Origin of the sequence: Acinetobacter sp. UBA5984, from assembly GCF_002429925.1 — a bacterium.
Classification (GTDB): Bacteria; Pseudomonadota; Gammaproteobacteria; order Pseudomonadales; family Moraxellaceae; genus Acinetobacter; species Acinetobacter variabilis.
The window spans coordinates 5,886-49,632 of the sequence record NZ_DJBE01000069.1; the positions used below are offsets into that span (position 1 = coordinate 5,886).

The 43,747-nt window shown below is 43.1% G+C and carries 40 protein-coding genes and 3 pseudogenes; 22 read left to right on the forward strand and 21 right to left on the reverse strand.

Annotated features, from left to right (window positions below; genetic code table 11):
- The 4 genes from B3J29_RS11105 to B3J29_RS11120 all read left to right on the forward strand — a co-directional run.
- Positions 1-726: Hsp70 family protein (locus tag B3J29_RS11105; RefSeq protein WP_286965502.1), on the forward strand; the 726-nt coding region annotated here is incomplete at its 5' end.
- 166 nt (positions 727-892) lie between these two features.
- Positions 893-1,288, forward strand: coding sequence for a hypothetical protein (locus tag B3J29_RS11110; RefSeq protein WP_228127210.1), 396 nt, complete (start codon positions 893-895; stop codon positions 1,286-1,288).
- A gap of 106 nt (positions 1,289-1,394) precedes the next feature.
- Positions 1,395-2,300 carry a matrixin family metalloprotease gene (locus B3J29_RS11115; RefSeq protein WP_334103533.1) on the forward strand — a complete coding sequence of 302 codons (906 nt, stop codon included), beginning with the start codon at positions 1,395-1,397 and terminating at the stop codon, positions 2,298-2,300.
- A gap of 111 nt (positions 2,301-2,411) precedes the next feature.
- Positions 2,412-2,789: a hypothetical protein gene (locus B3J29_RS11120; RefSeq protein ID WP_162835342.1), complete on the forward strand. Its 378-nt coding sequence runs from the start codon at positions 2,412-2,414 to the stop codon at positions 2,787-2,789.
- A gap of 58 nt (positions 2,790-2,847) precedes the next feature.
- On the opposite strand, the pseudogene B3J29_RS11125 reads toward B3J29_RS11120, so the two are convergent.
- The 4 genes and pseudogenes from B3J29_RS11125 to B3J29_RS11140 all read right to left on the reverse strand — a co-directional run.
- Positions 2,848-3,099 (reverse strand): annotated as a pseudogene (locus tag B3J29_RS11125) (iron-sulfur cluster assembly accessory protein); the annotation flags it as partial.
- Between the two features lie 116 nt (positions 3,100-3,215).
- Positions 3,216-4,229, reverse strand: coding sequence for a putative solute-binding protein (locus B3J29_RS11130; RefSeq protein WP_175968152.1), 1,014 nt, complete (start codon positions 4,227-4,229; stop codon positions 3,216-3,218).
- 194 nt (positions 4,230-4,423) lie between these two features.
- Complete coding sequence (locus B3J29_RS11135; protein ID WP_004780360.1) at positions 4,424-5,434, reverse strand: putative solute-binding protein; 1,011 nt, start codon at positions 5,432-5,434, stop codon at positions 4,424-4,426.
- 254 nt (positions 5,435-5,688) lie between these two features.
- Positions 5,689-6,693, reverse strand: a complete 1,005-nt coding sequence (locus B3J29_RS11140; RefSeq protein ID WP_175966503.1) for a putative solute-binding protein — start codon at positions 6,691-6,693, stop codon at positions 5,689-5,691.
- Positions 6,694-6,904: 211 nt separating this feature from the next.
- On the opposite strand from B3J29_RS11140, the gene B3J29_RS11145 reads away from it, so the two are divergent.
- Positions 6,905-8,848, forward strand: coding sequence for an ATP-binding cassette domain-containing protein (locus B3J29_RS11145; protein ID WP_175966505.1), 1,944 nt, complete (start codon positions 6,905-6,907; stop codon positions 8,846-8,848).
- Between the two features lie 303 nt (positions 8,849-9,151).
- Positions 9,152-10,315: a zinc-dependent alcohol dehydrogenase gene (locus B3J29_RS11150; protein WP_005233133.1), complete on the forward strand. Its 1,164-nt coding sequence runs from the start codon at positions 9,152-9,154 to the stop codon at positions 10,313-10,315.
- Positions 10,316-11,009: 694 nt separating this feature from the next.
- On the opposite strand, the gene B3J29_RS11155 is transcribed toward B3J29_RS11150, so the two are convergent.
- The 5 genes from B3J29_RS11155 to dnaA form a co-directional block, all read right to left on the reverse strand.
- Complete coding sequence (locus tag B3J29_RS11155; RefSeq protein ID WP_175966508.1) at positions 11,010-11,357, reverse strand: hypothetical protein; 348 nt, start codon at positions 11,355-11,357, stop codon at positions 11,010-11,012.
- Between the two features lie 192 nt (positions 11,358-11,549).
- Positions 11,550-14,015, reverse strand: coding sequence for a DNA topoisomerase (ATP-hydrolyzing) subunit B (gene gyrB / locus B3J29_RS11160; RefSeq protein ID WP_005233132.1), 2,466 nt, complete (start codon positions 14,013-14,015; stop codon positions 11,550-11,552).
- 54 nt (positions 14,016-14,069) lie between these two features.
- Positions 14,070-15,152, reverse strand: coding sequence for a DNA replication/repair protein RecF (gene recF, locus B3J29_RS11165; protein ID WP_175966510.1), 1,083 nt, complete (start codon positions 15,150-15,152; stop codon positions 14,070-14,072).
- A 25-nt stretch (positions 15,153-15,177) separates the two neighbouring features.
- Positions 15,178-16,326, reverse strand: coding sequence for a DNA polymerase III subunit beta (gene dnaN / locus B3J29_RS11170; protein ID WP_005233130.1), 1,149 nt, complete (start codon positions 16,324-16,326; stop codon positions 15,178-15,180).
- Between the two features lie 109 nt (positions 16,327-16,435).
- Positions 16,436-17,818, reverse strand: a complete 1,383-nt coding sequence (gene dnaA, locus B3J29_RS11175) for a chromosomal replication initiator protein DnaA (RefSeq protein ID WP_004780349.1) — start codon at positions 17,816-17,818, stop codon at positions 16,436-16,438.
- A gap of 659 nt (positions 17,819-18,477) precedes the next feature.
- Between dnaA and rpmH the strand changes: the two genes are divergently transcribed.
- The 5 genes from rpmH (at position 18,478) to mnmE (ending at position 22,584) form a co-directional block, all read left to right on the forward strand.
- Positions 18,478-18,612 carry a 50S ribosomal protein L34 gene (gene rpmH, locus B3J29_RS11180; RefSeq protein ID WP_000831329.1) on the forward strand — a complete coding sequence of 45 codons (135 nt, stop codon included), beginning with the start codon at positions 18,478-18,480 and terminating at the stop codon, positions 18,610-18,612.
- Between the two features lie 29 nt (positions 18,613-18,641).
- A complete protein-coding gene (rnpA, locus tag B3J29_RS11185) occupies positions 18,642-19,037 on the forward strand; it encodes a ribonuclease P protein component (RefSeq protein ID WP_034706193.1) in 396 nt (131 codons plus the stop codon).
- A gap of 9 nt (positions 19,038-19,046) precedes the next feature.
- On the forward strand, positions 19,047-19,367 hold the full coding sequence (gene yidD, locus B3J29_RS11190; protein ID WP_004780345.1) for a membrane protein insertion efficiency factor YidD: 321 nt from the start codon (positions 19,047-19,049) through the stop codon (positions 19,365-19,367).
- 5 nt (positions 19,368-19,372) lie between these two features.
- Entirely contained in the window at positions 19,373-21,136 is a 1,764-nt protein-coding gene (yidC, locus tag B3J29_RS11195; RefSeq protein ID WP_175966512.1) for a membrane protein insertase YidC, read from the forward strand.
- A gap of 92 nt (positions 21,137-21,228) precedes the next feature.
- Positions 21,229-22,584 carry a tRNA uridine-5-carboxymethylaminomethyl(34) synthesis GTPase MnmE gene (gene mnmE, locus B3J29_RS11200; RefSeq protein ID WP_004780343.1) on the forward strand — a complete coding sequence of 452 codons (1,356 nt, stop codon included), beginning with the start codon at positions 21,229-21,231 and terminating at the stop codon, positions 22,582-22,584.
- A 41-nt stretch (positions 22,585-22,625) separates the two neighbouring features.
- Here the strand turns inward: mnmE and B3J29_RS11205 are convergent, their stop codons facing one another.
- Both B3J29_RS11205 and B3J29_RS11210 read right to left on the reverse strand, forming a co-directional pair.
- A complete protein-coding gene (locus B3J29_RS11205) occupies positions 22,626-23,771 on the reverse strand; it encodes an MFS transporter (RefSeq protein WP_175968154.1) in 1,146 nt (381 codons plus the stop codon).
- A gap of 170 nt (positions 23,772-23,941) precedes the next feature.
- Positions 23,942-24,205 (reverse strand): metal/formaldehyde-sensitive transcriptional repressor, encoded by a 264-nt coding sequence (locus tag B3J29_RS11210; RefSeq protein ID WP_175966515.1) that lies wholly within the window; start codon positions 24,203-24,205, stop codon positions 23,942-23,944.
- Positions 24,206-24,261: 56 nt separating this feature from the next.
- On the opposite strand from B3J29_RS11210, the pseudogene dmeF reads away from it, so the two are divergent.
- Positions 24,262-25,197 (forward strand): annotated as a pseudogene (gene dmeF, locus B3J29_RS11215) (CDF family Co(II)/Ni(II) efflux transporter DmeF).
- 136 nt (positions 25,198-25,333) lie between these two features.
- Positions 25,334-26,032: a DsbC family protein gene (locus B3J29_RS11220; RefSeq protein ID WP_175966517.1), complete on the forward strand. Its 699-nt coding sequence runs from the start codon at positions 25,334-25,336 to the stop codon at positions 26,030-26,032.
- 84 nt (positions 26,033-26,116) lie between these two features.
- Here the strand turns inward: B3J29_RS11220 and B3J29_RS11225 are convergent, their stop codons facing one another.
- The 5 genes and pseudogenes from B3J29_RS11225 to B3J29_RS11245 form a co-directional block, all read right to left on the reverse strand.
- Positions 26,117-26,374 carry a GlsB/YeaQ/YmgE family stress response membrane protein gene (locus tag B3J29_RS11225; protein ID WP_005233088.1) on the reverse strand — a complete coding sequence of 86 codons (258 nt, stop codon included), beginning with the start codon at positions 26,372-26,374 and terminating at the stop codon, positions 26,117-26,119.
- 176 nt (positions 26,375-26,550) lie between these two features.
- Positions 26,551-27,078: a hypoxanthine phosphoribosyltransferase gene (gene hpt, locus B3J29_RS11230; RefSeq protein ID WP_004780337.1), complete on the reverse strand. Its 528-nt coding sequence runs from the start codon at positions 27,076-27,078 to the stop codon at positions 26,551-26,553.
- Between the two features lie 211 nt (positions 27,079-27,289).
- A complete protein-coding gene (guaD, locus tag B3J29_RS11235) occupies positions 27,290-28,609 on the reverse strand; it encodes a guanine deaminase (RefSeq protein WP_175966519.1) in 1,320 nt (439 codons plus the stop codon).
- Positions 28,610-28,808: 199 nt separating this feature from the next.
- Complete coding sequence (locus tag B3J29_RS11240; protein ID WP_175966521.1) at positions 28,809-29,774, reverse strand: TerC family protein; 966 nt, start codon at positions 29,772-29,774, stop codon at positions 28,809-28,811.
- A gap of 331 nt (positions 29,775-30,105) precedes the next feature.
- A pseudogene (locus B3J29_RS11245) lies at positions 30,106-31,297 on the reverse strand (sugar transporter).
- Positions 31,298-31,590: 293 nt separating this feature from the next.
- Between B3J29_RS11245 and B3J29_RS11250 the strand changes: the two are divergent.
- Positions 31,591-31,878 carry a GNAT family N-acetyltransferase gene (locus tag B3J29_RS11250; protein ID WP_175966523.1) on the forward strand — a complete coding sequence of 96 codons (288 nt, stop codon included), beginning with the start codon at positions 31,591-31,593 and terminating at the stop codon, positions 31,876-31,878.
- Here B3J29_RS11250 and B3J29_RS11255 read toward each other — a convergent pair.
- Positions 31,871-32,224 (reverse strand): hypothetical protein, encoded by a 354-nt coding sequence (locus B3J29_RS11255; protein WP_175966525.1) that lies wholly within the window; start codon positions 32,222-32,224, stop codon positions 31,871-31,873. The two genes, B3J29_RS11250 and B3J29_RS11255, sit on opposite strands and share 8 nt — an antisense overlap.
- A 202-nt stretch (positions 32,225-32,426) precedes the next feature.
- On the opposite strand from B3J29_RS11255, the gene B3J29_RS11260 reads away from it, so the two are divergent.
- Positions 32,427-32,897 (forward strand): BLUF domain-containing protein, encoded by a 471-nt coding sequence (locus B3J29_RS11260; RefSeq protein WP_175966527.1) that lies wholly within the window; start codon positions 32,427-32,429, stop codon positions 32,895-32,897.
- 58 nt (positions 32,898-32,955) lie between these two features.
- On the opposite strand, the gene B3J29_RS11265 is transcribed toward B3J29_RS11260, so the two are convergent.
- The 3 genes from B3J29_RS11265 to mpl form a co-directional block, all read right to left on the reverse strand.
- Positions 32,956-33,876 (reverse strand): zinc-dependent alcohol dehydrogenase family protein, encoded by a 921-nt coding sequence (locus tag B3J29_RS11265; protein ID WP_175968155.1) that lies wholly within the window; start codon positions 33,874-33,876, stop codon positions 32,956-32,958.
- Positions 33,877-33,894: 18 nt separating this feature from the next.
- The gene (locus B3J29_RS11270; protein WP_004780326.1) at positions 33,895-34,038 is read right to left on the reverse strand and encodes a hypothetical protein; all 144 of its coding nucleotides are present in this window, start codon (positions 34,036-34,038) and stop codon (positions 33,895-33,897) included.
- Between the two features lie 347 nt (positions 34,039-34,385).
- Positions 34,386-35,750: a UDP-N-acetylmuramate:L-alanyl-gamma-D-glutamyl-meso-diaminopimelate ligase gene (gene mpl, locus B3J29_RS11275; protein ID WP_175966529.1), complete on the reverse strand. Its 1,365-nt coding sequence runs from the start codon at positions 35,748-35,750 to the stop codon at positions 34,386-34,388.
- Between the two features lie 241 nt (positions 35,751-35,991).
- On the opposite strand from mpl, the gene B3J29_RS11280 reads away from it, so the two are divergent.
- The 4 genes from B3J29_RS11280 to B3J29_RS11295 all read left to right on the forward strand — a co-directional run bounded on the left by B3J29_RS11280 (position 35,992) and on the right by B3J29_RS11295 (position 40,206).
- On the forward strand, positions 35,992-36,333 hold the full coding sequence (locus tag B3J29_RS11280; RefSeq protein WP_004780323.1) for a DMT family protein: 342 nt from the start codon (positions 35,992-35,994) through the stop codon (positions 36,331-36,333).
- Between the two features lie 196 nt (positions 36,334-36,529).
- Positions 36,530-37,042: a 5-(carboxyamino)imidazole ribonucleotide mutase gene (purE, locus tag B3J29_RS11285; RefSeq protein WP_004780321.1), complete on the forward strand. Its 513-nt coding sequence runs from the start codon at positions 36,530-36,532 to the stop codon at positions 37,040-37,042.
- Positions 37,043-37,070: 28 nt separating this feature from the next.
- Positions 37,071-38,192 carry a 5-(carboxyamino)imidazole ribonucleotide synthase gene (locus B3J29_RS11290; RefSeq protein ID WP_175966531.1) on the forward strand — a complete coding sequence of 374 codons (1,122 nt, stop codon included), beginning with the start codon at positions 37,071-37,073 and terminating at the stop codon, positions 38,190-38,192.
- Between the two features lie 718 nt (positions 38,193-38,910).
- The gene (locus tag B3J29_RS11295) at positions 38,911-40,206 is read left to right on the forward strand and encodes a lytic murein transglycosylase (protein WP_217706277.1); all 1,296 of its coding nucleotides are present in this window, start codon (positions 38,911-38,913) and stop codon (positions 40,204-40,206) included.
- 102 nt (positions 40,207-40,308) lie between these two features.
- Here B3J29_RS11295 and B3J29_RS11300 read toward each other — a convergent pair whose 3' ends face one another.
- On the reverse strand, positions 40,309-41,436 hold the full coding sequence (locus B3J29_RS11300; protein WP_005233064.1) for an anhydro-N-acetylmuramic acid kinase: 1,128 nt from the start codon (positions 41,434-41,436) through the stop codon (positions 40,309-40,311).
- A gap of 63 nt (positions 41,437-41,499) precedes the next feature.
- Between B3J29_RS11300 and tyrS the strand changes: the two genes are divergently transcribed.
- From tyrS to B3J29_RS11315, 3 genes are all read left to right on the forward strand, one after another.
- Complete coding sequence (gene tyrS / locus B3J29_RS11305) at positions 41,500-42,732, forward strand: tyrosine--tRNA ligase (RefSeq protein WP_161792066.1); 1,233 nt, start codon at positions 41,500-41,502, stop codon at positions 42,730-42,732.
- Positions 42,733-43,230: 498 nt separating this feature from the next.
- On the forward strand, positions 43,231-43,464 hold the full coding sequence (locus tag B3J29_RS11310; RefSeq protein ID WP_175966533.1) for a hypothetical protein: 234 nt from the start codon (positions 43,231-43,233) through the stop codon (positions 43,462-43,464).
- 45 nt (positions 43,465-43,509) lie between these two features.
- Positions 43,510-43,747, forward strand: a 238-nt coding sequence (locus tag B3J29_RS11315; protein WP_286965536.1) for a transposase, incomplete at its 3' end; no start/stop codon positions are given.

The following is a 43,747-nucleotide window of genomic DNA, read 5'->3' on the forward strand; positions in this document are numbered from 1 at the left end:
GTATTGACTCCAATCATTGAGAAAAACACGACGATTCCTGCGAAGAAATCTCAAGTGTTCTCAACTGCTGCGGACAACCAGCCTGCTGTAGATATTTCAGTTTACCAAGGTGAACGTAAAATGGCTCAACAAAACAAATTGTTGGGTAACTTCCAGTTAGGCGACATCCCACCTGCTCCACGTGGTGTGCCACAAATTGAAGTATCGTTCGACATCAACGCGGATGGTATCTTGAAAGTATCTGCGAAAGATAAGAGCACTGGTAAAGAGCAATCGATTCAGATCAAAGCAAACTCAGGTTTGTCTGATGCTGAAATCGAAGCAATGATCAGAGATGCTGAAGCGAATGCTGAAGAAGACCGTAAGTTTGAAGAGCTTGCAAAAGCACGTAACGAAGCGGATGCGCTAGTTTCTTCTGCTCAAAAAGCAGTAAAAGATCTTGGCGAACAAGTGACTGCTGACGAAAAAACTGCAATCGAAACTGCGGTTTCCGAGTTAGAAGCATCTACGAAAGAAAATGATGTTGAAGCAATCAAAGCGAAAACTGAAGCATTGCAAAATATTATTATGCCGATCACCCAACGTGCTTATGAAGCAGCTCAAGGCCAAGGCGGTGCACAAGGTTTCGATCCTAATGCATTCCAAGGCGGCGAAGGTCAAGCTCAAAAAGCAGATGACGGCGTAGTTGATGCTGAATTCACTGAAGTAAAAGATGACAAAAAATAATTTGTCACTTTGAGAAAAAGACCGCATTTTATGCGGTCTTTTTTTTGCTCAATGCATAGGCAATAGAATCTTTTTTAATTAAACTATAATGAAATAAATAACTTAAAAATAAAAACGTATGCAGAATTTTATTAAGCTTTTTCTTCTGGCTTCCGGGCTTGCGATCATGCTGCTCTACCCGATGGGTAATCTGCTTCTGATCTTACCGCCGAATGTGGTACTAGCGCCTTTTAATTACCTGCAAACCTTCGGAATTGAAGCTTCTTTTTCCTTAGGCTTTCTGATTGCCATCATTGTGTTGCTGATCCTGGCTGTACCTCAGCGCTATCCTTCCGGAAAAGGTTTTATCATTTTAGGTATTGGACTTCTGAGCTATATTATTTTCCAGATCTTTAAATCTGAAATCACGCTGTATGCCTTTAATCACCAAACCAGACATTCCTATAACCTGAAATATTTAATTGAATTTATGATCTTCTTATTGAATGGTATAGGCCTTGGTTTTATTTATCATTCCAATATGCCAAGACAGGTTGAGCAGTGGAAAGGTAAAAAATCATAATCTAACCTGAGCAGAACCGTGCATAAGCACGGTCTTTATCGCTCTGACGCTAGGATTTTGCTGTTTTTTTAGCTACATTGAGCCAAACAATATTTTAAAAAACACTATGCGTCTTTTAAGCTTTCTGGGGATTGTCGTTTTCATTGTGTCATTGTTTTTGCATCTACAAACCAAGACCCATCCACAATTAAAATTTAATTCACTGGCTGATCGTTTAACCCATCCTTTTGATACGCGCCTACGTTTCCGGATTGATCAGGTCGATCCGGGTTTTGGCCTGACCCGTGATGAAGTCATTCAATTAAGTCAGGAAGCAATTCAGATCTGGCATGAAGGAACCAATCGTGATGATCTGATGGTTTATGATGAGAATGCTCAGCTGGCTATTCAACTGATCTATGATCAACGCCAACAGGACTATGAAGCCTTTAAAAAGGTCGAAAAAAAGTTACTTGCCGATGAAGCCAGATATCAGCGTGAAGTCAGCAATCTGCAAGTTTCGCAGAAAAATCTAGAAGATCAGCAGCAACGACTGATTCAGCAAAAAAGTCAGCTGGAATTTGAATTTCAAACCCTATTGCAACGCCGTCAACAGGCCAGCTCATCTACCGAGCGTGAACAGCTTCAGTATGAGATGGAAATGCTCAAGCCTAAACTGGAAAATTTTAAACGCGAATATGCCTATCTTCAGGAACAGCTATCCTCATTTAACCAGCAAGTTTCTGTTCATCAAAACAGTGTGCAAAGTCATCAGCGAAATATTCAGCAGGCCCAGCAGCGCTTTCCCCCACGCCAGTTTCATAAGGGTATTTTTATGGGAGATAAGATCCAGATTTATCAGTTTGATGCCAAAGATGATTTACGTTTAACTTTGGCACATGAGCTGGGCCATGCCTTGGGTCTCTATCATCATAATGATCCGGAAGCCTTGATGTATCCAGTATTGGGTGAACAGAATCTGCAAGATTTCAAACTGCGTCCAGCAGACAAGACCCTGTTATATACCCGATAAAATTCAGGTTTTAATTCCCTAAATTATTTATGTGTTTAGGCTAGTAAAAATACAACCCGGTTTCATTTCATGTTATTGTGAAGAACAGTAGGACGTCTTAGGCCAACTTTCTTGGAGATTCATGTGAGTTACTACCATATTTTAATTGAAGTAAATGACCACATTAGTACGATTGATGAAACCCGTGATATCGAGATCTTTGATATCGAGGATATTCAACCTTATCTTCATTCAATTTTGCTGCCTTATTTCAATGAACAGCTGATCGAGCTAGATGATGAAAATCTTGAATTTAAGGATATTTTGCATCTGCAAGTGAAACAAACCTTATTGCCGATCAATGACTTGATTGAAGAGGAACAGCGTCTATTGCCGAGCGATACGGACATTACTATTACAGCCTACGAGATATTTAATAACCGCGAACTGAGTCAGGATGTCACTACAGTGATTTTTGACCTGCTTGAAGCAGTCAAATTAGAAAGCTAAGCTTTCTTCAGATATAAAAAAGTCCTCATACGAGGACTTTTTTATTCAACTTGATATGTATTAGATCGAGAATGAAGATCCACAACCACAGGTCGTNNAGAGAATCGACCAGCATTTTGACATCGCCATTGACGAATTCTGCATCATCTTCATTTTGGCTTTCCGCAAAGTTAAAGCCATAAGAGAAACCTGAACAGCCGCCACCGGTGACATACACACGGAGCATTAAGTCTTGGTTACCTTCACTGTCACGCAACTGGCGTACTTTATTTGCGGCATTGTCGGTGAGCACAAGCGCTTGAGCATTCATGGCGGATTCCTCTGTTGAATGGAATGTCTTTAAAAAGAAAAGACCATATTTCAAGTATAACACACTCAATATATGGTCAGTCTGTACAGATTAAAAGTCAAATCAGAGTAATTTTATCAGGATTGTTTATAGTTCTCATCCTGTAATGCACATTCGAAGTTTTTCGGATTCTGCTTGCAGCGGAATTGCCAGAGCAACTTCATCATGCGTTTGTCATAAATACCCCGTTTGGTCAGATCAATCCGCGAATCACGCATCAGCTTTTGGTAACCCGGTTTATCTGCCTCAGGAATATCCATCCAGTATTTAGAGGGAATATCTGCCTTCATTTTACCTAAAATTCCAAAAGCACGTGGTAACTGGCTTTTCACCCATTCACGTGATTTTTGTCCATATCCGACCGGGAATTTATCCGGACGAATAATGATATTACCAGTGACCTGCAACACCGGATAATTCACAATGGCGCCCTTACTGCCCAAACCTTTATGCAGCTCGAGTGGTTTAAATACAGCAGCTGGCGCGCCAATAATATCGACCTGACCATTGTTAAATTTAGAGCCAAAGTTGGTCACATCGGCGCTGACTGCCTGTGCACCCACTTGCTGAACCATTATTTTTTGTGCTTCATCATAGTCAAGTACAGCAAATTTTTTACCTGCTGCTTTCGCAACCGTATTAATGCTCCGGTCATTGACCATCCGGAAGGCATCACCTACCGGAATCACCCCTGCGACTTCATACTTGCCTTGAACCATGAGCTTGGCAAAGGTCGGACTCGCCAGGCCTTGCATCACTTTAACTGCAAGGTTCAAATCTGGAATCGCGCCAATCGCATCGAGTGAACCGGTAAAGCGGTTGAACTGACGGCCGCGCATACCGGTAACACTGATCCCATCACATTTACCAGCTTTAAAATCTTCTGCGACGACAGCTTCATTGGTATTTACCCTAAGCTCGATATCAGCACCCCAGTTTTTTGCGGCCAGTTGATAGTCTTTCATTACAGCATAGACGTCGCCATTTTTGCCGACCAGATCGAATACACATACTACCTGTTTAGCCTGAGCCAGGCCTGAGACTGCCGCGAGTGCTGCACCTACAGCCAGGGCTTTCCATCCTCTCTGCATCATTTTGCTTTCCTTGATTGCCTTGTTTTTGTTATCTGCTTTAAGTGCTACATGTTATTGTTTTTTATACCAAACATGAAAGCATTATTTTTAATCAGCTTAACTGCTTTGCTATGATCTGCAATGGCAGATCTGACTTTGTTTAATATAAAAAAAGCTTAGATAAATCTAAGCTTTTTTCCTTAAAAATCAAATTATTCGCCAGAAAGTGAACATTCAAAGTTGGCTTTATCGACAGAGCAACGCGCACGTTTCAGTACCGACATCATGCTGGCATCATAGATTCCACGCTTGGTCATATCCATACGCCCTTCACGTAATAACTTCTGGTACTTGGTTTTATCTTCTGCACTCAGATTCAGCTTATATTTCGCTGGAATACCGGCTTCCAGACGGTTGATCATCGCCATGCTCTTAGGCAGGTTTTTAATGAACCAGTCACGAGACTTCTGGCCGAAACCAGCCGGGAATTTTTCCGGACGAATCACAAAGTCAGAAGTGACATGCAGTACCGGGAAATTAAACATCGCACCGCTATTGCCCAAACCTTTATAGATTTCGAGTGGCTTGTACGCATATGCCGGTGCACCCACCATATCGACCTGACCATTATTAAACTTGGCTACGAAGTTAGATACATCAGACACTACAGCCTGAGCACCTACACGTTGAACCATGATTTTTTGCGCATCATCATAGCCAAGAACAGCAAACTTCTTGCCTGCCGCTTTTTCAATGGAGTTGATGTTTTTGTCACGCACAAAGATAAAAGCTGAACCCAGTGGTGCAATCCCGGCCACCTCATATTTTTTACCGCCCATGGTCGTGACCATTTTAGCGGCATTACGCTTATCCAAAGCGAAGCTAATCGCACGCTGTGCAATGGCATTACTTGGAGCACCACCTAAGGCATCGATTGAACCGGCAAACTTGTTGTATTGACGGGCACGCATGGCGGTCATGAATACACCATCACATTTGCCAGCCTTAAAGTCATTGTCAGCGACGGCTTCATCCTGACGGGCGATCAGATTGATATCTGCGCCCCAGCCTTTTGCTGCCAGCGCCCATTCCTGAGCCATCTGGAAAGACTCGCCAGATTTACCAAGTAGGTCAAACACACAGATATCGACCTTTTCTGCATGTGCCACACCTGCAAAACCAAATGCAGAAAATGCAGCCAATGATAAGAGTGTTTTTTTCATTTTAGTTATCCTTTGAAATCTTGTTGTTAGCTGAGTGTCCGTACACGCGTCAAATATTAAGCAAATTTATTTCAAAAAAATAGAGCATTTACTCCAGATAAAAGCCGTTTTTTGGCCTATAAAGATAAATCAGCTTTTCTTAATTTCCTTTATCCGATTTTTTTATAAATATATCAGTCTCTTAATATTTAAACTTGGCTACTTTGAATTACATTTCATTCGCTGTAGTTACAAAGATATACATGATTTTAAAACTATTCACCACTGATTGAGCATTCGAAATTAGTTCTTTCCACAGTACAACGTGCCCGTTTTAATACTGTCATCATGCCAGCGTCATAAATGCCCTGTTTGGTTAAATCCATGCGTCCTTCACGCAGAATTTTCTGATAACTGACCTGTTCCTCACGACTCAGGTTCAGAATATATTTACGTGGGATTTCTGCTTCCATCCGTTTTACCATCGCGAAGCTGCGGGGTAACTGCTTAACAAACCATTGTCGGGAATTGGCTGCAAACTGTTCCGGAAATTTATCCGGTCGAATAATCAGATCTGCCGTGACATTTACCACCGGAAAGTTGATCATGGCTCCTTTCTGCCCCAGCCCTTTAGTTACTTCAAGAGGTTTAAAGGCATAAGCGGGCGCTGCCACAATATCCACTTCACCCTGATTAAATTTACGGATGAAATTGGAAATTTCCGAATTCACCGGTACGGCTTCTACCCGGTTCACCATAATCGTTTGGGCATAGTCATAATGTAGAACCGCAAACTTCTTGCCTTTAATATGTTCTAACTTATCCATATTACGATCACGGACAAAGATATAAGCAGGACCAATCTGGCCAATACCGGCTACTTCAAATTTTTCCTTGCCAATCTGGGTGGTCATGCGCTTGGTATTACGTTTATCCAGCACATAACTCACCGCTTTCATGGCAATGTCATTATTAGGAACGCCGCCAATCGCATCAATGGAGCCGGCAAATTTGTTATAAGCTCGCGCACGCATGGACGTCATATAGAAGCCATCGCATTTTCCGGCTTTGGCATCCTGATCGACTTTAGCTTCATCCTGATAAGCAATCAATTGAACCGTAGCCCCCCACTGCTTGCTGGCCAATGCCCACTCTTCCAGCAGCTTGAAGGATTCACCCGATTTTCCCAGTAAATCAAATACACAGACATTGACTGGGGCAGCATGTGCACTTGAAGCCCATAGGCCCAGTGCGGATAAAATTAAAAATCTATTTTTCATTTTTATTCTACTCAATATTATTATGAACCTTGATGGCTCTATCTTTCGGTTTTTAAAAAAAATAGAGTATTTAATCAAAATATAGTTCATCATATATGAATCTATAAATTTTTAAAGCCTGAACAGGATAAGCTGCAACGAAGATTTTTTGTTTTCTTCCGGCTTTCCATTAGAATAGCGGCATTCTCTTTTGCTCTTGTTAGTAAGTTCAATGATTCAGTTAGACCAACTTTCGTTACGCCGTGGTGGGCGAGTGTTATTTCAAAAAGCCTCCATGCAGCTTCATCCCGGCTGGAAAATTGGTTTAACCGGCGTGAATGGCGCAGGAAAATCAACCCTGTTTGCGGCTCTTTTAGGTGAGCTCAGTGCAGATGAAGGTTCACTAACCCGTCCATCCGTGTGGACCGTAGCGCATATGGCTCAGGAAATTAAAGCACTAGATATGCCTGCCATTGATTTTGTTCTGTCAGGCGATGAAGAGTATTGGGATATACAGGCCAAACTTGCGCATCCAGAACAGCTGTCCGATGCAGAACTGGCACAGCTACATGGCCGTTTCGACGAGATTCATGGCTATTCTGCACCATCAAAAGCAGCTCAGTTAATGGCCGGTCTGGGCTTTATGGATCATCAGATCCGTCTGGATGTTTCCAGTTTTTCAGGCGGTTGGCGGATGCGACTGAATTTGGCCCGTACCCTGATGAGCCGTTCCGACCTGCTATTACTCGATGAGCCAACCAACCACTTGGATCTGGATGCGATCTTGTGGCTCGAAGATTGGTTAAAGGCGTATGAAGGCACTTTAGTGCTAATTTCGCATGACCGTGATTTTCTGGATGCCGTGACGGATCATATTCTGCATATCGAAAATCAGGAACTCACCCTCTATACCGGCAATTATTCAACTTTTGAAGTGACCCGTAGTGAACGTCTGGCGCAACAGCAACAGGCCTTTGAGAAACAGCAGGAAGCCCGGGCACATCTACAAAAATTTATTGACCGTTTCAAAGCCAAAGCGACCAAAGCACGTCAGGCCCAAAGTCGGATTAAAATGCTGGAGCGCATGCAGGATCTCGCCCCTGCTCATGTCGATACACCTTTTACCTTCAGTTTCCGTGAACCGACCAAAATGAGTTCACCACTTCTGGCCTTGGAACAGGCGGAAATTGGTTATGGCGATAAATCGATTGCCAGCAAAATTAATCTGCAAATCACTCCAAATTCACGCATCGGTTTATTGGGGATGAATGGTGCGGGTAAATCAACCCTGATCAAAACCTTAGTCGGAGATTTGCCGTTATTAAATGGTCAACGCAAGGCCTCAGAATTACTCAATATTGGCTATTTTGCTCAGCACCAGATGGATGCTTTGGACGCTAATGCCAGCCCAACGCTACAACTGGCGCGCATCGCCGATCCAAAAATCAGTGAAGCTTCTTTACGTTCTTTCCTCGGCAGTTTCGGTTTTAGCGGTGAGCGCATGGATACCCCATGTGAGAGTTTCTCTGGGGGGGAACGTGCACGTTTGGCTTTGGCTTTAATTGTTTGGCAGCGTCCAAATGTACTGATTCTCGATGAACCGACTAACCATCTGGACCTGGATATGCGCCATGCCCTGACTATGGCTTTGCAGGATTTTGAAGGTGCGGTGGTACTGGTTTCGCATGAACGTCAATTGATTGCGACAGTATGTGATGAATTGCTGTTAGTGCATGCCGGACGTTGTACCGAATTTGAAGGAGATCTACAGGACTATGCCAAATGGTTACGTGAAGCACGTCAACAGCAGATTAATGCGCAGAATGCCTTAGCCAAAGGACAGGTAGTAGAAACAGAAACTAAACCTGTAGTTGTAGCCAAAGTAGATAAGGAAGCACAGCGTAAACTGGCCGCCCAGCGTCGTGAGCAGACTCGTCCGATTCGCAAGAATATTGAAAAATGTGAAGCTCAAATCGACAAACTACAGCCACGTCTGGCAGAAATTGAAGAATTGCTGGCAGATAGCGCTTTATATGAAGCTGCACGTAAAGATGACTTGCTGAAACTCATGAACGAGCAGACTGAACTGAAACAGAAACTGGAAACTGCCGAAGAGCAAATGCTAGAACTGATGATGGAGCTGGAAAGTTTGGAGCAATCTTTTCAGGAAGGTTAAGTTTTAAACCTTGATTCAAATCTTGGAGATTAGCTACAACTGGAGCTAATCTCTTTTTTTATACTTTTTATATATTGCTCTCTCCATCTTTTCCCTGATTTCTTCATCGAAACCATTTTTGACATATTTTGTAGTGAATTACGCAAATCCTATATAAGTTTATTTTTTAAACACTCGGATGTCTTATTTCATACATTAATTTACAGCGATTTCTTAGTGCATAAGGCTCTAATAAAAGTGTTTTTATTTTTGGCAGCCTTGATACGAGTCTGTTTAATGTTGAACTAGAGAGAGGAAATCCGTATGCGTGCTCTTACCTATCATGGTGCTCGGGATGTACGAGTTGAATCCGTTCCAGATCCAGTGATTCAGGAACCAGATGACGTCATTTTAAGGGTGACAGCGACTGCCATCTGTGGCTCAGATCTGCATCTATACCGGGGTAAAATTCCGGCCACTGAAGATGGCGATATTTTTGGCCATGAATTTATGGGAATTGTAGAAGAAGTTGGTCCTGAAGTCACAGAAGTGAAAAAAGGTGACCGGGTAATTATTCCTTTCGTGATTGCATGTGGTCACTGCTTTTTCTGTGAACATGAACTGATGGCTGCCTGTGAGAATACCAATACTGGCCGTGGTGCAATTATCAATAAAAAACAGATTCCACCAGGTGCAGCTCTATTTGGTTATAGCCATTTATATGGCGGTGTACCAGGTGGACAGGCGGAATATGTCCGTGTACCCAAAGGTAATGTAGGCCCATTTAAAGTACCGGGGTCATTACCGGATGAAAAAGTCCTGTTCCTTACCGATATCTTGCCTACTGCATGGCAGGCTGTAACCAATGCCCAGGTCACTCGCGGTTCCAGTGTTGCGATATATGGTGCTGGCCCGGTTGGTTTACTGTCGGCTGCCTGCGCACGTATGCTGGGCGCAGAGCAAATCTTTATAGTCGATCACCACTCTTACCGCCTGCGTTTCGCCCATCAGACTTATGGTGCAATTCCAGTGAATTTTGATGAAGTCGATGCAGCTGAATATATTATTCAGAATACTGCCGGTCATCGTGGTGTTGATGCCGTCATTGATGCGATTGGTTTCGAGGCCAAAGGCAGTTTACTTGAAACGGTGATGACGAATCTAAAAATTGAAGGTTCGAGCGGCTTTGCCCTACGTCAATGTATTGCGGCAGTACGCCGTGGTGGCGTGGTGAGTGTGCCAGGTGTATATGCTGGCCCAATTCATGGCTTCCTGTTTGGTGATGCCTTCGATAAAGGACTGACCTTTAAAATGGGGCAGACCCATGTGCATAAATTCCTGCCACAATTACTTGAATATGTAGAAAATGGCCAGCTGTCTCCAGAAGTGATTATCACCCATCGCATGAAACTGGAAGAAGCTGCTGAAGGCTACCGTATTTTTGATAAACGTGAAGAAGACTGCCGCAAGATTATTCTGACCCCATAAATAGAATGATTAAAAAAATAGAAAGCGCCGTTAGGCGCTTTTTTTTATTTTTACACTTATTTCATAAATCGTATTTTTTCTATTTTTAGTTTTAAAAGTTCAGATCTATTGCCTGGTTATTAAATAAACTGGCTCTAGGTCATGTGATGACTAAACTTAAAAAAGCATTAAACCATAGGAGTAAAAGTTAGAAAAATCTATAACCCTATGATTCATTGAAAAAAATGAAATTTCACTTGATTATTAAATTAATTATGTAGTTTAACTACAGTGAAGATTTTTATAATTAAAATATGTTCCACGCTGATTGTTAATTAAATCTACAACACTAATATAAGCTATTAATTTTTAAGTTATTTATATAATTTTTCCATTAAAAACAGATAAAAAATCACCTGAACTGGTCAATTTCAAAAACAGAGAAGATATGGCTCCAACTAGTCTTTTAAATTCAAAACCCTATTTTAAATTTAAAAATACTTATCCACAATATATAGAAAGTAAATTTGAATTTAAAAAATGAAAAACAAGAAACACAATATGACTTGTGGATAAATACTATCTTATTCACATAAAAAATATGGATAACTTTGTAGTTATCCACACGATTGATCAGGGTTTAAGCAAGATTTAAAACAACAGTATTCAAATATTTTTAAAAAATTTCGAAGTAACTTAATAAATCATTGAAAGTTTAGGATTTCAAAAATCTAAGTTCTGTAATTTTCCATTCATCCTCTAGCTTCCAGATCTCCTGAAGACACTGTTTATTATTTTCCAGTCCAATCAAGATCCGGCATTCGGTTTGATCTTCATTGTACTCGTATTCTTCATATTCTATATCTGGCTTCAACGGTTTCCATACGCCGTTTTGTACCGCATGAGCAATCCGGTCATAACGCAGATAACTTCCTTCTACACGGCCTTCCTGTTCAAAAATCACCTGAAAGTCCTGATGTTCATAGTGGCGCAGCAGATCATAGTCGCCACTGTAGAATGCATTTGCCCAGATCTCACGTATTTCTTCAAGCTGGCTATCCATGGATAAACCTCTTTATAAATAAGACTTGATTCTCCTGAACCAGGCTTTTTTGAAACCTAATATCAGCGGATCATTGGTCTAAAAACTGCTTAGATTAAAATTATTCTAAACAGTTCATCTGGTATTAATAGAAAATTTACGTAAAAAAAGCACCTTAAAAGGCGCTTTTTCGTTTCGATTTATTCCGATAGATTAGGTATCAATATCGGCATTCAAGGCATTTTCTTCAATAAAGGCACGACGTGGTTCTACATCATCTCCCATCAGACAAGAGAACATGCGGTCTGCTTCAATTGCATCCTGCACCGTCACTTGTAGCATGTTACGGTTTTCCGGATCCATCGTGGTTTCCCACAGCTGGTCTGCGTTCATCTCACCCAGACCTTTATAACGCTGGATCATCATGCCGCGGCGAGAGTCTTGCAGAATGTGCTGCCAAACCTGATGGAAACTGCTGACCTGAATCTTGCGCTCACCTTTCTGTAAATAAGCACCCTCTTCAAGCAACGTGAACCAGCTTTTCGAGTTTTTCAGTAAACGCGCATATTCACTTGAGCTGAGCAGGCTGGCATCTAGCAGGTAATGATGCGGCAGGTTATGCACATAAATCGTAATTCGTGGCAACCAGCTTTCTACGATCTGGCCATCAACGTCTTTTTCAAAACGTTCTAGACTTAGTTCAGGGCGTAAACTTGGCTGGATTTTTTCAATCGCAGCACGCAGGTCTTCCCCCCAAGTTTCTACATAAGCTTTATCTTCCAGCTGATCCAGCTTGAATGCTTCTAGTGAAATCAAAGCATCCAGCAAGCTTGCAGGATAACGTACAGTTAAACGTGCCAGACTCTTCTGTGAAGTTTGATAATCGGTAATCACATTGGCCAGAGCTTCCCCACGAATCGCAGGGGCATCGGCACTGATATGCAGTTCCAGCTCATCAATCGCATTCGAAATCAGGTAAGTTTCCAGCGCATCATTGTCCTTGATGTACTGTTCCTGTTTGCCTTTTTTCAGCTTGTACAGCGGCGGCTGTGCAATATAAATATGACCGCGTTCCACTAGTTCCGGCATTTGACGGAAGAAGAAAGTCAGCAGCAATGTACGAATGTGTGAACCATCCACGTCAGCATCGGTCATGATGATGATTTTGTGATAACGCAGCTTGTCCGGGTTATATTCTTCACGACCAATACCACAGCCGAGTGCCGTAATCAGCGTACCCACTTCTGCAGAAGAAATCATACGGTCAAAACGGGCACGTTCCACGTTCAGGATCTTACCTTTTAGCGGCAGAATTGCCTGCATCTTACGGTTACGGCCCTGTTTTGCAGAACCGCCCGCAGAGTCACCTTCGACCAGGTACAGTTCAGATAAAGCTGGATCTTTCTCTTGGCAATCCGCCAGTTTACCTGGAAGGCCGGCGATATCGAGTGCGCTCTTACGACGGGTCATTTCACGTGCTTTACGCGCTGCATCACGGGCACGCGCTGCATCAATGATCTTGCCAGCAATTGATTTAGCCGCTTGTGGATTCTCTAACAGATATTCAGAGAATGCCTTGTTCATGGACTGCTCAACGGCAGATTTCACTTCACTCGACACCAGTTTTTCTTTGGTTTGTGAAGAGAATTTCGGATCAGGTACTTTTACTGACACAATGGCAGTCAAACCCTCACGCGCATCATCCCCTGAAACCACAACTTTTTCTTTTTTCAGGATATTTTCACTGTCCATGTAGTTATTTAAACCACGGGTCAGTGCTGCACGGAAACCGGCTAAGTGAGTACCGCCATCCTTTTGCGGGATGTTGTTGGTAAAGCAGCGTACATTTTCCTGATAAGAATCATTCCATTGCAGTGCAACTTCTACACCAATGCCATTTTCTGCCTGAGTGGTGAAATGAAAAATATCATTCAGGTGGGTTTTACCTTGGTTAATGTACTTAACAAACTCAGCCAAACCGCCTTCATAATCAAAAATGTATTCGGCATTGATACGTTCGTCACGTAATACGATTCGTACACCTGCATTCAGGAAGGACAGTTCACGTAAACGACGGGCCAGGATGTCGACATTAAAAATGGTCTGACTAAAGGTTTCAGCACTTGGCCAGAAACGCACGCGAGTACCGGTCTTATCGGTCTCGCCCACCATTTTTAAAGGGAATTGTGGATCACCATGACGATATTCCTGTTCATGGATTTTACCGGCGCGATGAATGGTTAGTTCCAATTTTTCTGATAACGCATTTACTACGGATACACCTACACCGTGCAGACCACCAGAGACTTTATAGCTGTTATCATCAAACTTACCGCCCGCATGCAGAATGGTTAAAATCACTTCTGCAGCAGACACGCCTTCTTCAGGGTGAATGTCAGTCGGAATACCACGGCCATTATCTGATACTGAAACTGATTCATCTTCATGAATAGTCACCAAAATTTCATCACAGTGACCTGCCAGCGCCTCATCAATCGAGTTATCTACGACCTCGAAGACCATATGGTGTAAGCCGGTACCATCGTCTGTATCACCAATGTACATGCCTGGACGCTTACGTACTGCGTCTAAACCACGTAATACCTTGATGCTAGAGGAATCATAAGCTTTTTCAGTGGTTTGTTCTGTTTGAGAAGCAGCTTGATCTTCTGAACTCATGGTTTCTCCCTAGTGAAAGATAGGTTTATCCAAAGATAGGTAAAAATTTAAAAACTATTGCACAACAACTTGAACTGTACCGTTTTCAACATTGAATAACTGATATGAGATAGACAGATCATGTAGGTGCTTTTGTACTGATTCATGGTCTAAAGTGGTAATAAAAACTTGACTACCAAGCTGGCTCAATCGCTCAATTAAACGTTGTTGTGCGGTTAAATCTAATTCTGCTGTCACATCATCTAATAATACCACAGTTTCCTTATTACAAGAATGCAGCATTGCGATTTGCGACAGTTTAAGTGCCATCATTAAAAGCTTTTTTTGTCCGCGAGATAAGATCACATCGGCATCCCCCAAAGGGGTCTTGAGACGCAAATCTGCGCGATGTGGACCATATTCGGTATAGCGCCGTTCTACATCTTTGTCATGATGATTGGATAGGTCATTTAGCAGGCCATGTTCACTGTGAAAGCCGGGACTGTATTCCAGAGAAATCTCCAGATCCGGTAATAGATGTTTGAGTTCATCCTCAAAAAATGGCTTCCACTGTTCCATGATGCCGACACGTTGGGAGTGCAAAATCTCACCATATTCGCTCAGCATCTGGTTCCACGCTTCCAGATCAGACAAACTTAGAAAACGTTTGGATTTAAGCAGACTGTTCCGCTGTTTTAGGGCTCGTGAATAATATTGCCAGGCATGATAAAACTCTGGTTCCACGTGGAACATTAACCAGTCCAAAAGCTGACGACGTGGTTTGGCACCATGATCGATAATATCGGTACTCTGCGGATCAAGCATTTGTAAGGGTAACATCTTGGCAAGCTGACCTTGGGTTGCAATCGCATCGCCATTGACCTTGATCAGCTGTTCCCCGCTGGCCATTTTTTGCATGCCGACTTTTTCAGTTTCCGATTGGGCGAACACAATCGCATCCGAGGCGCCATGCTGAATGTAATTTTTCGGGATATGGGTACGAAAGGAACGTCCTGTGGCCAGTAAATGAATAGCTTCCAGTACTGAAGTCTTGCCCGAACCATTTTGGCCATAAAAAACATTAAACGGTTGCAATCCCTGGAGTGCAACCGTTTTTAAGTTTCGTACACGTTCAATATGAAGACGCGTAATATGCATGGCGTTGGCTTAGCTTAGCTGTCGCTTAGACACGCATTGGCATCACGACATAGGTCTGATCGGTATGAGATGGATCCTGAACCAGCACAGACTGATTCGCTTCAGTCATGGTCATGGATACATCTTCACCGTCCAGTACACCTAGCACTTCAATCAGGTATTGCGCATTGAATGACATTTCCAGTGGTGCATCTGCATACTGGATCGCCAGATCTTCAATCGCCTCATCCTGTTCTGGGTTATTGGCACGAAGTTGTAATGAACCGGCATTAAAGTTCAGGAATACGCCACGCAGTTTTTCATTACTTAGAATAGCCACACGTTGTAAGGATTGCTTAAACACGTCATGCGCAATAATCACATTCTTGTCGCCGCCACGTGGAATTACACGGCGGTAGTCCGGGAATTTACCATCAATCAGTTTCGTGGTGAAACGAACTGTGATATCAGCCTGTTCTTTATCACGGCTGGCCATACGAATGGTTACATTCAATAATTCACGACCAATCAACAACAAGAGTTGTTCATCTTCAACGCTTAATAAACGTTGCAGTTCAGCGACTGCCTTACGTGGAACAATGGCTTGAATCGGTTGAGTTGCTGTCGATTGGGCTGCTGTTTCACACAATGCCAGACGATGACCATCTGTCGTTACCGCACGAAGCTGATTAGCGTCAATTTCAAGTAAAGTACCAGTCAGGTAAAAACGTACGTCCTGCACTGCCATGGCGAAAGCCGTTTTTTCAAACAGACGTTTTAATTCGCGCTGAGTCACAGTGACTTGTGTGCCTTGAGTATTTTCAGTATTCAATAATGGATAGTCATCCGCAGGCAAAGTACCGAGCACAAAACGACTATTTCCAGATTTCAGGATACAACGCTGGTCATCGGTAATTTGCAGATCAATCAGGGCTGCTGATGGCAGAGATTTACAGATATCAATCAGCTTACGTGCTGGAACAGTGGTTTCACCCGCTTGCAAGCATGCACCTTCAGCCAACTGTGTGCTGGCCACCAGTTCTACTTCAAGATCCGAACCAGTGACGGTCAAAGCTTCAGCAGTCACCTGGATTTTCAGGTTTGAAAGAATATTTAAGGTATGGCGACGTTCAACCGCTCCTACGACATGTGAGAGAACATTCAGTAAGCTTTCTTTCGCGATTTTTAAACGCACGGTACATTCCTCTAAAGCTGAAGATTAATAAGATAAAAGTTGAATTTTTAGCAGTTAACTATGCGGCAAAACAGGCCGCATAGCAAGAACAGAATTTGAGCGTTTTAGGTCAACTCTGCAACAGGCGTTGCAGGTTTTTATAGTCCTCATTGAAGATCGGATCTTCTTCACGCAAGCTCTGTACTTTTTCGCAGGCATGCATGACTGTACTGTGATCTCGACCGCCAAAAGCCATACCAATTTCCGGGAAACTATCTCCGGTCAGTTCACGTGCCAGACCCATTGCAAGCTGACGTGGACGGGCATAAATACGAGTACGTTTTGGACCCACTAGCTCTTTAAGCGGAATGCGAAAATATTCACTCACGACACGCTGGATATTTTCAGTGCTGATGGTCCGGGCACGAATTGCGAGGACATCTTTCAAAGACTCACGTACCACATCCAGATCAATCGGCGTTCCTTTAAAACGCGAGATAGCCACCACTTTGTTTAGCGCACCTTCAAGTTCACGGACGTTCGCCACCACTTGTTGGGCGATAAATAGCGCACAGTTACGTGGTAAATCTACACCGGTGTTTTCGGCTTTTTTCAGCAAGATTTCAATTCGGGTTTCGATATCGGGTGGTTCCACACCTACAGAAAGTCCCCAGGAAAAACGTGAAACCAGACGTGGATCCAGTTCGGTCAATTCTTTAGGGTAACGATCCGAGGTGAGGATAATTTGCTTCGATTCATCCAATAGCGCGTTAAAGGTATAGAAGAACTCTACCAGACTGGCTTCTTTACCTGCGAGCAAATGAATATCATCGACTAGCAAAAGATCCAGTGAACGGCAGTTTTTCTTAAACTCTTCAACCTTGCCCTGTTGCAAGGAACTGACAAAATCCTGTACAAAGCTTTCTGCAGTCATATACATCACGCGGGCATTGGGTTTTGCCTGCAATAATGCATTCCCGACTGCCTGCATCAAGTGGGTTTTACCCAGACCAGTCGGGCCATATAAAAATAGCGGGTTATGCTGCGAAGCACCGAGTTGGGTTAACACCTTACGACAGGTTTCAGCCGCCATCTGGTTAGAACGGCCTTCAACAAATAACGAGAAGGTAAATAAAGGGTTAAGCTGACGTTTACGGCTATTTTTGCCTGAATCTTCTTTTTCTTTCTTAGGACGCGGTGCTGGCGCAACCACAGGTGCAGATTCCAAAGCCGCTGTTGTCGTCGCTGGCTGTTCACTGGCAGATAAAATTGCACCTGGGCGGGAATCCACCAGAATTTCAACTTTACGTACGCGACCTTCAGATAGCTGTTCGGCCAAAATCGAAATCAGTTCCAGATGATGCTCTTGAATGTAGCGCGTCCAATACGGATTAGGTGCATACAGACGCAGGGTATCGTCCAGCTCTTCTGCAACCAATGGGCGAATCCACATTGTAAAGACATTTCCAGAGAGCTCTTGTCGCAAGCGATTTAAGCAGTCTGTCCAAAGCATGTGAATCCCCTATTCATTCCATTGTTAATCAAAAAAAAGCTGACCGCGACCAAAGCGGGTCGCCATTCTAACCAAGTTATCCACATCTGTCATGGCAATTTCCACAGATTTTGCGCAAAAAGCAGTCATGGTGGATAAATTTAAATTTAAAAAGCTGGTGTGGATAAGTTTATCCGCAAGCTGTGGATAAAATATAGCACAAAGTTATCCACAAAGTATAAAATTAATAAAAACAGTTTTATCCACAAACTAAGTTTTTGTTTATTTAATAAAAAATTACCTTTTCCACAGAAAAAACCCGGCCTAATAATAATAAATTTAAATTTATAAATTTGAATTTATTTATAAGATTTGGTTCTTTTGTGGATAACTGAGAAAAGTTTAAATTTAAATTCAAAACCCAGGAGTTCAATTTAGATTTCACATAAGTTGTGGATAACTATGTTGATATAAGTGTTAATAACTTATATTTGATTTTAAAACAAATGGTTATATTGTGGTTAACTTATATATAGGTATTTGAATACAATTTTTTTAATCCCTATTTACATTTTGATTCCAGTCTTATTTGAAAAGAAAATGGCTTTTGCATTGACAGCTCAAGCAATGAGCACTAAAATCGCGGACCTTTATAGAAAGATCATTTTTGGAGTTTCAATATGAAACGTACATTCCAACCATCTGAATTAAAGCGTAAACGCGTTCATGGTTTCCGTGCTCGTATGGCTACTAAAGCTGGTCGTCAAGTTCTAGCTCGCCGTCGTGCAAAAGGTCGTCACAGCTTAACTGTTTAATCAGTTAGGCTTTGCCGATTTTGGGTGTTATGACTACACTTTATAGTTTTGGTACAGAGCTTCGTTTACGCTGTGCTGCAGATTATAAAGGAGTCTTTGATGGTGCGCTTTTTAAAGTGCATCAACCCCATTTCCTTTTTCTTGCAAAACATTCCGAACTGCCAAACAGTCGTTTGGGTTTAGTTGTTGCTAAGAAAAAAGTGCGCCGTGCGCACGAACGAAATCGAGTAAAACGACTTGCTCGCGAAAGTTTTCGCCTGCATCAACAGCAACTAGATGATTTGGATATTGTGGTTATGCCTAAAGTAGGTATAGAAGCGGTACCGAACGCAGAGTTGCATCAGCAATTACAATTTGCCTGGCAGAAACTCAACCGTCTTGCCAAAAAGCATTCCAAAATAGCATCATCCTCCCCACAAAAGTAGAGATGGCCAATGGTACGTTTACTGCATTGGTTAATACGTTTCTATCAGATTGCGATTAGTCCTTTATTGGGACCACGCTGTCGTTATATTCCAACATGTTCTCAATATTCCTTGGAAGCAGTCCATACACATGGAGCTGTACGTGGTGTGTGGCTGGCTACTCAGCGTATTTGCCGTTGTCATCCGTGGGGTGGCTCTGGATATGATCCGGTTCCCCCGAAAGCGATTCGTTTTATTTCATTTCAGCAAATAGATTCTCAAACGCTTCACGTTGCTGTACCCTTTCGTGATCGTTTATTGAACCAAAATCACTCTAACCACTTGGGGTAATACATATGCAACAATGGGCCAGGATTGCAATTCTCGGAGCCATGTTTGTTGTCGCATATTTGCTTATTTTGGCGTGGCAAAAAGATTATGGCAATGTTGAAACCAAACCACAGCAAGAAGCTGCGGTCGTTTCACATGAAGTATCTGCAGATTTGCCAAATGCTCAGACGGCGACAGCCGCTTCTGATCTGCCACAAGCAAATATGCCAGCGCAGCAAGCAACGGATGCCACCGCACCTGTAAGTCAGCAGCTTATTTCAGTACAAACTGACCTTTATCATCTTTGGATCAACCCTAAAGGTGGTGATATTGTTCGTGTTGAATTACTCAATCATGACAAGAATAAAGACAGCGATGAACCATTCGTCATGCTGGAAAGCGATGCGAAACGGACGTATGTCGCTCAGTCGGGCCTGATCGGTCTGAATGGACCGGACAGCAGCCGTAATGGCCGTCCAACCTATGAGCTGGAAAAAACGGCTTATACACTGGCAGATGCCAAAGCCACTAAAAATAAAGATGGCGAAACTGTTAAAGTACTTTCTGTACCTATGGTCTTTAAAACGGCTGATGGTGTAGAGGTCATTAAAACCTTCAACTTTACTGAAGGTGAATATCCGATAGTTGTGAATCACAAAGTGGTCAACCGCAGCGGCCAGACCTGGCAAGGTCAGATGTTCGGTCAGATCAAACGTGACAATTCCGAAGATCCAGGTAAATCTGATCAGGGGATCTTCACACTGGGTACGTTCCTAGGCGGCGCTTGGGGTACACCGGATGAAAACTACAACAAGTTGAAATTTGACAACTTTGTTGAAGAAAAACTCAGCACTGAAGCCAAAGGCGGCTGGGTTGCGATGGTGCAGCACTACTTTGTCAGTGCATGGGTACCAGGTAACCTGAAACTGACACAGGGCAATGGCGAGGCCTATACGGCGAAGCTGGAATCACGTAAATCAACTGATAACATGAATATCATTGGTTTTACTTCTCCAACTTTCAATGTGCCTGCAGGCACCGTAGCTGAAATCGATGCGACCTTCTACTCTGGTCCAAAAGTTCAATCAGAGCTGAAAGATCTGGCGACTGGTCTGAACCAGACCGTAGACTATGGCTGGTTATGGCCAATTGCCAAACTGCTGTTTGTTGGTCTTGAGTTCTTTCACGGTCTAGTGGGTAACTGGGGCTGGGCGATCATTCTGTTAACTGTACTGGTTAAACTGATCCTGTGGCCATTGTCGTCGAAGAGCTACCGCTCTATGGCGAAAATGCGTGTGATTGCACCTGAAATGCAACGCATGAAAGAAGAGTTCGGTGAAGACCGTATGCGCTTCTCTCAGGAAATGATGGCACTGTACAAACGTGAACAGGTGAATCCACTTGCTGGCTGTTTACCACTGTTACTGCAAATGCCAATCTTCCTGGCACTGTACTGGGTATTGATGGAATCTGTAGAACTGCGTCATGCACCATGGATGTTCTGGATTCAGGATTTATCTTCAATGGATCCTTGGTTTATCCTGCCATTGATCATGGGTGCGACCATGTATATCCAGCAGATGCTGAATCCGCAACCAACTGATCCAATGCAGGCGAAAGTGTTCAAGATTATGCCAGTGATCTTTACAGTATTCTTGCTGTTCTTCCCGGCAGGTCTAGTGTTGTACTGGATTGTGAACAACTTGATCACGATCTTGCAGCAAACATTGATCAACAAGTCTGTTGCCAAAGACCGTGCTAAACGCGATGAGGCAACACCAGTCAACTAAGTTGTACTGATGGGCTGAATAAATCCGCTTAAGATGGTAATCTTGAGCGGATTTTTTTTGCTGTATTTTTAAGTTTTTTCTAGGTGAATGTTATGCTCGACCGAACTACGATTGCTGCGATTGCAACTCCCCCAGGACGTGGCGGTGTAGGTGTCATTCGCCTGTCGGGTCCCCAGTCTTATGAAATTGCCCAGGCTTTGAGCCAAAAAGATTTGCCCAAAGCCCGTTTTGCTGGGTTTCGCCAGTTCTATGATGCAGCCGGTGAAGTAATGGACGAAGGTCTGGTGATTTGCTTCCCGAATCCGAATTCCTTTACCGGTGAAGATGTAGTGGAACTGCAAGGCCATGGTGGCCCGGTGATCCAGAATGCCCTGTTGGGCCGTTTGCTGGAACTGGGTGCTACTGCAGCCAAAGCCGGTGAATTCTCGATGCGTGCCTTTGAAAATGGCAAGTTGGATCTGGTGCAGGCCGAAGCCATTGCGGATCTGATTGATGCCACTTCTCAAGCGGCGGCACGTTCTGCCGTACGTTCGCTGCAAGGGGCATTCTCGACTAAGGTGAATACGGTATTAGAACAGCTGATTCACTTGCGTTTGCATGTCGAAGCGGCGATCGATTTCCCGGAAGAAGAAATCGACTTTCTGGCGGATGGCAAGATTTTAAATTTGCTGGATGGCGTGGCGAATGCCGTCACTCAGGTTCAGCAATCTGCACGTCAGGGGCAGTTACTGCGTGAAGGTCTGCAAGTGGTGATTGCCGGTAAACCGAATGCAGGTAAATCTTCCCTGCTGAATGCCCTAGCAGGTAATGAACGTGCGATTGTGACCGATATTGCCGGAACCACCCGTGATGTGCTGCATGAAAAGATTACATTGAATGGTCTGCCGATTACCCTGACCGATACTGCTGGTCTGCGTGAAACCGGCGATATCGTGGAAAAAGAAGGTATTCGCCGCGCGATTAAAGAAATTGAACAGGCCGATCTGCTGTTGCTGGTTTATGACCTGAGCCAAGGAGATGACCCATTACAACTTGCTCAAGAATATTTTGCTGAGCATCTCGAGCCAAAGCGTCTGATCCTGATCGGGAATAAAGCCGATTTGACCGGTGCCGATGCTGTTATGGGAGATTTTAAAGGCTTCCGTCATATTACCGTCTCAGCCAAGCAGGAAACCGGTGTCCAATCGCTCATAGATGCGATTACAGCGCATGCAGGCTTCCAGCCTGAAGAAGATACCTTTATTGCCCGTACCCGCCATTTAGATGCAATGAAGCGCACTCAGATGTACTTAGCTGAAGCTCGTGAGCAACTTGTTGTTTATAATGCAGGTGAACTGGTCGCAGAGTCTTTACGTCTGGCACAGAATGCGCTGGGTGAGATTACCGGTGACTTTAGTGCGGATGACCTATTGGGCAAGATATTTGGATCATTCTGTATTGGTAAATAATATTTAAAAAATAAAAAAGCCCTCAAATGAGGGCTTTTTTATTAGGCTTTTACCTGTAGTTTTTGATGCCATAACCACAAAATTAGACAGAGTACACTGATCGCCACACAGAAGCTGATCACGGCAAAGCCTAAGCCAAAGTGATCAGCCAGATAACCTACCGCGATAATCGGCACAATCGTGCCCAAATAGCCTATAAACAGGTAAGTCGACATCACGGCTGCACGGTTTTGTAAGGTTGTGATCGCATGAATCACACCGAATGCGCCCATTAAGGCAAAACCATGTCCAATCCCGAATAGGATATCACTGGCAAAGAATAAGATACTTGCTTTAAGGGTCATACAGAGTGCAAGGCTAACTAAGCTCACCAGCATAATCATCAAGCCAATATTCAGACATTTTTTTGCAGGAACAGCTTTAGCAAAGAACTGCACCACAGCAGAAATCAGCAAAATGCATGTAATGGCAGTACCGCTGACCAAAGGACCATGCCAGGGCAAGATATCCTGCACAAAAGACGGTGACAGTGAAGCAAATAAACTGAAAGCAGCAAAGACATTAAATGCAGTTAACCCCACAATCATGAACACAGCATGATACTGAGGTTCAGGACGCAGTAATTTCGGTGCAATACTAAAAGGTTGGCGTTCAAAAGCAGGTGTTTTTAGCCAGAATAATCCGACAAAACACAGCACTGCCCCCAAAATAATAGGAAGGTAGGGAGTAACTAAAGGGGTTTGAGAAAACTGCGCAATTACCCCACCCACAAACGGCCCCAAACCAAAACCTATGGCCGTCAGAATCGATACCAGCTGCGGTGCAAGCTGCTTATGAGACTCTGGAATGGTTTGCATCATGCCCAGCATTGCTGAAGTGGTCATCAGACCTGAAGCAATGCCAATAATAAAACGGCCCACCGACAAAATCAGCGCATTCTCGGCAAAGACTGAAATGACCAAGCCAATGCTGATAAATACCAAGCCAATTTGCAGGGTTCTTAGGAAACCAATCGTATTGCTGGTACGTCCCAGGAATAACAAGGTACCCAGACAGCCAAACATATAAGCGACAAAAATATAGGTAATCTGGCTTGGGGATAAATGCCAAATCTGTTGATAAATGGGGTAAAGCGGACTTGCCAGTGCTGTGCCGATGGTACCCATAATTAATGCAAGACTGACCATGGCGAAAGGTCGCCATGAGATATTTTCTGTCATGTAGCTGCCGTAAAAGTTTCACCACATAAAAGAATGATGTGGAAGAAAGAAGAGAATGGGTGGCAGTGTATCGGTTAGATGAAAAAGGGGTCAATTATCTTGCTGTAAAAAAAACAAAAAAAGGTTGAGCCAAACAATTAGCCATAACGCTTTAATAATTTTAAAAACTCAGGCAGTTCTTCTTCATTGACCGTAGCTTCTCCAATGACATGCTCTCTTAAATGGGTCTCGATCAATTCATTCATCAAACCGTTTATGGCACCTTTAATGGCTGCAACCTGTTGTAAGACCTGAATACAGCCTGTCTCAGGATTCAGGAGAGACTGCTCTACGGCGTTCATCTGGCCTTGCAAGCGCGGTACCCGGTTTAATATTTTTTTATCATCATGTACATGACTCACCACAAATTTCCAAAAATAAATATACTAGGGGGGAGTATTAATAGCAGTTCCCTTTTATGCAAAAACATACCGCCAATTCGCACAGCCATTAATTTGATGAAGGTAATCCACTCGCACAGAAAAAGATTCTGTTTGCCACGATTCTGACCGCGGTCATGATGGTGCTGGAAGTATTAGGGGGATGGATCTTCCAGTCAATGGCTTTGCTTGCCGATGGCTGGCATATGGGCTCGCATGTGTTGGCCTTGGGGCTGGCTTACTTTGCCTATAAAGCGGCCCGCCATTATGCGAATGATCCACGTTTTAATATGGGTACTTGGCGGATTGAAATTCTGGCCAGTTATAGCAGTGCGATTTTATTGCTCGTAGTAGCCGGATTTATGGCGATTCATTCGGTAGAACGCCTATTTTCGCCAGTTCAGATTCATTATAACGAAGCCATTCCAATCGCGATTTTAGGGCTACTGATTAACCTGGCCTGTGCCTGGTTGCTGCATGATGATGGGCACCATCACCATGATCATCATCACGGAAATTCCCATCACGAGCATGATAATAATCATGGTCATCATGACTTGAACCATAAAGCAGCCTTTCTGCATGTGGTAGCTGATGCTGTGACTTCTGTTCTGGCGATTATTGCTCTATTTGCCGGAAAATATATGGGCTGGGATTTTCTCGATGCAGTACTGGGACTTGTCGGCTCAGTCCTGATTGCACGCTGGGCGATTGGCCTGCTAAAGCAAAGTGCCAAGACTTTACTGGATGCCGATATGGATGTCCCAGTGGTCGAAGAAATACGTGAAGTCATTGCTGAATATGGAAGTGATCTACACTTAACTGATCTGCATGTATCGAGGGTCGGTAAAGGTAAATTTTCCTGTTTTGTTGCCGTTCAAACGGAAATCCCTATTAGTGCTGATCAAATCCGTGAAACGATCTCTATTCATGAAGAAATCGTGCATATCTCAGTGGAAATCAATCAGCATTAAAGGGTCAATGTTCCACGTGAAACATAATTGATTGAGTAATTTGATTTGAAAATCACGCTACATAAAATAGTCAGAATTTTCTTTGTAAAAAGACTAAAATCGGAACACATTTAACTTGGACCTGAGCAGGACATTCATGCAAATAAGAAATATGCTGCTGGCTTTGACCCTATTCCCTGGCCTCAGCTTTGCCAATGTGGATACGGTTAAAGCCAATCTGGCAAAAAACAGTCCCAACCTGAAAATTGAAAATATTCAGCCTACCGAAATGAAAGGAATCTATAGCGGTTCCATGCAGGGACAGATTGTCTATCTGAATGAAGATGCCCAGCATCTCCTAGCCGGTTCAATGTTTCGGATCCAGGACCAGCATAATCTGACTCAGGATTTATTACTCAAACAAAACAGTGTCGACTGGAAAAAGTTACCGCTTCAGGATGCAATTAAATCAGTCAGAGGGACAGGAAAACGTCAGCTTGCCATCTTTTCTGACCCAAATTGCCCGTATTGTAAACAACTTGAAGTAGAGCTGAAAAAACTTAAAGATGTCACCATTTATACTTTCATCCTGCCTTTAAAACAGCAGTCAATTGCGCCATCTAAACAAGTTTATTGTGAAAAAAATCCGACCCAAGCTTGGGAAGACCTAATTGGTCAAGGTATACAGCCTAAATCGAAAAAGAGCTGTGCCAACCCGATTGAACGTAATAAACAGCTGGCACAATCACTCGGTGTAAATGGCACACCAGCAATTATATTCTCGAATGGTTTTAAGGTTATAGGCGCTCAGCCGGCAGAACAGATTGAACAAGGCTTCAAAGAATTCGGCCTGTAAAATTCTGACCATGATCAGCAAATAAAAAAGAGCACCTATCTAGGCGCTCTTTTTTTTATGAAAGAAACTTATTCCAAGCAGAGCTTAGATCCGTTTACGTTTAGTCACCATATTGTAGATAAACAGGATGACTATGGCACCGATCACTGAAGCAATGAAGCCTGCGGCAGAATCTTGGGAGTACAAGCCCAGCATACGTCCGGCAAAGGTCGCAACCAGTGAACCGGCAATCCCCAGCAGGGTCGTAACAATGAATCCAGCCTTGTCATCACCAGGATGAATCGCGCGTGCAACCAGACCCGCAATAAAACCCACCACAATCGCAACGATAATTGACCACATCAGCATACTCCTTGTTATCATGTCTTTGTTTTTACATCAGGTTTATCTTGCGGCAAGAAAAGCCCTGAAAAAAGTCATGTCCTGCAACGGGCTGTTGCGTTTTTGTTTGCTGTGTTACTGAAATGATTCAAGAAATAAAAAAAAGTGGCACGAAGCCACTTCTTTTAAACCGGTTCTTAAAGACCGATTTCACCAATAAATGGAATATGACGGTATTTTTGATCATAGTCCAGGCCATAACCGACAATGAACTTGTCTTCGACTTCAAAGCCCAGGAATTTTACTTCCAGCTCGATTTCACGACGTGAAGGTTTGCTCACCAAAGTGCATAGTTCAATTGAGTTTGGCTGACGGGTTTGCAAGATTTCCAAGACTTTGCTTAAGGTATTACCTGAGTCGATAATATCTTCAACCACCAGCACATCTTTACCACGGATTTCACCGTCCAGATCTTTCAGGATTTTGACATCACGGCTCGAAATCGTACCGCCGCCGTAGCTGGATACAGTCATGAAGTCGAGTTCATGTGGCTTGGTAATGGCACGACACAAGTCTGCCATGAAAATCACTGAACCGCGTAACAAACCGATAAGTACAAGCTCTTTGTCACTATTGGCATAGTGTGCATCGATTTTAGCACCAAGCTCTTTGACTTTAGCTTGAATTTCTTCAGCGGAAATCATTACGCTCATTTGAACGGTCATGGGTAGATACCTAAAAAATAAAAATAGCAAAATAAAAAAGGTGTTGACCTGCAACACCTGAATTGCAGCAATTTTAATACATCCTTGCTTGAGATGCACCTGTTTTACTTGCTGTAAATGTAATCAATTTTTGGGCTGCTGTGAATCTCTCTTCAGCGCAAAAGCACAGACGGCGACGATTGCAGCCAAAATGATCCTACGCTGACGCGATTTATTGGGCCTTGACATAGACAGCCTGTCCATAGACATAAGTTGCTGCAATATTACGGTCATCTCCCAGCATGGTCAGTGCAAAAAAGGAGTCTTCAATATTTTTGGCTCTACTCTGGCGCAGTTGTTGTAAAGCGGTGGCATTGAGATCCAGTACCACAAAGTCTGCTTCTTTGCCCACATTGAAATTCCCCAAGCGGTCATCCAGACTTAAGGCTTTAGCACCACCCAGGGTCGCATAATATAGCGACTCAAAAGCCGAAAGTTTTTCTCCTTGTAGTTGTTGCACTTTATAAGCTTCATTTAAGGTTTGCAGTTGGTTAAAGGAGGTTCCTGCCCCGATATCGGTACCTAAGCCGACTTTCACGCCTTTATCCCAAGCTTTCTTCAGCGGAAATAAACCGCTACCCAGGAACAAGTTTGAGGTTGGGCAGAAGGCAATCGCAGAGTCGGTTTGATGCATGCAATCCCACTCCCCTTCCTCCAGATGCACACAATGCGCAAATACGGATTTAGCACCGGTCAGCCCATAATGATGATAGACATCCAGATAGCCTTCACGTTCCGGAAAGAGTTCTTTTACCCAGGCAATCTCGTTTTTATTTTCACTGAGATGAGTATGGACATAGACATCTGGATATTCAGCTTTTAACTGGCCTGCTTTTTCTAGTTGTTCAGGCGTTGAGGTCGGAGCAAAACGGGGCGTAATCGCATAAAGATTACGTCCCTTACCATGCCATTTCTCAATCAGGGCTTTAGAATCGCTATAGGCAGATTCTGCGGTATCGGTTAGGGCTTCAGGTGCATGGCGGTCCATCAGCACTTTACCGGCAATCAGACGCATATTCTGTGCTGTAGCCGCTTCGAATAGCGCTTCTACCGAAGCTGGATGAACGGTACAGAACACCAAAGCTGTGGTTGTGCCATTCTTCAGCAATTCCTGAATAAAAAACTGTGCCATTTTCTGGCTATACGCCGGATCCTGAAACTGGATCTCAGTCGGGAAGGTGTAGGTATTTAACCATTCCAGCAGCTGTTCACCATAGGCACCAACCATTTCGGTTTGCGGGAAATGGATATGGGTATCAATAAAACCTGGCACGATCAGCTGCTCAGGATAATGAGCTACCTGCACTCCTTCAGGCAGATGCTGCTGACCTTCCTGCCAGGAACCAAACCACTGGATTATTCCATTTTTTATGATGAGTAAACCATCTTCTATATAACGCACTTGGTCGTGAAGTTCACGTGCTTGGGCAACTGTATTCTTGATATCCAGGAAGCGACCGCGTATTGCCGTCGTTGCAATGATAGAAGACATTTAAAACCTGCGCTTTTTGATTTTTTCGATTGATTGTAGCTGAAAAAATTGGCATGTTTATATGAACATTCATATTTAACCATGCGTATTTTTTATGAGATCAAATAATCACGCGTAATTTCAAAAGAGCGTGCGTGTGCAGCCAAGCTTGTAGACAAATAAAAAAGCCTGCATCAGCAGGCTTTTTTGATGCTTAATCTTACAGCGTAGTTTCGTTATGTTTCTTGCTATGACGAATCGACAAAATCGCAGTCACCGTCAAGACAATCACAATAAAGCTCAGTGAAATCCAGATCGGCATATGGAATACATCCAGCATCAACATCTTAAAGCCGATAAAGACCAGAATCAAACCTAGGCCATAAGGCAGATAATGCATTTTTGAGGCTGCACCTGAGAGCAGGAAGAACATTGCACGCAGGCCTAAAATTGCCATCAGGTTCGCGGTAAGCACAATGAAGGGGTCGGTGGTAACAGCAAAAATAGCAGGAATAGAATCGACTGCGAAGATCACATCAGAGGCTTCGACCAGAATCAGCACCAAGAATAACGGCGTTGCCCAAAGCAAACCATTTTGACGGACAAAGAATTTATCGCCCCGAAGTTGCGGGGTGATACGCATATGTTTACGTAGCCATTTCAGAATGGCCATATCTTCAATATTGCTGTCTTCTTCATGCTGACCACGCAGGAATTTGAAGCCAGTATACACCAGGAACGCACCGAAGAGATACAGAATCCAGGAGAATTCCTGTACAAACCAGGCACCAATAAAAATAAAGATTGTTCTGAGCACAATTGCACCCAGTACACCATATAATAGCAATTTACGTTGTAGCGCTGGTGGAATGGCAAAGGCGGCAAAGATCATCAGCCAGACAAAGACATTATCAATTGCCAGGGATTTTTCCAGCAGATAACCGGCAAAGTATTCCATGACCTTGGTATTGGCAATTGCCGCACCTGCAGTCTGCTCCAGATACAGCCATAATCCACCACCAAATAAAGTCGCGACACTGACCCAGGCGATACTCCAGTAGGCAGCGGTACGGACTTTTACTTCCTGACCATGCTGATGTTTAAAGCCGACAAAATCGATCACCAGCATGACGGCGACAATTGCGAAAAAGACAAGATACAGCCAGAGCGTACCAATTGTTTCCATGTGAATTCTCCACATCGGACGACTGGCCATAAAAAAACCTTGACCAGCTGCCAGATGAAAAACATCTATAACAACATGATCAAGGTCTTGCCTACATCTTTGTGCTCTACTGGAGGAGATCCAGTGTGACCTAAAGATGCTCAGATACCGACTTTTTGCAAAGTGTAATGACGATATTCTGACACGTTTAAAAACTGAAATTTTATTCTTAAACGTTTGGAGGAGGCTACTCCCCTTGTTCAAACTCAATTCTGTTTGAGCAATTGCTCAATATCAGATGAGCATGACAGATTTTATGCATAATCACAAATTATTTTACAAAAAGCAGCGTTTAATCAGCGGCTTTAGGCAAAAAGTCTAGGCGCTGAACCAAATAAAGACTAAGCAGAAATCCAAGGATCGCCAGCCCTGCGCCTACCCAGCCAATACTCGATAGCCCAATCTGAAGCGTGACTATACTGCCAAGCAAAGCTCCTCCGCCAATACCGACATTATACAGGCCTGAATAAATGGCCATGGCAACATCGGTGGCATCTGCAGCCAGGTTCAGGGTTTTGGATTGTAGGGCCAGGCTAAAGCCAATAATGCTCAAACCCCACAGCAGAGATAAGCCAGAGAGGCCTGTGACTGTGCTCGACAGTGGTAATAACAGCAGCATGGAAATAACCAATCCAAAAGTAAAAGCAGGAATAGTCATTTTTGGGAACTGGGCAGCAAAACGGCCAAACAGATAGGAGCCTAGGAATCCTGCCCCGCCATAAACCAGAAGTAAAGTTGTGGTCTGGGCTGAATCAAAGTGGGCGATATTCAGGGAAAACGGTTCAATATAACTATAAGCGGTAAATTGCGCCGTAATCACCAGAATGGTGAGGGTAAAGACTAGCATCAGGCTTGGACGTTTGATCAGGCTTTTTAAGCTGCTGAGGGAGCCTGAATTGACACTTGGAAGCAATGGCAAGGTTTTGGCCAGAATCAGGCAAATGATCAATGCGAGACACGCAATCAGGGCAAAACTATTACGCCAGCCATGCCTCACCAATCATCCGGCCAAATGGAATACCGAGCACCATCGCCATCGCCGTTCCAGTGGCCAATAAACCGAGTGCCTGAAACTCTTTACCTTTCGGTGCAACCCGAACCGCGAGTGAAGCGGTAATCGACCAGAACAAGGCATGTGCGATGGCAATCCCTATCCGGCTGATCACCAGCGTGCTAAAACTCCAGGCAAAATAGGACAGCACATGACTTAAAATAAAGACCGCAAAGACCAGCATCAGTAGAAAACGCCGTTCTATGGCTTTAGTGAGCAGCATGATCGGAAGAGATAGTAGGGCCACGATCCAAGCATAAATGGTCAGCATGATGCCGGCCTGAGTGGCGGACATGGCAAAGCTTTGCCCGATTCCACTCAGTAATGCCACAGGAATAAATTCGGTAGTGTTAAAAATAAAAGCCGCACAGGCTAAAGCGATGACACCAATCCATTGCTTGGTGACGGAAGAAGCGGAAGATGAGTCAGACATACGAAGTTGCATGCAAAAAGATGCTGCATTCTAATCCTGTCTTTCTCAATTAGGGAGTAGGTAAAATTAAATTTTTGGGGGTGATATGTGATGACTCAAACTGCATCACCCTCAATCAGGCAAAATAGAGAAATAAAAAGTTATCAATATTTGAAAAAAATCACAGGAAATGATGAAAGAAAATAAAAAATTTCATCCAATATTAAAAACTTAACAATAATTCATATTATTTCTTTAAGAAGATGTTTTAAATTAAATAAACCAATAATTTTATTAAGGGATCAGCCTTCAGTATGGACATTCAACATCAAGATTCAAAACGCGGCGGTGTATTTTTTATGGAGGAAGATGGTCGACGTCTTGCTGAAATTACATATCAGTGGCAAGAAGCATCGACCATCTTGGCTGATCATACTTGGGTAGATAATTCCTTACGCGGTCAAGGCGTAGCACGCAAAATGCTGGATGTGCTGGTCGACTTTGCCCGCAAGAATAGCTTAAAAATTATTCCCCAGTGTTCCTATGTAGATGTCATGTTTAAACGTGATCGCAGCCTACAAGATGTTGCAGCTGCTATTTAGCAATTGAATTAAACTTATCCAAAATAGAGATATGTTGTAATTTGCCCTTAAGTGCAGGTACAGAAATACGCTGCAGCAGGTTATATACGCCATAACCTGCCATCAGGCCTGTGCTGTTCCATAACACTTCTTCATATTTGCCTAACAGCGTAAGTATTACCATCATCAGGCTTACACTGATATAAAAAAACATACGACGGCGAACAAACTGTAAAAGCGTCCAGCCTATAAAAACCGAACTGAGCAGAATATTGGTCTCGGTCGTCAAGGCCAGTTTATTCAGCATAATTAAAAGCATAAAACATATACACAACAACGCTACAGTGAAAATCAGATCTTTTAACATCAGGTTTCACTCCTTCATTATTATTGCTATATATCTGAAATCATTGATTTCCTCTCAGGAAGTAATTGTTAGAAGTTTTTTTTGGAAAAGCAAACCTAAAATAATGTAAGCAAAAACGGATATTTGCTTAAAAAATGATCGACTAAAATTAAAATAATTGATTAAATTATGTTTTTAATTCTTTCTGCAGTGAGATGACCTTATGCTACAGCTTTGCTACGCCAGTGAGCGGATAGAATCTGAACAAGAGTTATTACAGGATCTTAGCGATATATTATCTGTAGCGAGAAAATTTAATAAAACTCATCAGATTAACGGGGTTTTATATTATTCCCATGGCAAGTTTTTTCAATGTCTGGAAGGTGAAGCAGAGGTGGTAGAAAATCTGTTTCAGAGCATTTGCCGTGATCCACGCCATCATCAGGTGCTTCGCTTTCAGGATGCAACAGTAGAACATCCACATTTCTCGGAATGGTCGATGAAATATGTCCATAAACATAGTGAAATTTCTTCTTTATTTTCACGTTTAGGTTTAGACCAGTTTGAACCTCATGCATTGCAACAGGACCAGTTGAGTGGATTCCTGAAGCTGCTCTATCGTCTGGATGAAAATCAGGCCAATCTTGCTTCTCCTCAAGGTTATAAACAGCGTGGTTATATTCCCTATTTTTAATTGACGCTAAAAAATAAAAAAGTCCGCTATGCGGACTTTTTTTGTTGTCGATAATGATTTAAGTCATTTCAATCATGACCTTTAAAGCCTTTTCGTCAGAAGCATGTTTAAACACATCATAGGCCTTTTCAAATTCAGCAAACTTGAAGTGATGGGTGGCCAGTTTTTCCAGTGGCAGTTTGCCGGAGCAGCAGGTCTTGAGCAGCATACCAGTGGTATTGGTATTGACTAGGCTTGTGGTTATGGTCAGGTTCTTGATCCAGAGTTTATTCAGTTCAAAATTGACGGATTTACCATGTACACCGACATTGGCCAGATGTCCGCCCTCCTTGACGATGTGCTGGCAGATATTCCAGGTGGCTTCCAGGCCCACTGCTTCAATGGCACAGTCCACCCCTCGCCCATCAGTGAGTTCCAGTACACGTTGAATAGCATCCTCATTGGCTGAATTCACGGTATGGGTAGCCCCAACCGTTTTGGCAAATTCTAGCCGGTTGTCATCTACATCGACCATGATGATATTGGCTGGAGAATAAAACTGGGCAGTGAGCAAGGCACTCATGCCAATCGGGCCGGCACTGACAATCGCCACATTGTCCCCCGGTTTGACTTGACCATATTGCACACCAATTTCATGGGAGGTTGGCAAAATATCGGAAAGAAAGACCGCAACATCTTCATTCAAACCTTCTGGTAAATGATAGAGAGAAGTATCGGCAAATGGGGTTCGGACATATTCGGCATGAGTGCCGTCAATCATATAACCCATAATCCAGCCACCCTCGTTTCTACAATGGGCATACAGCTGTTTCTGGCAGTTTTCACAGGTGCCGCAGCGGCTGACACAGGAAATAATCACCCGATCGCCCTTTTTAAAGTTTTGAACTGCGGAACCGACTTCTTCCACAATACCAATACCTTCATGACCGAGAATCCGGCCATTAAAGCTGCCGGTTTTTTCTTTTGCAACCTCCTCAATTTCGGAGCTTTTACCTTTCTATATCCCGAGGTCAGTACCACAAATGGTGACTTTGCTAAGTTTGATAATGGCATCAGTAGGTTGCAGAATGTGGGGAATGGGACGTTCTTCAAAGCGGATATCATTGGCGCCGTAATAAACCATGGCTTTCATTGTTGTCATGACAGATCTCCTAGGGGAATGAGGGTCTGAACAAGATAGATAAAGCTATTTTTTTGCTGTCTTTACAGCCTGGAAAATCATCAGGAGGGTTGAGGATAAAAGAGGATCGAAATGCTATTATTCTTATTGATTGTGACTAGAGCACTCAAAGACTGCAATGAGTCTTATGTTCAGATTGCAACAAAAGATAATGAAAAGAAAAAAGATAAATTTTAGCTGTTTTAACATTGAAATAAGAAAGTTGATTTGAACTTGGATGAGGGTCGATATTCTTAAAAAAGATAGAAAGCGAATTTAATTTTTTAAAATAAAAAAGCCCGCTATTACGGGCTTTTTTATATAAATTTTTAAGCTTTTAAAGCACTAATCAGTTTTTGATGCAGACCGCCAAAACCACCATTGGACATGATTACCACCGCATCGCCCTCACCTGCTTCAGCCACCACGGTCTGGATAATCTCATCCAGAGTACGTGCGACTACAGCTTTATTTGGCGCAGCATCAATTACCGGTTGCAGATCCCAATCCAGGCCTTCTGGCTGATACCAGATCACCTCATCGGCCAGACGCGCGGAATGTGCTAGGCCATCTTTATGGCTGCCCATACGCATGGTATTGGAACGTGGTTCAATAATCGCCCACAGTTTACGTTCACCGAGACGTTTGCGTGCGCCATCAAGGGTGGTATCAATCGCAGTTGGGTGATGGGCAAAGTCATCATAGACTTCAATGCCGCGTACAGTGTCCAGCAGTTCCATACGGCGCTTAACACCGCCAAAGTTTGAGAGTGCTTCACAAGCCGTTTCAATAGAGACACCGACATGTTCAGCAGCAGCAATCGTGGCTAGTGCATTGGCTACACTATGCTGACCCGTCATATTCCATTTCACTTCGCCTTTCACGATATCGTGTTGCAGTACCTTGAAATGAGAACCATCTTCTGAAAGCTGTTCAGCATAAAGCTCAGATTTCTCATTGGTGTCTAATGAAGTGCGAATAACAGGTGTCCAGCAGCCTTGCTCTAACACTTCATCAATATTTGTTTCAGTAATTGGCGCAATAATGCGGCCTTCACTTGGAATGGTACGCACTAAATGGTGGAACTGTTTCTGGATTGCTGCCAGATCATCAAAGATATCAGCATGGTCAAATTCCAGGTTGTTCAGAATCGCAGTTTTAGGATGGTAATGCACGAACTTGGAACGCTTGTCGAAGAAAGCAGAATCGTATTCATCGGCTTCAACACAGAAGTATTTACCGCCACCTAAGCGCGCACTTTCAGAAAAGCCAAGCGGGACACCGCCAATCAGGAAGCCTGGCTCTAAACCGGCCTGATCCAGTACCCATGCCAGCATGGTGGTGGTTGTCGTTTTACCATGCGTACCGGCTACACCTAAAACGTGTTTACCTTGTAGCACATGATCTGCCAGAAACTGTGGGCCTGAAATATAAGGCAGGCCTTCATTCAGCATATATTCCACGGCATCAATACCACGTTTCATGGCATTGCCGACAATCACCAGATCCGGATGCGGCTGTAAATGGCTACGGTCATAGCCCTGCATTAAAGTAATGCCTGCATTTTCCAGCTGGGTCGACATCGGTGGATAAACGTTTTGATCCGATCCTGTCACCTTATGGCCTAGATCACGTGCCAGTAATGCCAGTGAACCCATAAAGGTGCCACAAATACCCAAAATATGCAGATGCATCTACTTCACTCCATTTTGCCTGACACATCACTTTGTACTGGTGCTGTTGCCATGATTTATTCGATTTGCAAGCAACGATAGCAAGGCTTTGACCGAAAAGATAGTCAAAGTTCAAGCATTCCTGCGGGATTTTTTAAATCCTGTTTCACAGACAAATTCAGGGAAATTTTCAAGCTTCCGGAATATCTTTTGGCAAAATAAATCGTAAAATAAGCCCGAACTTTTTGCAGAGTGCATGCAGATGCTACCGGCTCTATTTCTTCTGGTGATTGCTAACTGTTTTATGACCTTGGCCTGGTATGGACATCTCAAATTCCTGCCGCATGATGCACCGCTGTGGCAGGCGATTTTATTTAGCTGGGCCATTGCCCTGTTTGAATATAGCTTGATGATTCCAGCGACTAAATTATTAGCCCAACAGGGACTGGCGGTGGGTCAAATGAAAATTACCCAGGAAGTCGTCACTCTACTGGTCTTTGTTCCCTTTATGATCTTCCTGTTCAAACAGCCGTTTAAACTGGATTATCTATGGGCGGCGCTATGTCTCTGTGGTTGTGTCTATTTTGTATTCCGCAGTTCCTGAAATCATCTACTAGCCACTACTTCCCTATTTTTATTCTAGTTTTTAAGAATCCGCTAAAAAATAAGAAAAATCGAGCCTTGCTTTGACCGTTAAATTTTATGAAGCTGAAAAATCAGTCTATAATATGCCTTCCTATTCAAGCTTGGCTCTCTCGTCGAGATTTATCTTTCTTACTCTAATCTCTGGAAAATTTGCAATGAATGCGGCTGCTGCACAAGATACTCCTCTCGTAGGTATTATCATGGGTTCTCAATCAGATTGGGCAACTCTCGAACACACTGCCAAAATGCTCAAGCAGCTTGGTGTCCCATTTGAAGCCGAAGTCGTTTCCGCACACCGTACCCCGGACCGTCTGTTTGAATATGCTGAACAAGCGCGTGATCGTGGTATTCAGGTGATTATTGCCGGTGCAGGTGGTGCAGCGCATTTACCAGGTATGTGTGCAGCCAAAACTGATTTGCCAGTACTAGGTGTACCCGTCAAATCTTCGATCTTAAATGGTGTCGATTCATTGCTTTCTATCGTGCAAATGCCAGCGGGTATCGCCGTAGGAACATTGGCGATCGGTCCTGCCGGTGCAACCAATGCAGCCATTATGGCAGCACAGATTTTAGGTTTAACCCGTCCAGAGATCGCAAAAAATGTCGCAGATTTCCGCGCGGCACAAACCGAGAAAGTCGCAAGTAACAATATTCCAGGTCAAATGTAAGTCCAAGCTTAATACGGGATCAAATACAATGGATAAAACCATCGGTATTTTTGGTGGCGGCCAGTTAGGTCGGATGATGGCACAAGCCGCACTACCTCTAAATATTCAATGTACGTTCTTTGAAGCCAATACGGACTGCCCTTCTGCGGCTTTAGGTCCGGTTTTCTCCACCCAAGCTGTAAATGGCTTGCAGGACTTTATCAATAGCGCAGATGTCTTTAGCCTGGAGTTTGAAAATACACCATTGGCTGATATCGATGTTTTAACGCAAAACAAAGATCTGCATCCACCACGTCAGGCTTTAGCCATCGCACAGCATCGTCTGTCTGAAAAAGCCCTATTTGATGAACTGGAAATTCCGGTTGCACCGTATAAAGCGGTAACTTCACTGAAAAGCTTGCAGACGGCCGTGGCTGAGCTTGGCTTGCCGATCGTGCTAAAAACCTCTCGTGGTGGCTACGATGGTAAAGGTCAGTTTGTTTTACGTTCAGCCGATCAAATTGATCAGGCTTGGGCGGAACTCGGCCCTGCTGGTGAACTGATCGCAGAAAGTTTTGTGACTTTCTCGCGTGAAGTATCGATCATTGCGGTACGTGGTCAAAATGGTGATGTGAAAACCTGGCCATTGGCTGAAAATCATCACCACAACGGCATCCTGTCGCACTCGATTGTTCCGGCACCCAATAGCGCGGATCTGCAACCAGTCGCGCAGGATTACATCACTCGCCTGCTGAATCACTTGGATTATGTGGGTGTATTGACTCTTGAGCTGTTTGTGACAGACAAAGGCCTGTATGCAAACGAGATGGCACCACGTGTGCATAACTCAGGTCACTGGTCGATTGAAGGCGCTGTTTGCTCGCAGTTTGAAAACCATGTTCGTGCGGTCGCAGGTCTGCCACTGGGTTCAACTGAAGTGGTGCGTCCAACCGTGATGGTAAACATTATCGGTCAGCATCCCAAATCTGAAGATGTCCTGGCTTTAGAAGGCGCTCACTTGCATCTATATAACAAGTCAGAGCGTGAAGGTCGCAAGATTGGCCACATTACTTTGATGCCCACAGACAGCGCTCAGCTGACCACTTTATGTCGTCAACTGGCGAAGATTTTGCCAAATCCGCTGGCATTGAGCGAAGATATGACCATCTAAGCTCTAAGCTGCTGATAAAAAAAGCGATCACTTCGGTGATCGCTTTTTTATTTGTCCAGATTCAGGCATGATTGCGCCTCTTTAAAAATCCCTTGCCATTGGGCGGATCATTTTTAAAATCAATTGCTTGTAAACTGATCAATTGAGTATAAATACAATAATTTAATTTGCTGCTATTTTGAGCTGAATTCTAGGTTATTCACTTGTGGATAAACTTAACATTAAGTTTGAATTTAAAACTGGAAATAGATTTTGAATTTAAATTCATAAAAATAAATTCAAATTTAAAAATGAACTTTGAATTTAAACTTCGCTGCTTAAATTTAAATTCAAAAATATGAATTCAAATTTAAAAGCTGATTAATGAATTTAAAGTTTTGAATTTAAAAATAGGCACTCCTAATAAAAATGAATTCAAAATAGAAATGCTATATACCAGAAGCCTTTGGTTGATTGGAAAGTTCTGATCTAAAGACAAGTTATCCACAATCATTTTTTAAATTCAAAAGTGTTTTCCTGAGTTTTGAATTTAAATTTAAAAATAAGCTTAATTTGAATTTAAAATGAGTTTGTGGATAAGTTTTTTAAATTTAAAAGCTACAAAATGAATTCAAAAGTGTAGGAATTATGAATTTAAATTTACGTATTGGCGCTTTAATTTTCATCATGAACTGCTAAGGTAGAAACATAATTCAAAATCTAAATATTTAAGGGTCTTATGCAACGGCTTGCACTTTTTGTTGGTTCTTTGGTTTTAGCTGCTACACAGGCACAGGCAGAACTGATTATTAATGGTCAGCGTGTGACATCAACGGATATGTCTTCTATGCCGAGCAGTCCGGTCAATTATGCGTCCCAAAATAATTTTCAGAATTGTCTTGCCAATTTGCGCAGTCAGGCGATTGCACAAGGCGTAAGTGGTTCAACCTACGATCGTTATACGCAAAATTTAACACCTGATTATTCTGTGATTGAAAAGTTGAATTATCAGCCTGAGTTTTCGACCCCAATCTGGGATTATCTGTCCGGACTGGTGGATGAAGAACGTGTACAGCTGGGTCGACAAAAACTGCAGCAACATCGTGAGGTATTAAACCGGATTAGCGCAGCCTATGGAGTGCCGGCGGAAACGATCGTAGCCGTATGGGGTGTAGAAAGTAATTTTGGAGATATTTCCGGAAAATATCCTTTATTACAGGCCTTAGGTACTTTGAGTTGTGAAGGTCGTCGTCAAAGTTATTTCCGTGGTGAGTTCTTTACCACCATGAAATTGCTGCAACGGGGTGATGTCTATGAAAACCAATTAAAAGGTTCGTGGGCAGGGGCTTTTGGTCATACTCAGTTTATGCCATCGACTTATGATGAGCTGGCGGTTGATTTTGATGGGGATGGTCGTCGTGATTTAGTCGGCAGTATTCCTGATGCACTGGCTTCTACAGCCAATTTCCTGAAAAAACGTGGCTGGCAGACTGGCCAACCCTGGGGCTTTGAAGTAAAAATTCCACAAGGTATGTCTGTTGCAGGCGAAGGCCGACGCAATAAAAAATCACTGAGTAGCTGGATGAACCGTGGTGTGGTGCGTGCTGACGGTACTCCGCTATTACAGGGCAATTTATCAGAATCTTCTCAGGCTGGCTTATTGGCACCTGCAGGCGAAAATGGACCGGTATTTTTAGTCTTTAAAAACTTTGATGCTATTTACAGCTATAATGCAGCAGAAAGTTATGCTTTAGCGATTGCACATTTATCTGACCGCTTACAAGGTAAGGGAAGCATTCGGGCAGCTTGGCCAACCGATGATCCAGGCACGTCACGTGCGGAACGTCGCGAGATCCAGCAATTCCTATTAAACCGTGGCTATGATATTGGTGAGGTAGATGGTCTGATTGGGGATAAAACTCGTCAGGCGATTCGTCAGGAACAAAGCCGTCTGGGTTTAAGCCCGACCGGTCGGGCAGGACAGCAAATCCTGCGTGCATTTAGAAATGAAAATGCCAAACTAATGATGCGTTAGGAAGAATTTAGACATGATCTAAATATGGTTCTTCATCATAAAAAAGGTCTGCAAATATGCAGACCTTTTTTATAACTATATATAGTGAGCTTAAAGCTGCTTTTATACAGAGGTAATCGTACCTAGAACGCGATAACCGGATGCGCCTGTCACAGCCGGCAGATTGCCGCTGAGTTGATTCATAAAACGCATCGCCAGCCAGGCAAAAGCCGTGCCTTCCACCCAAGTCGGATTTAAGCCAAGGTCGGCTGTGGTTTGTACGCTCCAATGATGTTTACGCAAACGCCAGCGTAACTGTTCCAATAAATGTGAATTATAGGCACCACCACCACAAACATAAACTTCACCGGTATCCAGGCCGGAACGGTAAATGGCTTTTTTAATCGCACGGGTCGTGAGCTTCATTAAAGTAGCTTGCACATTCTCTGGTGTATCTTCAAGTTCATCATATTGAAGATCATTGCGCCAATCAGCAATCTGTTCATCCAGCCATTCCAGATTAAAGTCTTCGCGGCCGGTACTTTTAGGTGGCTCTTTTGAGAAGAACTCATGTTCCTGTAAACGGTCCAATAAGCTACGGATTGGTGTGCCATAAGCTGCCCAGTTACCATTTTCATCAAAAGGCTGGCCGGTATAACGCTGACACCAGGCATCCATCAGAATATTGGCAGGGCCTGTATCAAAGCCATAGACCTGATCCGATTGACCTGCCGGCAGAATACTCACATTGGCAATGCCGCCCAGATTCAGAATCACACGGTGAATACTCTCATGCTGGAAAATATCTTGATGGAAAGCGGGGACTAAAGGTGCACCTTGGCCGCCAGCAGCCAGATCGCGACGACGGAAATCGGAAATGACCGGAATCTGGGTGATTTCAGTAATGATATTTGGATCACCAATTTGCAGGGTAAAGCCATGTTCAGGACGATGCCGGATGGTCTGACCATGCGATCCAATTGCCTTGATTTGCGATTTGTTTAAATTATTTTCTTCAATCAGCGTATTGATGCCATGACCAATCATCTGTGCCAGTGCGACATCGGCTTTGCCCATGCGGTCGATTTCATTGTCATCTGGCAAAGTCAGTGCCATCAGTTCATCACGAAGATCGGGATCAAAAGGCAAGGTGAGGGTAGCATGAAGCTGAAGTGGATCAAAAGAAGCAGCAACAATATCGACACCATCCATGCTTGTGCCGGTCATTACCCCAATATAGATCGCTGTCATGATTATTCTTAAGCCTGCAATGTGCTGAAAAAGTGTTAGTATATCGCACAAATTGAATAACTGATGTATTTGGATTTTGTGATGTCAAATTTCCTGCCGGCTGAAGAACAACTTGCCCTCATCCAACGAGGCACCCACGAAATTATTTCCGAAGAAGACCTTCTGAAGAAATTAAAGCAGAATCGTCCTTTAAAAATTAAAGCGGGTTTTGACCCAACTGCACCGGATCTGCACCTAGGTCATACAGTTTTAATCAATAAATTAAAAGTATTCCAGGACTTGGGTCACGAAGTGTACTTCCTGATTGGTGACTACACTGCGATGATCGGTGACCCGACTGGTAAGAGTGCAACCCGCCCGCCATTGTCACGCGAGCAGGTACTAGAAAACGCAAAAACCTACCAGGAACAAGTATTTAAAATTCTTGATCCAAACAAAACCAAAGTCGTGTTTAACTCGGAATGGTTTGCACAAAAAACTGCAGCTGATTTGATTCAATTGGCATCACAACAAACAGTTGCACGTATGTTAGAGCGTGATGACTTCACCAAGCGTTATAACAACCAGCAACCGATTGCGATTCACGAATTCTTATATCCACTGGTTCAAGGTTATGACTCAATTGCTTTAGAAGCTGACGTGGAGTTAGGGGGTACAGACCAGACCTTTAACCTGTTGATGGGCCGTACCCTGCAAGGCCGTTATAACCAGGAAGCGCAGGTATGTATCACTGTGCCAATTCTTGAAGGTCTGGATGGCGTGAACAAGATGTCTAAATCTTTAGGCAACTATATTGGTGTATTTGATGCACCGGGCGCGATGTATCAGAAAGTCCTCTCTATGCCGGATTCATTGATTGAGCGTTATTTCGATCTGCTTAGCTTCAAATCTATAGAAGAAATTCAAGGCTTGCTGAAAGAAATCGAAGAAGGCCGTAACCCGCAGGAAGTGAAACGTATTTTGGCGCTGGAACTGGTAGAACGTTTCCATGGTGCTGAAGCCGCTGCACATGCGCATAAAGGTGCAGGTAATATCATTACTGAAGGTGAACTGCCAGAAGGTACGCCAGAAGTGACCATTTCACGTGGTGAGTTTGGTGGTGAGATCTTCATTACTTCAATTTTACGTGAAGCTGGCTTAACCAAAAATGCTGCTCAAGCTAAAGATGCCTTAGGCCGCGGCACTGTAAAAGTGGACTGGAAACCGGTTGATGCGTCTTTTTCTGTGAAAGAGAACGTAACTTTAATTATTCAGGCCAGCAAAAAAGCAATTGCAAAAGTGACCTTCGTTGACTAAGGCTGGTTCTAAGTTATTGAAATAAAAGCAGGCTTCGGCCTGCTTTTATTTTTTAAGTTGTATATGAATTATATAAATATAGAAATTCAAAAAAAACCTTATAAAAACAACATTTAAATTTTGCCATTTGGCTTGCATTTCTGGTTTTTTGTGTATAAGATTTATTCGTCTAGAGATTCCGTGAAAAGCATATCTAGAGGGTAATGATCAATAACAGACAACTCCATAATTGATCAGATCTCTAAGTAAAGAGACAAGTTAATATAATGTGAATAACTATAATAATGACATAATGGATCGGGTAAAGATTCAATTCTAAGGAAGAGATTTTGGGAGAGATCTCTTCCTTTTTTATTGGTGTTGTCTGGCTATATGTTCAATCTTCAATATATTCAAAACAAAGATGGATGAATCAGCTGGAATTCAGGTTAAATCCATGGTGAGATGCATGAATCATTTTTGAATCTCAATCTATCTATAAAAAGAAAGGTAAATAAGGTGTATCAATACCAGACTGAACAGATGTTTGATGAAGACATTGATTTCATTTTGCGTTTTCTCTTCGAATATGAATCTGCGGAGCAGAAACAAAAATCTTTTGATCAGGTACAGGCCTTATTTCAGCAATTAGATCTTGCCTCCTACTATTTACTCTTTTCATTAGTCAAAGAACGTCTGCCACGTCGGGCCAAATTATTAGGGTGTGTTGACACTTTTAGCTTAAAAAAATAGCGAAGTAGTAAAATCAAATCGCCAAACCCAATTTTACTATTCGCTATGCCTCGTACCATGCTGACAGATCAACACTGGCAAAAGTTGAAAGTTATTCTGCGTAATTTATCCATTCACCACAACTCAAATTTACGCAATTTTATTGAAGCTATTCTCTATAGAATTAGAACAGGCTGTCCGTGGCGAGATATTCCTTGCTGTTTTGGTCATTCAAACTCTATTTTCAAACGTTTTAATCGTTGGTCAAGCAGCGGTAAGTTTCTTAGATTATTCAAATTACTAG

Excerpts from the sequence above, each read along its gene's own strand:
- B3J29_RS11110 (WP_228127210.1), top strand. The coding sequence starts at position 893 with ATGCTGCTCTACCCGATGGGTAATCTGCTTCTGATCTTACCGCCGAAT.
- B3J29_RS11115 (WP_334103533.1), top strand. The coding sequence starts at position 1,395 with ATGCGTCTTTTAAGCTTTCTGGGGATTGTCGTTTTCATTGTGTCATTG.
- B3J29_RS11130 (WP_175968152.1), bottom strand. The coding sequence starts at position 4,229 with ATGCAGAGAGGATGGAAAGCCCTGGCTGTAGGTGCAGCACTCGCGGCA.
- B3J29_RS11135 (WP_004780360.1), bottom strand. The coding sequence starts at position 5,434 with ATGAAAAAAACACTCTTATCATTGGCTGCATTTTCTGCATTTGGTTTT.
- B3J29_RS11140 (WP_175966503.1), bottom strand. The coding sequence starts at position 6,693 with ATGAAAAATAGATTTTTAATTTTATCCGCACTGGGCCTATGGGCTTCA.
- B3J29_RS11145 (WP_175966505.1), top strand. The coding sequence starts at position 6,905 with ATGATTCAGTTAGACCAACTTTCGTTACGCCGTGGTGGGCGAGTGTTA.
- B3J29_RS11150 (WP_005233133.1), top strand. The coding sequence starts at position 9,152 with ATGCGTGCTCTTACCTATCATGGTGCTCGGGATGTACGAGTTGAATCC.
- B3J29_RS11155 (WP_175966508.1), bottom strand. The coding sequence starts at position 11,357 with ATGGATAGCCAGCTTGAAGAAATACGTGAGATCTGGGCAAATGCATTC.
- gyrB (WP_005233132.1), bottom strand. The coding sequence starts at position 14,015 with ATGAGTTCAGAAGATCAAGCTGCTTCTCAAACAGAACAAACCACTGAA.
- recF (WP_175966510.1), bottom strand. The coding sequence starts at position 15,152 with ATGCATATTACGCGTCTTCATATTGAACGTGTACGAAACTTAAAAACG.
- dnaA (WP_004780349.1), bottom strand. The coding sequence starts at position 17,818 with ATGCTTTGGACAGACTGCTTAAATCGCTTGCGACAAGAGCTCTCTGGA.
- rpmH (WP_000831329.1), top strand. The coding sequence starts at position 18,478 with ATGAAACGTACATTCCAACCATCTGAATTAAAGCGTAAACGCGTTCAT.
- rnpA (WP_034706193.1), top strand. The coding sequence starts at position 18,642 with ATGACTACACTTTATAGTTTTGGTACAGAGCTTCGTTTACGCTGTGCT.
- yidD (WP_004780345.1), top strand. The coding sequence starts at position 19,047 with ATGGTACGTTTACTGCATTGGTTAATACGTTTCTATCAGATTGCGATT.
- yidC (WP_175966512.1), top strand. The coding sequence starts at position 19,373 with ATGCAACAATGGGCCAGGATTGCAATTCTCGGAGCCATGTTTGTTGTC.
- mnmE (WP_004780343.1), top strand. The coding sequence starts at position 21,229 with ATGCTCGACCGAACTACGATTGCTGCGATTGCAACTCCCCCAGGACGT.
- B3J29_RS11205 (WP_175968154.1), bottom strand. The coding sequence starts at position 23,771 with ATGGTCAGTCTTGCATTAATTATGGGTACCATCGGCACAGCACTGGCA.
- B3J29_RS11220 (WP_175966517.1), top strand. The coding sequence starts at position 25,334 with ATGCAAATAAGAAATATGCTGCTGGCTTTGACCCTATTCCCTGGCCTC.
- B3J29_RS11225 (WP_005233088.1), bottom strand. The coding sequence starts at position 26,374 with ATGTGGTCAATTATCGTTGCGATTGTGGTGGGTTTTATTGCGGGTCTG.
- hpt (WP_004780337.1), bottom strand. The coding sequence starts at position 27,078 with ATGACCGTTCAAATGAGCGTAATGATTTCCGCTGAAGAAATTCAAGCT.
- guaD (WP_175966519.1), bottom strand. The coding sequence starts at position 28,609 with ATGTCTTCTATCATTGCAACGACGGCAATACGCGGTCGCTTCCTGGAT.
- B3J29_RS11240 (WP_175966521.1), bottom strand. The coding sequence starts at position 29,774 with ATGGAAACAATTGGTACGCTCTGGCTGTATCTTGTCTTTTTCGCAATT.
- B3J29_RS11250 (WP_175966523.1), top strand. The coding sequence starts at position 31,591 with ATGGACATTCAACATCAAGATTCAAAACGCGGCGGTGTATTTTTTATG.
- B3J29_RS11255 (WP_175966525.1), bottom strand. The coding sequence starts at position 32,224 with ATGTTAAAAGATCTGATTTTCACTGTAGCGTTGTTGTGTATATGTTTT.
- B3J29_RS11260 (WP_175966527.1), top strand. The coding sequence starts at position 32,427 with ATGCTACAGCTTTGCTACGCCAGTGAGCGGATAGAATCTGAACAAGAG.
- B3J29_RS11270 (WP_004780326.1), bottom strand. The coding sequence starts at position 34,038 with ATGACAACAATGAAAGCCATGGTTTATTACGGCGCCAATGATATCCGC.
- mpl (WP_175966529.1), bottom strand. The coding sequence starts at position 35,750 with ATGCATCTGCATATTTTGGGTATTTGTGGCACCTTTATGGGTTCACTG.
- B3J29_RS11280 (WP_004780323.1), top strand. The coding sequence starts at position 35,992 with ATGCTACCGGCTCTATTTCTTCTGGTGATTGCTAACTGTTTTATGACC.
- purE (WP_004780321.1), top strand. The coding sequence starts at position 36,530 with ATGAATGCGGCTGCTGCACAAGATACTCCTCTCGTAGGTATTATCATG.
- B3J29_RS11290 (WP_175966531.1), top strand. The coding sequence starts at position 37,071 with ATGGATAAAACCATCGGTATTTTTGGTGGCGGCCAGTTAGGTCGGATG.
- B3J29_RS11295 (WP_217706277.1), top strand. The coding sequence starts at position 38,911 with ATGCAACGGCTTGCACTTTTTGTTGGTTCTTTGGTTTTAGCTGCTACA.
- B3J29_RS11300 (WP_005233064.1), bottom strand. The coding sequence starts at position 41,436 with ATGACAGCGATCTATATTGGGGTAATGACCGGCACAAGCATGGATGGT.
- tyrS (WP_161792066.1), top strand. The coding sequence starts at position 41,500 with ATGTATTTGGATTTTGTGATGTCAAATTTCCTGCCGGCTGAAGAACAA.